The 57,671-nt window shown below is 51.0% G+C and carries 55 protein-coding genes and 1 pseudogene (1 of these 56 running past the window's edge); 17 read left to right on the forward strand and 39 right to left on the reverse strand.

Translation table 11 applies throughout. The features are described from left to right. Positions 1-136: 136 nt before the first annotated feature. Entirely contained in the window at positions 137-511 is a 375-nt protein-coding gene (locus HY272_08770; GenBank protein MBI3772775.1) for a LysM peptidoglycan-binding domain-containing protein, read from the reverse strand. 115 nt (positions 512-626) lie between these two features. Here HY272_08770 and HY272_08775 point away from each other — a divergent pair, with 115 nt between their 5' ends. Further along, positions 627-1,070 (forward strand): CBS domain-containing protein, encoded by a 444-nt coding sequence (locus HY272_08775; protein MBI3772776.1) that lies wholly within the window; start codon positions 627-629, stop codon positions 1,068-1,070. An 89-nt stretch (positions 1,071-1,159) separates the two neighbouring features. On the opposite strand, the gene HY272_08780 is transcribed toward HY272_08775, so the two are convergent. Next, positions 1,160-1,438: a hypothetical protein gene (locus HY272_08780; GenBank protein MBI3772777.1), complete on the reverse strand. Its 279-nt coding sequence runs from the start codon at positions 1,436-1,438 to the stop codon at positions 1,160-1,162. 53 nt (positions 1,439-1,491) lie between these two features. Continuing rightward, positions 1,492-3,660 (reverse strand): 1,4-alpha-glucan branching protein GlgB, encoded by a 2,169-nt coding sequence (glgB, locus tag HY272_08785; protein MBI3772778.1) that lies wholly within the window; start codon positions 3,658-3,660, stop codon positions 1,492-1,494. 318 nt (positions 3,661-3,978) lie between these two features. Between glgB and HY272_08790 the strand changes: the two genes are divergently transcribed. Then, positions 3,979-4,875 (forward strand): M28 family peptidase, encoded by an 897-nt coding sequence (locus tag HY272_08790; protein ID MBI3772779.1) that lies wholly within the window; start codon positions 3,979-3,981, stop codon positions 4,873-4,875. A gap of 89 nt (positions 4,876-4,964) precedes the next feature. On the opposite strand, the gene HY272_08795 is transcribed toward HY272_08790, so the two are convergent. Then, positions 4,965-5,252, reverse strand: a complete 288-nt coding sequence (locus HY272_08795; GenBank protein MBI3772780.1) for a GYD domain-containing protein — start codon at positions 5,250-5,252, stop codon at positions 4,965-4,967. A 321-nt stretch (positions 5,253-5,573) separates the two neighbouring features. Here HY272_08795 and HY272_08800 point away from each other — a divergent pair. Further along, positions 5,574-6,662, forward strand: a pseudogene (locus tag HY272_08800) (methionine adenosyltransferase). Between the two features lie 9 nt (positions 6,663-6,671). Here the strand turns inward: HY272_08800 and groL are convergent. The 14 genes from groL to HY272_08870 form a co-directional block, all read right to left on the reverse strand. Beyond that, positions 6,672-8,081, reverse strand: coding sequence for a chaperonin GroEL (gene groL, locus HY272_08805; protein MBI3772781.1), 1,410 nt, complete (start codon positions 8,079-8,081; stop codon positions 6,672-6,674). A gap of 514 nt (positions 8,082-8,595) precedes the next feature. Further along, on the reverse strand, positions 8,596-9,414 hold the full coding sequence (locus HY272_08810) for a hypothetical protein (GenBank protein ID MBI3772782.1): 819 nt from the start codon (positions 9,412-9,414) through the stop codon (positions 8,596-8,598). Then, a complete protein-coding gene (yaiO, locus tag HY272_08815) occupies positions 9,404-10,192 on the reverse strand; it encodes a YaiO family outer membrane beta-barrel protein (GenBank protein ID MBI3772783.1) in 789 nt (262 codons plus the stop codon). The genes HY272_08810 and yaiO overlap by 11 nt, the downstream gene beginning before the upstream one ends. Before the next feature lie 36 nt (positions 10,193-10,228). Continuing rightward, the gene (locus HY272_08820; GenBank protein MBI3772784.1) at positions 10,229-11,185 is read right to left on the reverse strand and encodes a hypothetical protein; all 957 of its coding nucleotides are present in this window, start codon (positions 11,183-11,185) and stop codon (positions 10,229-10,231) included. A gap of 53 nt (positions 11,186-11,238) precedes the next feature. Then, positions 11,239-12,309 (reverse strand): hypothetical protein, encoded by a 1,071-nt coding sequence (locus HY272_08825; GenBank protein ID MBI3772785.1) that lies wholly within the window; start codon positions 12,307-12,309, stop codon positions 11,239-11,241. A 3-nt stretch (positions 12,310-12,312) separates the two neighbouring features. Next, entirely contained in the window at positions 12,313-13,767 is a 1,455-nt protein-coding gene (locus HY272_08830) for a glycosyltransferase family 2 protein (GenBank protein ID MBI3772786.1), read from the reverse strand. A 222-nt stretch (positions 13,768-13,989) separates the two neighbouring features. Beyond that, positions 13,990-16,125 carry a hypothetical protein gene (locus HY272_08835; protein MBI3772787.1) on the reverse strand — a complete coding sequence of 712 codons (2,136 nt, stop codon included), beginning with the start codon at positions 16,123-16,125 and terminating at the stop codon, positions 13,990-13,992. Positions 16,126-16,167: 42 nt separating this feature from the next. Then, positions 16,168-17,361 (reverse strand): UDP-N-acetylglucosamine 2-epimerase (non-hydrolyzing), encoded by a 1,194-nt coding sequence (gene wecB, locus HY272_08840; GenBank protein MBI3772788.1) that lies wholly within the window; start codon positions 17,359-17,361, stop codon positions 16,168-16,170. A gap of 426 nt (positions 17,362-17,787) precedes the next feature. Further along, on the reverse strand, positions 17,788-18,012 hold the full coding sequence (locus tag HY272_08845; GenBank protein MBI3772789.1) for a hypothetical protein: 225 nt from the start codon (positions 18,010-18,012) through the stop codon (positions 17,788-17,790). 103 nt (positions 18,013-18,115) lie between these two features. Beyond that, positions 18,116-20,896 carry an AMP-binding protein gene (locus HY272_08850; protein MBI3772790.1) on the reverse strand — a complete coding sequence of 927 codons (2,781 nt, stop codon included), beginning with the start codon at positions 20,894-20,896 and terminating at the stop codon, positions 18,116-18,118. After that, positions 20,893-21,921, reverse strand: a complete 1,029-nt coding sequence (gene rtcA / locus HY272_08855) for an RNA 3'-phosphate cyclase (protein MBI3772791.1) — start codon at positions 21,919-21,921, stop codon at positions 20,893-20,895. Before rtcA ends, HY272_08850 begins: the two co-directional genes overlap by 4 nt. 16 nt (positions 21,922-21,937) lie before the next feature. After that, positions 21,938-22,330, reverse strand: coding sequence for a DUF2784 domain-containing protein (locus tag HY272_08860; protein ID MBI3772792.1), 393 nt, complete (start codon positions 22,328-22,330; stop codon positions 21,938-21,940). Positions 22,331-22,558: 228 nt separating this feature from the next. Then, positions 22,559-23,383, reverse strand: a complete 825-nt coding sequence (locus HY272_08865) for a chemotaxis protein CheR (protein ID MBI3772793.1) — start codon at positions 23,381-23,383, stop codon at positions 22,559-22,561. Positions 23,384-23,430: 47 nt separating this feature from the next. Then, positions 23,431-23,697 (reverse strand): hypothetical protein, encoded by a 267-nt coding sequence (locus HY272_08870; protein MBI3772794.1) that lies wholly within the window; start codon positions 23,695-23,697, stop codon positions 23,431-23,433. Positions 23,698-23,862: 165 nt separating this feature from the next. Between HY272_08870 and HY272_08875 the strand changes: the two genes are divergently transcribed. Next, positions 23,863-24,249: a DUF3775 domain-containing protein gene (locus HY272_08875; GenBank protein MBI3772795.1), complete on the forward strand. Its 387-nt coding sequence runs from the start codon at positions 23,863-23,865 to the stop codon at positions 24,247-24,249. A 139-nt stretch (positions 24,250-24,388) separates the two neighbouring features. Here the strand turns inward: HY272_08875 and HY272_08880 are convergent, their stop codons facing one another. Further along, the gene (locus HY272_08880) at positions 24,389-24,814 is read right to left on the reverse strand and encodes a helix-turn-helix transcriptional regulator (GenBank protein ID MBI3772796.1); all 426 of its coding nucleotides are present in this window, start codon (positions 24,812-24,814) and stop codon (positions 24,389-24,391) included. 101 nt (positions 24,815-24,915) lie between these two features. Between HY272_08880 and HY272_08885 the strand changes: the two genes are divergently transcribed. Both HY272_08885 and HY272_08890 read left to right on the forward strand, forming a co-directional pair. Next, positions 24,916-25,542: a glutathione S-transferase family protein gene (locus tag HY272_08885; GenBank protein MBI3772797.1), complete on the forward strand. Its 627-nt coding sequence runs from the start codon at positions 24,916-24,918 to the stop codon at positions 25,540-25,542. A gap of 11 nt (positions 25,543-25,553) precedes the next feature. Beyond that, positions 25,554-26,051 (forward strand): hypothetical protein, encoded by a 498-nt coding sequence (locus tag HY272_08890; protein ID MBI3772798.1) that lies wholly within the window; start codon positions 25,554-25,556, stop codon positions 26,049-26,051. Positions 26,052-26,195: 144 nt separating this feature from the next. Here HY272_08890 and mscL read toward each other — a convergent pair whose 3' ends face one another. The 4 genes from mscL to rmuC form a co-directional block, all read right to left on the reverse strand. Next, on the reverse strand, positions 26,196-26,609 hold the full coding sequence (mscL, locus tag HY272_08895; GenBank protein MBI3772799.1) for a large-conductance mechanosensitive channel protein MscL: 414 nt from the start codon (positions 26,607-26,609) through the stop codon (positions 26,196-26,198). 128 nt (positions 26,610-26,737) lie between these two features. Then, positions 26,738-28,528, reverse strand: a complete 1,791-nt coding sequence (locus tag HY272_08900) for an N-acetylglutaminylglutamine amidotransferase (protein MBI3772800.1) — start codon at positions 28,526-28,528, stop codon at positions 26,738-26,740. A gap of 14 nt (positions 28,529-28,542) precedes the next feature. Next, positions 28,543-28,791, reverse strand: a complete 249-nt coding sequence (locus tag HY272_08905; protein ID MBI3772801.1) for a GIY-YIG nuclease family protein — start codon at positions 28,789-28,791, stop codon at positions 28,543-28,545. Then, positions 28,791-30,179: a DNA recombination protein RmuC gene (gene rmuC, locus HY272_08910; protein MBI3772802.1), complete on the reverse strand. Its 1,389-nt coding sequence runs from the start codon at positions 30,177-30,179 to the stop codon at positions 28,791-28,793. The genes HY272_08905 and rmuC overlap by 1 nt, the downstream gene beginning before the upstream one ends. A 151-nt stretch (positions 30,180-30,330) precedes the next feature. Between rmuC and HY272_08915 the strand changes: the two genes are divergently transcribed. Beyond that, positions 30,331-31,479: an aminotransferase class V-fold PLP-dependent enzyme gene (locus HY272_08915; protein ID MBI3772803.1), complete on the forward strand. Its 1,149-nt coding sequence runs from the start codon at positions 30,331-30,333 to the stop codon at positions 31,477-31,479. Here the strand turns inward: HY272_08915 and HY272_08920 are convergent. The 16 genes from HY272_08920 to HY272_08995 all read right to left on the reverse strand — a co-directional run bounded on the left by HY272_08920 (position 31,476) and on the right by HY272_08995 (position 47,147). Then, positions 31,476-34,502 (reverse strand): EAL domain-containing protein, encoded by a 3,027-nt coding sequence (locus tag HY272_08920; protein MBI3772804.1) that lies wholly within the window; start codon positions 34,500-34,502, stop codon positions 31,476-31,478. The genes HY272_08915 and HY272_08920 overlap by 4 nt on opposite strands. 141 nt (positions 34,503-34,643) lie before the next feature. After that, positions 34,644-35,432: a TatD family hydrolase gene (locus HY272_08925; protein MBI3772805.1), complete on the reverse strand. Its 789-nt coding sequence runs from the start codon at positions 35,430-35,432 to the stop codon at positions 34,644-34,646. 29 nt (positions 35,433-35,461) lie between these two features. Next, a complete protein-coding gene (locus tag HY272_08930; GenBank protein MBI3772806.1) occupies positions 35,462-35,836 on the reverse strand; it encodes a PilZ domain-containing protein in 375 nt (124 codons plus the stop codon). Next, positions 35,836-36,834 (reverse strand): DNA polymerase III subunit delta', encoded by a 999-nt coding sequence (locus HY272_08935; GenBank protein MBI3772807.1) that lies wholly within the window; start codon positions 36,832-36,834, stop codon positions 35,836-35,838. The genes HY272_08930 and HY272_08935 overlap by 1 nt, the downstream gene beginning before the upstream one ends. After that, complete coding sequence (locus HY272_08940; protein MBI3772808.1) at positions 36,831-37,463, reverse strand: dTMP kinase; 633 nt, start codon at positions 37,461-37,463, stop codon at positions 36,831-36,833. The genes HY272_08935 and HY272_08940 overlap by 4 nt, the downstream gene beginning before the upstream one ends. A 217-nt stretch (positions 37,464-37,680) precedes the next feature. Then, positions 37,681-38,697: an endolytic transglycosylase MltG gene (gene mltG / locus HY272_08945; protein ID MBI3772809.1), complete on the reverse strand. Its 1,017-nt coding sequence runs from the start codon at positions 38,695-38,697 to the stop codon at positions 37,681-37,683. After that, positions 38,688-39,524, reverse strand: a complete 837-nt coding sequence (gene pabC / locus HY272_08950) for an aminodeoxychorismate lyase (protein MBI3772810.1) — start codon at positions 39,522-39,524, stop codon at positions 38,688-38,690. Before pabC ends, mltG begins: the two co-directional genes overlap by 10 nt. Then, positions 39,508-40,833 carry an aminodeoxychorismate synthase component I gene (locus HY272_08955; protein MBI3772811.1) on the reverse strand — a complete coding sequence of 442 codons (1,326 nt, stop codon included), beginning with the start codon at positions 40,831-40,833 and terminating at the stop codon, positions 39,508-39,510. The genes pabC and HY272_08955 overlap by 17 nt, the downstream gene beginning before the upstream one ends. Before the next feature lie 75 nt (positions 40,834-40,908). Then, the gene (gene fabF / locus HY272_08960) at positions 40,909-42,150 is read right to left on the reverse strand and encodes a beta-ketoacyl-ACP synthase II (GenBank protein ID MBI3772812.1); all 1,242 of its coding nucleotides are present in this window, start codon (positions 42,148-42,150) and stop codon (positions 40,909-40,911) included. A 111-nt stretch (positions 42,151-42,261) separates the two neighbouring features. Continuing rightward, a complete protein-coding gene (gene acpP / locus HY272_08965) occupies positions 42,262-42,498 on the reverse strand; it encodes an acyl carrier protein (GenBank protein ID MBI3772813.1) in 237 nt (78 codons plus the stop codon). 160 nt (positions 42,499-42,658) lie between these two features. Further along, positions 42,659-43,402 carry a 3-oxoacyl-ACP reductase FabG gene (gene fabG, locus HY272_08970; protein MBI3772814.1) on the reverse strand — a complete coding sequence of 248 codons (744 nt, stop codon included), beginning with the start codon at positions 43,400-43,402 and terminating at the stop codon, positions 42,659-42,661. Between the two features lie 15 nt (positions 43,403-43,417). Beyond that, on the reverse strand, positions 43,418-44,353 hold the full coding sequence (gene fabD, locus HY272_08975; protein ID MBI3772815.1) for an ACP S-malonyltransferase: 936 nt from the start codon (positions 44,351-44,353) through the stop codon (positions 43,418-43,420). A gap of 38 nt (positions 44,354-44,391) precedes the next feature. Then, positions 44,392-45,360: a ketoacyl-ACP synthase III gene (locus HY272_08980; GenBank protein ID MBI3772816.1), complete on the reverse strand. Its 969-nt coding sequence runs from the start codon at positions 45,358-45,360 to the stop codon at positions 44,392-44,394. 10 nt (positions 45,361-45,370) lie between these two features. Then, positions 45,371-46,393: a phosphate acyltransferase PlsX gene (plsX, locus tag HY272_08985; protein MBI3772817.1), complete on the reverse strand. Its 1,023-nt coding sequence runs from the start codon at positions 46,391-46,393 to the stop codon at positions 45,371-45,373. Between the two features lie 4 nt (positions 46,394-46,397). Next, positions 46,398-46,577 (reverse strand): 50S ribosomal protein L32, encoded by a 180-nt coding sequence (gene rpmF / locus HY272_08990; protein MBI3772818.1) that lies wholly within the window; start codon positions 46,575-46,577, stop codon positions 46,398-46,400. Between the two features lie 48 nt (positions 46,578-46,625). Continuing rightward, the gene (locus HY272_08995; protein ID MBI3772819.1) at positions 46,626-47,147 is read right to left on the reverse strand and encodes a DUF177 domain-containing protein; all 522 of its coding nucleotides are present in this window, start codon (positions 47,145-47,147) and stop codon (positions 46,626-46,628) included. 206 nt (positions 47,148-47,353) lie between these two features. Between HY272_08995 and HY272_09000 the strand changes: the two genes are divergently transcribed. From HY272_09000 to HY272_09045, 10 genes are all read left to right on the forward strand, one after another. Beyond that, on the forward strand, positions 47,354-48,772 hold the full coding sequence (locus tag HY272_09000; GenBank protein ID MBI3772820.1) for an acetyl-CoA carboxylase biotin carboxylase subunit: 1,419 nt from the start codon (positions 47,354-47,356) through the stop codon (positions 48,770-48,772). Between the two features lie 35 nt (positions 48,773-48,807). Beyond that, a complete protein-coding gene (gene oadA, locus HY272_09005; protein ID MBI3772821.1) occupies positions 48,808-50,640 on the forward strand; it encodes a sodium-extruding oxaloacetate decarboxylase subunit alpha in 1,833 nt (610 codons plus the stop codon). Positions 50,641-50,650: 10 nt separating this feature from the next. After that, positions 50,651-51,232 (forward strand): septum formation inhibitor Maf, encoded by a 582-nt coding sequence (gene maf / locus HY272_09010; GenBank protein ID MBI3772822.1) that lies wholly within the window; start codon positions 50,651-50,653, stop codon positions 51,230-51,232. A gap of 94 nt (positions 51,233-51,326) precedes the next feature. Continuing rightward, positions 51,327-52,124, forward strand: a complete 798-nt coding sequence (locus HY272_09015) for a response regulator (GenBank protein ID MBI3772823.1) — start codon at positions 51,327-51,329, stop codon at positions 52,122-52,124. Between the two features lie 48 nt (positions 52,125-52,172). Then, positions 52,173-52,598 (forward strand): DUF192 domain-containing protein, encoded by a 426-nt coding sequence (locus HY272_09020; protein ID MBI3772824.1) that lies wholly within the window; start codon positions 52,173-52,175, stop codon positions 52,596-52,598. 62 nt (positions 52,599-52,660) lie between these two features. Next, a complete protein-coding gene (locus tag HY272_09025) occupies positions 52,661-53,005 on the forward strand; it encodes a thioredoxin family protein (GenBank protein ID MBI3772825.1) in 345 nt (114 codons plus the stop codon). A 372-nt stretch (positions 53,006-53,377) separates the two neighbouring features. Then, complete coding sequence (locus tag HY272_09030; GenBank protein ID MBI3772826.1) at positions 53,378-54,859, forward strand: DUF853 family protein; 1,482 nt, start codon at positions 53,378-53,380, stop codon at positions 54,857-54,859. A 280-nt stretch (positions 54,860-55,139) separates the two neighbouring features. Next, positions 55,140-55,640, forward strand: a complete 501-nt coding sequence (locus HY272_09035) for a hypothetical protein (protein ID MBI3772827.1) — start codon at positions 55,140-55,142, stop codon at positions 55,638-55,640. Between the two features lie 14 nt (positions 55,641-55,654). Continuing rightward, a complete protein-coding gene (locus tag HY272_09040; protein MBI3772828.1) occupies positions 55,655-56,782 on the forward strand; it encodes a PD40 domain-containing protein in 1,128 nt (375 codons plus the stop codon). A gap of 25 nt (positions 56,783-56,807) precedes the next feature. Then, positions 56,808-57,671, forward strand: the beginning of a protein-coding gene (locus HY272_09045; GenBank protein ID MBI3772829.1) for a hypothetical protein. It continues 996 nt past the right edge of the window; the window shows 864 of its 1,860 coding nt (coding positions 1-864); its start codon is at positions 56,808-56,810; its stop codon lies beyond the right edge, outside the window.

A 57,671-nucleotide genomic window follows, 5' to 3' on the forward strand; every position in this document is an offset into this window, starting at 1 on the left:
CAGAACTATGCAACCTCATGGTTATGGTTTTACAATAATGAACGCCCTCACAAGGCTAATGATGGATTACCACCAAAACAAATGCTGGCAGTAGCCGCATGACCTCTACTTTTGGCAGCAGCTAAAAATGGGGAGATTACCAAGTGGGTTTTCCCAATCCAACAGGATAGGCGCTGATAAGTTTCCCATCTTGAAACATGAATAACATTCGCTGCGGAATGTTAATGACAATTCCATTTTGAATAAACTCTGGAACAATATGGCGATTATCTATCCAGAGATTCTGGCCCGGTATAATAAGGTCTGGATTAGTAATGTCATTATCCCTTGCAATGACTTGCGCAGAAACGCCGAAGCGCGCGCCGATCTTTTCCAGATAGTCGCCAGATAAAATAGTGTAACTAAATCGCCTACCTATGAGCCCCGGCATTCCCTCGCCAAGCTCTGCCTGACAAAGGTTTTGTAGCATCCCGAACAATATAATCAAGGCGTATAAAGTAAGGCGAGACATTATTTAATGATTATAGAATATGATCGAATTATAACACCTTTCATTAAATATTTATGGCGGATGACAATCTGAATGCTATGCTCTTACTATCCAGTCGAGTGACTAAGGAGGATCTATGAAAATAGGAGAGATATGTACTCGAGATACTGTTATTGCGAAAAAGGATAATACTATCGTCGAGCTGGCAAAGCTGATGCGTCAGCATCATGTCGGAGATATTGTCGTCGTCAGCGAGGGAGAAAATGCCCCGATTGGAATCGTGACGGACCGTGATATTGTCATTGAGATACTTGCGAAAGAGCTATCTCATGAGGCAGTTACAGCAGGAGACATTATGAATCGTGATGTCCTGATGGCGCATGAAAACGATGATATCTGGGATACCCTGCAGCGGATGCGCATCAGGGGTGTCCGACGGATACCAGTTATCAATCGGAGCGGCGGGTTAGTTGGGATCGCAACACTGGATGATCTGCTTGAGCTATTGGCTGACGAGCTTGAAGAACTTGCTAAAACCGTCAGACGCGAACAAGAACAGGAACGTTCAACGCGAAAGTAGGCGTGGCAACATTAACGGTTTGCCATGGACGAAATGCAAAGCCGCGCAAGAGAATTCGTGTCGGCACTTTCTTGTCTGCTACTGTACTATCATCTCCCGCGCCTGCACGCGATAAGATGGCCTCCCAAGTCCGCGAGTATACGCTGATGAATCGAGGCATCATCTTGACTCATCAACAATACCTCTTTAGGTACGAATAACCTGATACTTTCCCAGGCGCCATCCGTCGCCATCGCACACTCAACCTTTAGCTCCCATTGAGCATCACGTGGTTCGACTTCAAAGAGGTACGCATCCAACCCAAGTTCATTGAGTAACTCGGTGGTTGCTTCACGGGCCAGGGCGAGCTCGGTGATCGATAAGGTCATAATATACTCCTCAATAATGGCTGTTCGTAAACGCTAAGTTTATGTCATTGAGTTCACCGGGGCACAAGGAGGATGGCCGCCAACGGCGGGATGACTAACGGGATGGAATAAGGTCGCCCCATCCATGGGACCGGCTCAGCGACTGGCATCTTGCTGCCGTTACCCAGATTGCTTCCACCGTAAAACTGCGAATCGGAGTTGAAGATTTCTTGATAGACGCCCGGGTCCGGTACGCCGATGCGATAATTATAGCGTGGCACCGGAGTGAAGTTGGCGATTACAATGACATAATCATGATCGCTACGGCGCAAGAAGCTCATTACAGATTGGTCGGCATCATGGCAATCGATCCACTCGAAACCTTGCCATTCGAACTCATGTTGATAGAGGGCGGGCGTGGCATGATAGAGGCGATTCAGATCACGCACCAGGGCTTTAATCCCCTGATGCACCGGATAATCGAGCACGTACCAATCGAGAACTTGGGCGCTGTTCCATTCGAGCCCCTGGCCGAACTCCGTACCCATAAACAACAGTTTCTTACCCGGATGGGTGAACATGTACGTATAGAGGAGGCGCAAATTAGCGAATTTTTGCCACTCATCCCCCGGCATCTTGTGGAGCATGGATTGTTTGCCGTGAACGACTTCGTCGTGGGAGAAAGGCAATAGGAAGTTTTCGGTAAAACAATAGAGCATGCTGAACGTGAGCATATCATGATGATACTTACGGTGAACCGGCGAGTGGGACATGTATCTCAACGTATCGTTCATCCATCCCATGTTCCATTTGAGATCGAAACCCAGACCTCCTACATGAATGGGACGCGTAACCTGCGGCCAGGAGGTAGACTCTTCGGCCATCATCAACACACCAGGGTGAGTGCGGTGCACTACCGTGTTGAGCAAATGCAGAAAGTCGATGGCCTCGAGATTCTCGCGGCCACCATATTGATTGGGAAGCCACTCGGTGCGGGAGTAATCCAGGTACAACATCGACGCGACCGCATCCACCCGTAGGCCGTCAATATGAAATTCCTCCAGCCAATACACGGCGCTGGAGAGAAGGAAATTTTTCACCTCATTGCGACCGTAATTGAAAATCAGGGTCGCCCAGTCCAAGTGTTCGCCCCGGCGCGGATCCTCGTGCTCGTACAGCGCGGTGCCGTCGAAGCGTGCCAAACCATGAGCATCCTTGGGAAAGTGGGCGGGCACCCAGTCGAGAAACACACCAATGTTGTGTTGATGGCAATAATCGACAAAATAGCGAAAGTCATCGGGGCTGCCATAACGGCTAGTGGGCGCGTAATAGCCAGTGGTCTGGTAACCCCACGACGGATCATACGGATGCTCGGTGATGGGCAACAGTTCAATGTGACTGAAGCCCATCTCCTGTACATAGGGTATGAGCTGCTGCGTCATAGCGCGGTAATTAAGAAACTCCCCCTCCGGCCCACGCTGCCACGACCCCAAATGTACCTCGTAAATAGACATAGGGCGGTGTTGCCAGTCAAAGTGGGCGCGCTGCTCGAGCCAGTGACTATCATTCCACGCATATTGACTGCGGGGTGCGACGATGGAAGCCGTGGCCGGCCGGCACTCCATTTGCTGGCCGTAGGGATCGGCTTTGACGAATACCTCTCCGGTCAACGCATTTCGTATTTCGTATTTGTACAATACACCCGGGGCAAGATCGGGGATGAACAGTTCCCAAACGCCGCTTCCATCCCGTAAGCGCATGGGATGGCGGCGCCCGTCCCAGCCATTAAATTCGCCGACGACGCTGACACGCTCGGCATTGGGCGCCCACACCGCGAACAATACGCCCGCGATTCCGTCCACCTCGTGAGGGTGGGCGCCCATGAACCGGTACGCGTGCCAGTGTTTGCCTTCACGGAACAAGTGCAGATCGAAATCCAAGATTTGCGGGAGAAAGCTGTAAGGATCATAGGCGATATGTTGGCGATGGGTGGTGTCGCGCCAGATCAAGCGATAGCGTTCCGGCATGCTGCCGCTATCACCTTCCCACTCGAATACGTCGGTGCCGGAGAGCCTCTGCATGGGCTGGTTGTTTTCAACGAGGGAGACCTCGCTGGCGGACGGAAGATAGGCGCGCACGACAAGACGGCCGTCCACCCAGTGTCGCCCCAGCACCGTAAACGGGTCTTTGTGACGGGCCTGGATAATCCTTTCCAGATCCACCTGAATAACCGTGCGATCCATGCACTATCCTCCCTGATTTTTAGTTTCAACCCGCTCAACGCACAGACTCGAACTCCCCTAATCCCATTTTAGACTTAGAACATTCTCTGTGCTCAATTCGATTCGAGTTCGAAATTGGGAACCTTCCCTATTCAATATTTCGGTTAACCATAGTGCATCCTCATTTGATGCGCGGTTCAATCTAAAGTGTTTAATCAACATGGGAATCATCCTCAGGCTGACGATTCTCGTGCTCGATGGTTCCATAGCCACAAAATACATCAACGACTATAGTACATTCACGAGCCGCTGCAATGCCGCTCAATAAGGAGAGAAACCGTGCCATCACCCGAGGAGGTCAGTCCGACGAAGCTTGAGGCGCACGTCATAAAACTGGCGCGTGAGATTGGGGAGCGCAATGTGTTTAACCCTCAGGCATTGCACAGTGCGGCGGATTACATCACCGCCACGTGGCAGGCACAGGGCTATCACGTCATTCCATATACCTACCGGGTCAGTGGTGTCGACTGCGCGAATCTGGAGATCACCCGCCCCGGTCAGCGCAGGCCGGACGAGTTACTGCTGATTGCTGCCCATTACGATTCTGTCATTGGCAGTCCCGGCGCCAACGATAACGGCAGCGGTGTTGCAGCCCTACTGGAATTATCGCGATTGTTTACTCAGCTCACACCGGACATCAGCGTCCGCTTTGTCGCCTTCGTCAATGAAGAGCCGCCCTTCTTTATGTGGAAACAAATGGGCAGCCTGGTGTATGCAAAAATGGCCCGCAGGCGCGGCGACAACATTCGTCTGATGGCTTCGCTGGAAACCATTGGCTACTTTCGTGGTGAGCCACGTAGCCAGCGTTATCCACCTCTCTTCCGCGCCTTTTACCCGGATCGTGGCGATTTCATCGCCTTCGTCTCTAATCTTGTTTCGCGCCGGCTGATGCACCGCGCTGCTGCTGCTTTTCGTGCCTATTCGGATTTCCCGCTGGAGCAAACCGCCACTTTTGCCCTGGTTCCCGGCGTAGCCTGGAGCGATCACTTTTCATTTTGGCGCCAGCGCTACCGCGCCTTCATGGTGACCGACACTGCCTTTTATCGCTACCCCTATTACCACACGGCGGATGACACGCCGGAGAAGCTCGATTACTCCTCGTTGACCCAGGTGACTAGCGGGCTGTTCCAGGCCTTCGCCGCCTTAGCGGGGCGCGACTCAGTTTATGCTCTTTAGCCTGCCACCCCACACCCCACATTCTTGACATAAGCGGATTAACGCTACGTAGATAGATTTGCTCCTGTTCATCCTTTGCGAGGCATCCGCTATAACGCATCTAAAAACTCCTTCCATGGAGTGGCCACCAGTGTTTCCGTGTTGCAACGCCCCAAGGCGCGAATGATCATGGCCGCCTTTTCCACTTGGACGGGATCCGCCGACTCTACAACGTCGACCACATCGATGCGCCCCATAGTGGCGTAACTTTGTTTCCAGACGACGGTGGGGCATTCTCGCTTGATCTTCTCGGAGACGCCCTCCGCGAGCCTCTTAAACTCTTTGGGGTCGGTCAAAGCACCTGGCGTTAACTGACTGAAGATAATGTATGTTGCCATGGATGAGCTCCTATGCGCTTGACTGGCATCGGTCAACCGCATACAGGGATCGCGCGGCAGAAACCGTTGATATAAATCTAGGCCATAATCACGACCGATGCAATGTTGGGTAGCCAGTCATACCCATGTAGTTCGAAAGATAACGTTGCAGCCACTTCCATTTAGATCAACACGCCATTACCCATGTAATTCCATGATGGTCCACTGCATTAAAACCTAAGGATCGGCTGCTACGCCCTCACTACCTTGAGTATCACATGGATGAATTTCAAGACCAGATCGGGGAAAATTAAAATACGCCAATTGAATCTGGATTTCTCTATGTCCATACGCATTACCCAGCTTTCCACGCCGCCGGTCCACACGCAGGATATAGAAATCGTCGAACGCAAAGGCATCGGACATCCTGACACAATCTGTGACGCCGTAGCGGAGAGACTCAGCATCGCCCTCAGTCGCTACTACCTCGATCGCTTCGGACTCATCCTGCATCACAACGTCGACAAAGCGCTTATCAGAGGCGGCGCGGCTCATGTTGAATTCGGCGGCGGAACCGTTTTGCAACCGATAGAAATCTACCTTGCCGGGCGGGCGACCCACGACGTCAACGGCAGTAAGGTGCCTGTCGATGAAATTGCGATAGAAACCACACGGCAATGGTTCAGCGAGCATATGCATGCGGTGGATTGTGAGCGACATTTGAAATTCCATTGCCTGATCCGGCCCGGCTCCAGCGACTTGGTCAATCTCTATCTGCGCCAGCAGGAAACCGGTATCGCCTTAGCCAACGACACCTCGTGCGGCGTGGGTTTCGCGCCGTTGGATGAACTTGAACAACTCGCGCACTCAGTGGAAAGCCATCTCAATAACCCCACAATGAAACCTGCCCATCCTGGGTTCGGCGAAGACATTAAAGTCATGGCTGTCCGCGAGGAAAATGAAATCATCCTTACCGTCGCTTGCGCCTTCATCAGCCGCTACATCCATAACATCGACGACTACTTGGAGAATAAGGGAAGACTCACGGCTATTGTTCTAGACATCGCAAGGCGAGTGACCGATAAAAAAGTTACCGTGTATGTGAATACCGCGGACAATCTCAATACAGGCAGCATCTACCTGACCGTCACCGGCACTTCAGCAGAGGCAGGCGACGATGGCGAAGTGGGACGCGGTAATCGGTCGAACGGACTCATCACACCCTACCGGCCGATGACCATGGAAGCCGTGGCCGGCAAGAACCCGGTCACTCACGTAGGCAAGCTTTACAACGTGACCGCCACGCGCATCGCTGCGTCTCTCGTTCGAGATATCCAGGACGTCAGCGAAGCATACTGTTATCTCGTGAGCCAGATCGGCAAACCGATTCAAGAACCGCGGGGAGTCGATGTTCGAGTCCGTACCGAAGAAAACCGATCGTTAAGAGACCTGATGCCCGCCATCATCGACCGCCGAATTTTCAGCGATTTGCCGCGTAGGCGTGCTCAGAATGCGATGCAGAATCTGCAACCCTGTTCTCTCATCCCCCTCCAATTTCCCCTCTTCCGCGGCGACCGTTTCCATGCAGCGTAACAGTGCCAGTCCGCCGCCGGGGACAATACCCTCAGAAACCGCTGCCTTGGTGGCGCTGATAGCATCATCGAGCGCCTCCTTTTTGTTTTTCATCTCCGCCTCCGAAGGCGCACCCACACGGATGACAGCAACTCCACCGGCGAGCTTGGCCAGCCGCTCTTGCAGTTTTTCACGGTCGTAGTCGCCCGTTGACTTTTCTATTTGTACACGAATCTGCCGGATGCGCCCGTCAATCGCACTTTTATCTCCCACGCCGCCGATGATCGTGGTAGTTTCACGTGCCACCACCACGCGTTTGGCAGTCCCCAACTGAGAGAGTTGAACATCTTCGAGACGGAACCCGATCTCTTCGGAGATAAGCTGTCCGCCGGTAAGGACAGCGATATCTTCCAGCATCGCCTTGCGCCGGTCACCGAAACCGGGGGCCTTCACGGCAACACTGTGCAACACGCCGCGTATCTGATTGACGATAAGGGTCGCCAACGCCTCGCCCTCGATATCCTCAGCGATCAGCAAAATAGGCCTTCCGCTCTTCGCCACCTGCTCAAGAATCGGTAGCAAGTCCTTCAATATACCGATCTTCTTATCACAAAGCAGGACATGTGCTTCTTCAAAAACCACCTCCATCTTTTCCGGATCGGTAACAAAGTAAGGCGAGATATAACCCCTATCGAACTGCATTCCCTCGACCACGTCGAGCACGGTCTCAGTCGTCTTGGACTCTTCCACTGTTATCACACCATCGTTACCTACCTTTTCCATGGCCTCGGCGACGAGCTCCCCGATCGTCGGGTTATTATGTGCCGCCAATGTTGCGACCTGAGCCTTCTCTTTGCGCGTTTTTACAGGTTTCGACAATGCCCGCAAGGCGTCGACTGCAACCTTGAGTCCATAATCGAGTCCACGTTTGATGTCGATGGCACTAGCACCCGCGGCGACATTGCGAATGCCTTCCGCGAAAATCGCATGCGCCAGCACCGTTGACGTACTGGTACCATCGCCTACGGCATCGCCTGTCTTTTCGGCTGCCTGGCGCAGCATCTGTGCACCGAGATTTTCTTCCGGATCTTTAAGATCGACCTCTTTAGCGATGGTAACACCGTCATTGCATACAATCGGAGCGCCCCACTTCCTTTCAATGAGTACCGATTTTGATTTTGGACCCAGCGTTAGACGCACCACATCGGCAAGCGCGGTGGCGCCGCGAAGGATCTTCTCACGTGCGGCAGAACGAAACAGGATTTGTTTGTGAGGCATCGGATTCAAGCTCCCTGTCATTCGAAATATACTGAAATGCACATTAACCCGTGCTAGTAGTGACATGCTTGGTAGTTTAAGAGTATATAAACTACTATAGAATAGACGAGTGGGAAGGTCAAAACCGACAGTTTAACTGCAAACATCTCTATAGTGTCTGATTTTATATTGATCAGAGGTTAATGACATGGCTATAGATATATCACTACACTGGCATATCCTAGATAACAGGTAAATCGACACGGATAAATTATCGCCAAAATGTAATTTCGTGAGATCGAAAATGAAATGTAAAGGCATTACGATTATTGGCGCCAATCTTAATGCCGCAGGAGGAAATGGAAATCATGCACATCATTTCACCCGTATTTGATCACCAAGAAACGATTCCAGCGAAATACACCTGCGATGGAGCCGATATATCGCCCCCTTTGACTTGGTCTAATGAGGCGCGCGCCTGGTTTGCCGGCTTGTTATAAATTCGCCAACACGTTTTGACCAAGGTTGGCGACGGCTATGAAATTCTCTGACCGCTATTCCAACTCATCGCCCAACCATATATTGAAATGCACGCCATGATCAGGAAGAGAAAACCGAAGATAAAATATAGTAACGGCAATAACATCAAAGAATATTTATATATTAAATAAGCGTGAATCATCATTAAAAAAGGCGCAATCAAGCTGCAGAGTAACAGCGATATCAAAGTGAACAGAATCTTTTTGGAAAGACTAAATTCGAATATGTAGTAAATCAGTGCATGTATCCATGGAAGTACCATCATCAAGAATATGGCAGTTGTTTCGAATCCCATTAGATGATCTTGGAGCGTGTAATGGAACGCACCGGGCGACAAAACAAAAAATATTAGGGAGCTAAACTGAATCAGCGCGCATAATCGAATGAAGTAACGCAGCGGTAAATATCTGTCTGGGATAACGGAGCTTGCTCCAACAGTAAACACGATAACAAAAATCATCCCCCACCATACGGAGGCATCAGGTGCGGATGCCGATATATTTAAGTAGGGCATTTCTAAATTTAGCCATGCCGGTCCATATGTTCCAGATGAAACTGAACCAACAACACCAAGTTTGGTGATCCAAAAATCAAAGAAATATCCCCAGGAAATGGCGACCAGCTTGAGAGCCGGCCAGGATAGCAGTGTAAAAACCAGAGGAAGAAAAAAGACAGTTTTTAGCCGACTGCGCGGAAAATGATAATTATGAATCGCCCTATGAATCGGAATTTGGCGGCCAAAATATTTCAGGCGGCTGTCAGGCATCGCTGCCGCCTGGCCATGTAGCGCCTTGCCATCAAGCTTAGAATTCATAAAACAATCCGGCTTGAATTCCTGTTCTGTTGTAATTTGGATTTACATAGTGATTTGCTGAGATATTCCATCCATAATTAGACAGCAGCCACTGCCGCCAGGAGACTATAGATTCGTGACTCACAAAGTCACTTATCACCGCGTTACTACCGATCAGCTGATAGGCTTCCTTGCCGCTTTCATAACGTAATGTGAGATATTGCCGTTTGTTCTCGCCATAAGTCAGCACTGCGTAGCCTCGGCTCGACGAAACATCGCCCGGATCACTATTGTTCAAGCGCGCCCCAACCTCAATAATGAGTTGTACGGGAAAGTAATACGTAGCGCTTATAAGCCGGCTATGGTCAACATGGTCGTCCTTGGCATCGTAGTAACCCAAGCCCAGAGTGGTGATGAGTCGCTTATCATCCATCCATTTTCTACTGAGAAAGGCATCGGCACGAAACTGAGGCAGAAAAATCCCTCCCTTACTACTACCTAGATTTAGTGCCCCATACCAATTTCTGCTGAAAGTATGATTAAAGCCCAGGCCATAAAACGTTCCTTGATCATCAAAATGGGTTTGCTTGCTAATTTCCACACTGACTTGATCATCTGAGCGCAGCTGAAGATTGAGGTGTAATGTCCGGTCAGACCAATCGGAATAACCCCCGCTCAGTTCGGCATGCATATAATCAAGACTCACATACCCGCTAGGATTAGCGGAACCTGACATATTTTGCGTATCCGCAGCATAGGCCAACGAGACGGCCTGGATTGCCAGATATAGTGCCGCCACGATTCTCCTCATCGTTCGATTTCTCATAATAATGGTTTATTCACTCGTGCAATTAATCAGTTTTTCAGGTTCACCTGGCACTTCAGGGCGTGACATCAATCCCTGGAACACTGCCTCCTCTAGCACATTCCATCGTTCCCCATGCCTGAAAGCCGAAGCATGCGACAACCAGCAGGATACCGTGGCCCAGTCATCACGCTTTGCTGCGGCAACAGCGATCAAACCCCATGGATAGTCATTAGTGGCCTGCTCATGCCATGCCTTTTTGTTTTCCGTCATCCAGTCGGAATAGAGTCGTTGATCGTTATTTAATGGGGTTTTAAAATCGGCCAACAATGGAATTATCTGGGCGGTTTGATCCGGGTAAAAGCCGTGATTCTCATATTGTTGCATGGAAGCGCGAAACTTTTTCTCTATCGGTAGCCAGAACTGAAGAATAATATTTTGATGCAACACATCCGATTTCCGCATAATCGCCCCTGCACGCTCCTTGTCACCAAGACGTGAATAATAATTACTCAAACTCCTTAGCGCTGAGTAGACCTCGGTATTGTCCATAAAAAGGCCAACTCTCTGTGCTGTCGATATCCAGAATATTTTTTTTTGCCTGTCATACAAGACCGTTGTGAGATAGCGATAGGCCTTCTGCATGCTTTGTTGCCAGTGACTAGACATTCCTGAAGCTGGCGCGACGGTGGTTAATAATTCAACCCAAACAGCGAGCATGGCATCATCGGCATCGGCCGGTCCGCAATCGTGATAAGCATTATTTTCAAGACAAATACGATAGAAAAGCCCGTCGCTATGTTGTTGTTGAATCGCCCACTCGATCCAGGCTGTTGCGGATCGTTGAACATCGAGGCCCGTGGCATACGACATAAGTAACGCCTTTGAGGCAAAATACGGATCAATCCGGTCACCATTTAGGTGCAGCGTGATGGCACCATCCTGCCGTTGATATCCAGGCAATAGCAGTTCTGACGCCCGCACCATCCCGATATTCAAGCATAATAGTGCAGTTAGAATGGTCCGGGAAATTAGTTGATTCATTGGCGGCAGATTTTGGATAACGTATTGTTCCTGGCCCATAAGGTCCCATGCACAATCACTTCACTCTCTGCGTTAATCCTATTCGCTGTAATAGTCGTAGGAGATTTTTCACTGCCAATGACTGTCCAGGGGCTTATCGCTACGCGTCCTTCTGCCGAAATCGGGCCCTGAATACGGCACTGTCCACCGATCAAGATATCTTTTTCACTGACAATAGCGCCAGTAATTTTGACACTTGTGTCAAGCTCAACATTACCATAAGCCTTAATACTGCCTTCTATAGTTGCACCGCTGCCGATTGTGATATCGCCTTGTACCACGATATCCGCCAGCAGGTAACTGTTAGCAGGGATTGTCAGGTCGCGCTTCAACAGCCAGCGCCCCGCCTCATCGAGGTCCGCGTCAACTAACAGTATCGGCGCCCGCAAGGTTAGTGCTTCACTTTCGGCAAGGCTTACAGGCATTACTTCGTGCTCACCCGACAAGAACAGGATAGTCGGTGCGTGGATGCGTTCAAATGAGCAATTTGGGTGCAATATGATCTCTTCCTCTGCCGATAGTCTACCCCTAACTTCGCAGCATGATGATAGATAGATTCTTCGACCATGCGCCCAACGAAATACGGTGCTGCCTTCTCCTAATTCAAATGTGTCAAGCGTCAGCACGGCCTTAAACCGAGTTCCGCGACCTCCAACAATTGCGTGTTTAGAATAAATTTCCCGTGTAAATGCATAGTCGTTGGGCAGAGCCAGATACCTATCAGCAATAACGACTCGCTGAATCAATCGACGATCAATCTCTTCACGCGTGAATATCGCCTCCTCGCCTTGATCGACGAAAAGATAGTTCGAACAAAATTCGGTACTTGGTTCTCCCTTGGCTATCGCTACGCTTTCTTTGGCTATGAAATCGCTAAATCGATTGGCAAAGTTGGCGATCTTGCTATCATATGCCTGAACGATAGATAGAGGCTTGGTATCCAGACCAAAAAACAATTCTCGTAGCGCAGGCCCCAAAGGTAACAACAGAATCCCTGCTGTGGTCACAAATAATAATGACTCCCACATGAGCTATGGCGCCTTTCGATATCGAGCGGTCTTATCCCACTTAATCTCTCGCTTAAAGAGGGCATCGATCAATTGGCTGCAGGTGGCTATTGAAATCGAAAACGTACTTACCACAAAGCTGGAGAACATCAAGGGCAGCAACCGGGTTCGGTTTTGATTTCGATCAAGATAAGTTGCAGCGGCAACCTGAAAAAATGCGCCAAAGTTACCGAATGCACTAAAGGAAAAAATCGAAAATGATGCCATGAAAATAGTTACTATCGGTGATGTGAAATAATAGAATAAAATTATCGAAATTACCCAGCCACAGATTAACAAAGGGGCCAAGGCATAAATACCTAACAATAGAGCTCCGTCAATTCGCTCAGGCCAGCGCAAATCGCTTTTACGCAATATGCCTGCAATATGTCGCACCAAGGCCTGATTATGCCCTTTGGCCCAGCGTTTAATCTGCCGGATACGCACAGCCCAATCTTCGGGCACCTCTTCGTAACACTCGGCGCGGTTTTGGTATACCGTTTTCCAGTTATTAAGTAACAGCCTATAGGTTATGTCAGTATCCTCGGCCAAAACACTATCATCCCAACCACTGATACTTTTCAGCGCTGTTAGCCTGATACCTCCTACTGTTCCGCCATACTGCGGCAGAAGACGCATGTTCATCCGTGCTTGCTGATCGACTTGATAGCCCCCTGCTCGCTCAAGATCCAATAGCCTGGTGAGAAGATTACTGCCGACGTTATTGGGCACCACCCGCCCCATACTCGCACCGACCTCAGGATCGAAAAAGGGTGCCACAAGTTGTTTTATCAGACCACGTGACGGAATATAGTCCGCATCAAACACTATGATGATTTCGCAACTACGATCAACTAATTCAGTGGCATCTTTCAACGCTGCGGCCTTCCCTGGCTTGCCGTGGCCACGATGAAAAGGGGTGATTCGCAGCGGATTTTTCTTTACGAATTCATCGATAATCTCCCGTGTTTTATCGGTAGAACGATCATTCACCGGCATGATGGTCATTTTATCGGCGGGATAATCGACCTCAAGCAACGCCGCTATGGCGCCGGCAATAACGGCTTCTTCATTGTGAGCGGCGACAAAAACAGTAATATTCGGCCATTCTGCGGTATCAATATCCAGATAAGGATAGCGTTGGACACCGAATAGACGATTCAACGTAAATAGATAGTGACGAATTGCATATACCAGAATTAGCGTCACTATAATTATCAGTAACCATGATAATCCCATAAACAATGATTGATTATGATGATCGGCTATATCCGTGGCTGATAGCCTTGTCTGTATTACATTTAAGGCTTGTTGCCGAAATGAATCCACAATGCTTAATTGTATCCATGCGTCGTATTTGTTGAATTCCAATCGGTGATCTAGCGCATTTGTAATTTCAGACCCGACTGTGTTTATCAATATGGGTGCTTGCTGCACCATTGATGTTTGTTCTGCGGGTGATGGCGTGAGCGCAGAAGTCTCGGCCACGACTGCTTGCCCAGTCATTAGCAACACGATGAATATTGCCAGTAATTTAGCAGAGAGGCTATTCATGCACTTATCTTTTGGCCATTAAATAATTTTGGTCATGATTTACAACTCCCCCTTTTCTCTCACACCGAGAGAAAAGGGGGGATCAGTCTCAAACCATCTTCGTTAGTTTTAGTTAAGGGGCATGGCGGCAAATTGTAATTCCCTGCCGGATCTAGCAATGACTACCCAATTCTTATCGCCCTCCTCAACTTTTGCCTTGCCCTTCTGAATGTAAGGCTTGCCATAGCTATTTTTGGGCAATAACCACGTTTGTTTGGCGAGTGACTCAGGATGAGTCGCGACAAATTTTATCCGTCCATATGCGTCTTCCACGACATGCCACGACACCTGTCGACGACTGGTCAAAAAATTCGACAGATCGGTCATGGTGTACCACTCGAATTTTTTATTTGCCTCATAGGCGTCTGTGCGATCCAGCAGCGACTTCATGACATCCGGGTAATCAGCTGCGCCGGGTGGATGAAAATAGATCAAGCGGCTTGTGCGATTGTGCACAGAAAAATCGACCAGTGCGTCTAGCCAACGGTTTATCTCGGCTTGACTCACACCATATTGGGAAAATTCTTCAAACGTCGCGTATTCGCCCAGTGTACTCACCGGAAAAGCCCACATACCCGGATTCATTAGCATGCCCTGGCGATATCCGCGTGTTGGACCCATACCGGTGTGGCCGGTAAAGTAATAGCCAACAATGCCATTCCGCTCCAACCAGTTCATGGCCCACACTGGATTATTGCCTTGCGGTGCGGAATATTCGGTAATTGGCTGCTTTGTAACATTCTCAATCGCGCTCTTATTCAACACAAGGAATGGCTCAAATTGAGCTTGATTGAGTTCGTTTGCATTAATGCCGTAATAATCATGTACCCAGCCTCCATGACTGCCGACCTGGTGCCCTTTTCTGACAAAATATTTAATCCAGCGCTGAGTAACCGGATTATTTGGGACGTTAAGCCCTAAACCGTCGCCAGGCACAATGGCATCAGGACCCGCGGTAAGGTGAATGGAATATGGCCCTTGATCCCAAATGCCCTGCGTATCCAGGGTCTGGATTGGCTGCAAGGCCTCAGCTGAGTCGAGATGCCAGTTCAGCACCATACCTCCTCTGCCTTTGGGATGATTGGCAAGCCTTGGCAAACCCAGCAGATCAGCACCAAAATAGCGAAGAAATCCGTGCATCAGCATGCCATCCGTTTGACCCTTAAGGTAGCTCAACGGGGTATTGACGAAAAGCACTTTGCCATTGCCGAAATTATTCAGACCCGCCACTAAGCCGAAGTCCATCGAAGACAAAAGCACTGTACCTGTGTAATTTCCCTGTGTTACATAACTCGGATAATCAAGGAATCCATATACATATCCACTCACCCCATATACTGATGTCGATGGCGAAATCGGCTGCGGCAGGTTAACCGTATGTGGAGATTTGTCTCGATTTTTCTTAAAGATGTAATCGGTTTCATCAAGATCATAGTCATTGCTTCCACCATCTTCCTTGCTATCATAAATTGCCCCCGGCGAGTGGTGGCCATGGTTGATTTTGGGGCCTTTGATTACTCCTAGAAAACGCTGATCAGCTTGTGCATCATTTCGTTTCTGATACTTAAGTTTTTGATGGAGTCGATGATCGTAGTTGATTACCCCGCCGGGATTTGTAGAATCTGATTGTAGATATTGTGGCGATAATAAAGGTACTCCAGAAAACGGCATCGACTTACCAGGAGGCACCTGTAATTCCCAAAGCGTTTTTTCGATACCTAATACCGGTCCTAAACCGATCGTGAATTCACGCAGTGCATCATAAAGCACATAATCAACTCCGACGAGATCGCTAAATCTCGATTTTACAGGTGGATAAAAACCTGCGTCGGTTAATACTCCGGCGTCGTAAACCAACATCAGTCGACCACCTCGGCTCACGTACTCTTTAACTGACGCGATTAGCTCATTGCTTGCCCGTTGATGAATCTGATCTGGGAGGATAATCCCTTTGTATTTTAGAGAAGTTAACCCCATCTGCAAAAATTGGCTGTCGGTAATAAATTCCAGCTGCAAGCCTTCTTCATCGGCTGCATCGCGCCATGTCTGCATGCGAGGGTCACTAGACACAACATCATCCGGCAGCAGCATCGCCAACCCTTCAACGCCTCCAGCCATAGCTGTAACGGTGTTCAGCTGAATTGCAATCAGAACAAATAAAGTGTTCAAGACCAGCCGTAGCGATTTCAAAAAATCTATTCTCATAGTTCGCCTCACTTATGAAGTGTTGGTTTTAACAGTTGTTGTTTAGTCCTCGGTGACCCTCTCGGCTTGCTCAAGAGCATTGCTCGTACGAGAAAATACTACAACCTTATCCTGCAACTCGGTCATTAATACGTCGACGATCCGCACACTCGCCTTTCCATCGCCAAACGGGTTATGTGCACGAGCCATGCGTGAATATTCGCTTGGGTCATTAAGTAATTCCTCTACCGCTGCCACAATGAAATCGCGCTCGGTTCCCACCAGCTTCGCCGTCCCCGCCTCAATAGCCTCCGGCCGTTCGGTAGCATCCCGGACAACTAATACTGGTTTACCAAGCGAGGGAGCTTCTTCCTGGATGCCACCGGAATCTGTAATGATCAGATATGCACGCGACATAAGATAAATAAATGGACGATAATCCAAGGGATCCAATAAATAAACATTGGGTAGATTTTCAAGGTTGGCGTGCACAGGTCTCTTGACCTGTGGATTAAGATGCACAGGATAGACAATTTGTATTTCCGGGTGTCGCTCGGATAGCATTCGCAGCGCATTACAGAAACTTTTGAATTTATCGCCAAAGTTTTCGCGACGATGGCCAGTGACAAGAATTAGTCTTTTATCAGGATCCAGGAAGGAAAATTGCGCCAATAGTTGAATCTGCAATGATTTATCCAGCCCAATTTCCTGAGTCATCATCAATAGGGTATCAATCACCGTGTTACCGGTTATGATGATTCTGTCATGTCTAATCCCCTCTTGAACCAGGTTCTGCCAAGCTTGTTTGGTCGGAGCAAAATGCAAAGTTGCAAGTGTTGAGACTATCCGCCTGTTAGCCTCTTCGGGCCAGGGAGATTTTATATTCCAGGTGCGCAACCCCGCCTCTACATGGGCTATGGGAATTTGTCGGTAGAATGCGGCCAAACTCGCCGCCATTGCAGTTGTTGTATCGCCGTGGACTAACATAATGTCTGGCGATATCTGGTCAAGCACTTTATTCAGGCCATTCAATACGCCCGTGGTAATTGAAGTTAAATCCTGATCGATTCGCATTAAATCAAGATCGTAATCAGGGGTTATCCCAAACAAGGCTAGTGCGTGATCCAGCATTTCACGATGCTGGCCTGTCACACAAATCTTCACGTCAAAATTCGGACGTTTATTAAGGGTGCGGATTAATGATGCAAGCTTAATAGTTTCTGGACGCGTCCCGAATACCAACAATATTTGTTTCATTGCCTCCCCTTATTGTTATTATTGTATTGATTATTTGTTTTGATTATAGACTAGAAAAACATGTTGCAACTATATCTCCACTCTGCCCCACGTTGATTACGAATGCAAGTCAATTAATGTCGTCAACAATAAAACCATATTATTAATAATAACTAGTGAATTTTTTCTAAAATATTTTTGTTTTACACGTTGCCAGAATGGTCTTTGTTTTCATCTTAATATAGGTCAGAATCTGACTTGATAGGTGTTCATATATCCTTTGCAACCATCGTTGCGTGTTTCCATTTATGCGAACACTACGATTACAACCATCGGTAATGGAGGCCAGCGCTTAATTCAGTCACGAGCAAAAATTTATGCAGATATTCTCTTTTCGCTCCAGTAAACTTGTTGCAATAAAAATGGAAGAAAGGGTAAAAATGGAATTTATAATTTATATGGATTGCCGCCATTCGCGCCGCAATGGGAATAAAATGGGTGTTGAAAGGTCAAACACAACATTACTCGCGGATCAGCTTTAAAAATATCTTCGGTGCCGTTACCGTAATGTACATCAAAATCGGCGATAGCGACTCGTTCTAAGCCATGGCTAACCAATGCGTACGCTACGCCGGCGGCGCGCAACGCTGCCTCTAGCATGTACGGATTCATTGCGGTATCTGGATCGAGATGAGCCGACCCTTTTCGGGGCGCTTCATGATGAATGGCGTGTACAGGATATTTCGGCAAGCGAATGTCGCGACAACCTTTCCCATCATCCTGCTAAGTCTGGCTCCCCGCAGTGGCGCAGAATTTCCGCGCGGGCGGCATTGCGTAACGTGAGGACGGCAGACCAATCTGTTCCTTCAGGTAAGATCGGTTCGCCGATGGTAATGCTGATCGCGCCGCGACGTGGGAACCATTGGTCGCTACGTAGAATGGTACGCGTACCCCGGATGGTCATGGGCACTATCGCTATACCTGCCTGTGCCGCGATGGCAAATGCGCCCATGCGGAACGGCAGCAGTCCCGGCGCGCGGTCGAAGGTACCTTCTGCAAAGAAAATCAGCGATTGGCCGGCACGTAGTATCTTTTGCAGCCGTTGCACATCTTCCACGCTCTGTTCGAACTCAAAGCGCTCCACGAATTCGGTGCCGATGGACTCAAGGTAGACGCGGGGAATGAATTGCTTCTGCAGCTCGCGTTTGGCGACAAAACTGAACTGCCGCGACAGCGCGGCGACCACGAGTATGCCGTCCAGATAACTGGCATGATTGGCCACCAATACACACGCGCCGGTTGGCAAATTTTCCACCCCGCGCACCAGAAACGGTGTGCCTGACAGGCGCACAAACAGCCGCGCCATGACACCGCTCAGGGACCAGCTCCACACGGGGCGCGGCAGCAATGATGCCGTCAGCCAGGTGAGTGGCGCCAATACCCAGAACAACACCCAGGCGTACGCAGCATAGAGGGCATCGGTTGTCATGTGCAGCGAACGCCGCACTTGGAGCACCGTCCCCGCCCAGGTCAGGCGCACAAATTGCCGCCACACCGCGCGGGGCGATCCGCCGATCACGCCTTTTTCATAGAATTCGCGACTGGCGGCGCGGCGGATTTTGCCGCTGGAGGTCTTGAGCACCGTATGAGGCGGGGCCAGCACCACGTCATCCGGCGGCTCGCCGAGCAGGTTCATCGCCAAGGCGTTTATCTGTTCGCGCAGCTTGTTCAACGTCACCGCCTCACTTTCGCGCGTCTCGGCCAGTACCACCAGGCGCTCGGTACCGGTGGCGGGATCGGGATTGCCGAATACCGCGACGCAGCCCTTGCGGATGCCTGCGATATTGCCCACTGCCTCTTCCAGTTCATAGGGATAGATATTGCGCCCGGCGCGGATGATGATGTCCTTGGCGCGACTCGTGAGGTAGATGTCCCCGGCGACGGTGTAGGCCAAATCGCCGGAATCTAGCCATCCATCGTGAAACAAGCGGCGGGTCTGTTCCGGATTGCGAAAATAGCCGGAGGTGACAGAAGGACCTTGGAATTCCAGTCGTCCTTCTACGCGATCGCCCACTTCATGGCCTGCGGTATCGACAATGCGGATCGGATGACCGGGCAGCGGTTGACCACAGGCCACAAAATGCAGGGCATCCGATTCATCATCGGCGGCGGGAAGGGCTAGACCGTTGCACATGAACGGCTCGCGCTGAATACGATCGATGATCGGGCCACGGCCAGGAGGGGGAAAAGCCAAACCCACCGCCGATTCGGCGAGGCCATACACCGGTGCTATAGTCTCCATGTGCAGACCATAGCGGCCGAAGCGCTGCTGAAAATTGTGAATGGTGTCGGGGCTGACCGGTTCGGCGCCATTGAAGGCCATGCGCCAGCAGCTCAGATCCAAACCTTCGATGTCACGATCGTCGATCTTGCGCAGACATAACTCATAGGCGAAGTTGGGTGCCGCCGACAGAGTGCCGCGGTGGCGATGGATAGTCCATAGCCAGCGTTCGGGACGAGCCAGAAAGGTAAGCGGCGACATGACGACAAGAGGAATGGCGTGGTACAGACTACCCAACCAAGCGCCGATCAGTCCCATGTCGTGATAGAGCGGCAGCCAGCTCACGAATATGTCCGAGGCATCCGCGTGTACCGCTTGCCCCATCGCCCGGATGTTGGCGAGCAGATTGGTATGCGTCAGCACCACGCCCTTGGGATTACCGGTGCTGCCGGAGGTGTACTGCAACAGCGCGATGTCTTCGGCCTTGTTGGCAACCTGGGTGAAAGTTCTCCCCGAAGTTAAGAGTTCCTCAGCCGTTGCCACGGTGCGTAGACTTGCCACGTGGGATTTGAGCAGCTGTGCCAGCCGCCTCGCTTCAGGCATGGTGATCAGAAGAATCGCCGCGGCATTGTTGAGGATGCCTGCATGGCGGCGCAAATGGTCCTCGATTTGCGACACGCGGGCGGGCGGATAGATAGGCACAGGGATGGCGCCAGTCAGCAACACACCGTAGAAACTGTAAAAATATTCACGGCCGGTCGGCAGCATAATCGCCACGCGCTGGCCGGGCTGCACATCATGACCTTGCAGGCCCGCCGCGATCGCCGTTGCCTCTTGGCGCAAGTTCCGGTAACTAATCACCTCTTCGCCTGCGTCTTTGACGAGGACAATGTGCGTGCGCTCACCATGGGAGGCCACATGCCAATCCAACATTTCTAAAAGTGTAGCGGCACGATCGGGCGTAGCCGTCACCTTCTCGACGGCAATCTCACTGATTTCCGCTGCCGTAACTGGTCGCCGTGCTGCGCCAGCGGCCAGTACCGCGCGCAGCAGATCGCGCGGCGTCTCCACTGTAGCCAGTGTCTGCTCCGGCAGACTCACATCGAAGAAACGTTCACAGCGCAGCAATAGTTCGACCCGTACCAGGCTATCGAAGCCAAGATCTCGATCCAGCGTGCTGTCGAGGGTCACTGCCACCCGCATGGCGGGACGCAACTCGGTGGCGAGCGCCCCGACGATATCAAGCAGCGCCTTGGCCTGATCTTCCGTGTTCATCTGCACTGCAATTCCACATCCATAAGCGTCCCCTGCTGCGTCACACGACAATACAAAGGAAACAGTCGCTCCAGCAACCACAGCGTCGTGCGGGCGTGCGAACTCAATTCGCGCACGCGAAACGTCGACATGCCGGAAGCTAACGCCATATAGAGCAACAACTGATCTGCGGCGTGAACATCCAGCGTTGCGCCGGCATCCAGTTCCGAACGCAAGGCCTGTGCCGCCTGCACTCCCAACTGCTCGGCGGGAACTCCTCGCTCCGCGGTGACCCCAGCTCCCAGCCGGGTGTACTCGGTGCACGCCACGAGCGTCAGCGCACCGCCTTGGCCGATGGCCTGTTCCCGTCCCAGTATTTGCGCATTTATCTGCACAGACGCCCTATTCAAATACCTTTCCGTCGTTGCGCACATTCGATCAACGATGTGCTGAGGCAAATTGGCGACATGCGCATAAGCCGTCAATGCTTGCAGCGCACCAGGCGTCTCGAGATGCAAGGGATGCAGCATCTTCGCAGACATTACTTCGAGTTCCACGATACCGCCACCGCGAGGATAGTAGCCGCGACGTAGCACACTGGCCCTGATATTCGCGCCCATGCGCGCGAGCAACGGCAAAAATACATGGAGAAAATAATCCAGCGGCGGCGCGGCGCGCACATCCGTACCGCCAGTGATTCGAATATGTACTGCCCCTCCACAGAGAATCGCCAAAGGCAATGCGGCTTGCAACACCAGCGTAATGCTGCCGGCGGTGCCTACGTCCCAGTGATAACGTCCCGCGCGCAAGGCACCGGGATAAAAATCGAATTCAGTCGCGCCCAAGGCGATATCAGCGACATTCGCGCCGCACAGATCGGCCACGGCACGCACCGCCGTCAGGTGCTGGGCGGCAAGCCCCGGATTTGCACGCCGCGCACGTATACCACTGAGGTGTACCGGCGTCTGCATCAGCGCTGCCGCCGCAACCGCCGTGCGCACCAGTTGCCCACCTCCTTCGCCATGGGAGCAATCGATCTCTATCATCACTCTGCGTACCTTTTCACCGCCGTGAGAATCTCGGCGGCACAAGTATCCATGCAAGCAACACCAATATTCCAAAGATTGTGTATGCCATAGTAAAGAGCCACGGGGGCAAGTCATAAAAAACGATTTCATGCAGCCAATATTCGATAAATGAATCCGAATATCCAACACCACCGGCGGCTTCTCTTAAGCGATTCTCCCATTCAGTGAGGGGACATATCCTGCCAAACCATGACTCCGCGACGACAAATCCGATCGCCAGCAGGTGGATGACTCTAAACCACAGGTTCTTAATCCAGCGCCACTGTCTTAACATCCCGGTCACGATAAGAACCAAACCAAGGATCACGAATGCTATAAATAATGCATGTATGACAAGAAGAGAATCAGCTAAGAACTGGAGCATCATTACTGGTCCGCTGCCGCCGAATTGAATATACCCAAGCTCATACCAAGAATTGCCATGTTTATCCCTCATGGAGCCACTGAATAATTCATCATTGTGGGCGAAGCATAGTGGAGAATCGGAATCCAGCGCTTATTAATGTTCGTAGACTACTGAATTCTCGAGTTCGCGAGAATGGCATCACTCGCGCATGATTGACCGCATGATTAAGTATAGCAATCGTTTAGCCTATCAAGACCTTCGTTGATAAATGCCGAGCCGGCGCGACCATGCCTCAAAACCATCATAGTCTTGTGGGAGAGTTTCGTGAATGCCGATTACCAACCATCCTTTTGGTCGCAGCGCCTGTTCCAGGCGCGACAGTACTTGTCTTTGTAAGCGATCTTCGAAGTAGGTGAACACCAAATTACGGCACAAGATAAGATCAAAAACATCCTCTGGGGTTTCAAGCCGTATATCTTGGCACATAAAATGCGTCCCTTGCCTAAACGGTGGCCGCAGACAAAATTCGCCATCGTCTTCGTTAAAGGCACGCTGACGCCAATCCTCGGGAATATTTTTGATACTGCCGTAGGAGTAACAAGCCTCAGCGGCACGATCGAGCATCTGCTGATCGCTGTCCGTTGCGATAATTTCTATCTTTGCCTGTGCATGCGCCACGCGCTGCTTTTCGTCGAGTTCCCAGAGAATATTCAGGCTGTAGGGTTCTTCCCCCGCAGCGCAACCTACGCTCCATAGGCGCAGTACCGTTTCGCCTCGCCGCTGCATTTGTTGCACCAATTCCGGCAAGATGATCCGTTGCAAAGTAGAAAATACGAGCCGGTCGCGAAAAAATCGAGAGATGGTGATGCGGCACAACCCATCCAGGACCGCCCATTCTTCACGCTGACACTGCAAATACTCTTGATATGCGGTAATGTCCCGTAACTGCAGGGTCTGTAGCCGCCGGTTGATGCGCTTACACACCTGGTTGTGGACTTTGCGAAACCCAGTCCAGCGCATGTGTAACTCTGGTAACGCCCATTGCAGAAATTCCACACATGCATTCTCATCCATTATGCTCAACACCAACCAAGGACCGGTATGAGGTCATGGCAAATGGATCACGTCGAAGACAACCGGGTCTCTTCGCGAGAACCACTGTCAAAAAGAGTCATATCCCAATAATCCTTGGATATATCTTGGCGCAAGATATACACGCCACTGTCATTACCTCGCACCTTGAAATAGCGATGCCCGGGGTCAAGCCAGCGATCTACGACTTCCACCACCTCGATCTCCCGCTCTCCAAGAAAAAAGCGGCGTGGGGTCTCCTCTCCACGATAGCCGGCGTAGCATTCAACACGAATAGTCGAGGTAATTTCGGACATGAATTAATTATAGACGCTGAAAACCTCAAGTTGTTGTGTTAACGCTTGAAACAGACGGGGCAACCACCGGCTCGCATCCGTTCTTGGTTAATGTGTGTGGGTTGAACTATAGTGATTAAATGTAACCATCAAATACTCGGTCTTTGCTTATGCAATGGAGGCAATATGTTAGAACTTAATCCGGAAACGGTCTGTTTCCTTATCAACAAGGCCAAGGGGTTTCACGCCAAAGAAGAAGTCGTCATTCCCGATGAACCGCTCAGCCCAAGTGAGGATTGGGCACGCCAAGTCTTAGCAAATCATGCAGATGATCTCACCTACCAAGAATTCAGTGACGCTATTGATGACTTGGAACCCGATCAGCAGTTCGCTCTGGTTGCTTTAATGTGGCTGGGACGGGGCGATTACAGCGTGGATCAATGGGACGATGCCTTCTCCGACGCCAAAGAGCGTTGGACGCCTCGGACCGCAGAATACCTCATGGCCAGGCCCTTAATCGCAGACTACTTGACCGAAGGGCTTTCCCTCCTCGGTTATAGCTGTGAAGAGTAAACATCAAACAGTCGATATCAGCACTCAGTAGAGAATATGAACGTTTTCTTCATCTGCATGGATACAAGTTCGCCGCTACAGTACCGCTGGCACACAGCACATCAGATACACTTTTCGTTCAATGCTAATGCCTTCGACCTCATCTAACACCGTGTTTTAAACGAATATCATTGATCAATCCCTGCCGGTCTGTCTTCATCCGCCGGATAATCTCCTGCGGTGCCCCGGTATCCGAATCGTACTTAGCCCCCCAAGCCACCATTTCCAACACCAACGGCACCAGATCCATCCCCTTTTCGGTTAGCGTGTAAATCTTGCGAGAACGATGTTCCGGATCGATGGTTTTGTCGATGATCCCAGCAGCTTCCAGCCGTGTCAGACGCTCAGCCAAAATATTGGTGGCAACCCCTTCGGGTGACGCAAGCAGCTCGCCGTAATAGCGCTTGCCGAAGAACATCAGGTCACGGATGACCAGCAAGGTCCACTTGTCACCAAATATATCCAGCGAAAAGCTAATTGGACATGGTGAGCGGCGATTAGCTTGAGTTTTTTGCTTCGTATTCATGATCTGACTATAGGACTTTTTATAACTACTTGTAAATTGAAAGTACACCGCCTATGATTAGCTTGCTTTTTGCAAGTAATGCCCCCCAGGGAGATTCCGCAATGAAAATTTATCTGATTCCGGGTGCGCCTAACTGCCGCAAGGTTCAGGCGGTAGCATCCCAACTCGGCTTGAAATACCAAACTCAGGTGCTGGATATCAGAACCGGCGATACTGATACCCCTGCATATCGGTCGCTCAATCCCAATGGCTATACCCCCACCCTTGTCGATGGCGACTTCGTGCTATGGGAGTCCAATGCCATCATGCAATATCTTTGTTGTGTGCAACCGGAAACGGACTTGTTTCCTAACGATGCCAAACTCCGCGCTGACATCACCCGCTGGCAATTCTGGGAACAGGCGAACCTGCAAGGCAATGCCAATTCATTGTTCCGGGAAAATTTTCTTAAACCGAATTATTTTGGCCAGTCTCCTGATCCTGCTCATGTTGAATATGCCACTCAACAGTTCCAAATTTATACGCCGATGCTGGATCGCCACCTTCAAGGGCGCCGTTATATGGTAGGCGATAATTTAACAATTGCCGATTTTACGCTCGCTGCATCGTTTTGTTATGCCACGCTGGCGAAATTGCCATGGGAATCTTATTCGAATATCCAAAACTGGTATCAGACAATAGATCAAATGCCCGTCTGGCACAACACGGTCCCGAAAAATCAAAAATGAAGGAGTCGACGATGAAATGTAAAATCACTATGATTCTACTCCCTACCATTGCGGCAAGTATCGTGATGCAGTCAGTCATGGCCATGGTATGGATGAATCCGTTAACCACGCGTATTATTCTTACGCCTGAATTCGGCCAAAGCCAGAAACTTATCAATGTCTGGACGTTATGGGAACCCCTGCCAAGGCTAGCACAAATGCCCTCATGGCCAATGATTGTTGGGTTTTCTCTGTTCTCTCTTCTCCATGTATTGGTCTACAAGCGTTTCTCTGCACTTTTCCCAGGTAACACATGGTTTGGTAAAGGGCTATCTCTGGCCGCTGGCATATTTATTTTTCAATACACCTATTTCGAATTTTTCACGCCTTTTAATCAATATCACGAGCCGCTTTATCTCATCGCCTATGAACTTCTACTGCAAGGAATTATGGCGTTTGCCGAAGGACTGACAATTTCCTGGCTAATGGAAAAGTCACCTATGATTACCAGACAAATAAAAACTGCATGACAATTATCAACATTAAAATATCGGCTTTAAACCGATTAATAGCCTGCATCGAATCGGGAAATAATCAATTGCCATAGTCGTCAATGCAGCCCAATTACTCATAAATTAAATTTTGAGATAGGCTCTAAAGAAATAAACGCTTTTCTAGACATCAGAAGTGCAATGGGGGCACCGTGTCGCCCTGACCGGGATTGCCGAATAACATTTCGGGCATTCTTTTGTAGTCGGGGCGGCAGGTACTGCCTCTTCTTTATTTTTTAGGCGGTTCATTTGCTTGATGACCATAAAAATTGCGAACACCACGATTACGAAATCCAAGATATTGTTGATAAACGCGCCATATTTAATGGTGACTGCATCCGTCTCCATGGTTTTTTCTTTAAGGGTGATCACCAGATTGGAAAAGTCGACATTTCCCAGAAGTACGCCAATCGGTGGCATGATGACATCACTGACCAACGAACTGACAATCTTACCAAATGCACCACCGATGATGATACCGACAGCCATATCAACAACATTCCCACGCATGGCGAATGCTTTGAATTCATTAATCATGCTCATGATTGTTTTCCTTTGTGAATAATCTAAGGAACCTCTGATTAGCTCACTAAAGCAGCATCTGTGGCATTGCAATCAGAGGCTCCCTAAATATTATTAAATAAAATCGTAGCAAATACACCCCATTATTTGTATCGGATGCCATCCACATTCTGTTGTAACCATAGTTCCAGCAACGCCAGATGCCAGAGTTTGTTGCCCTGGATGCGGGTGAGATATCGTTCCGGGGCGGCAAGCAATTTTTCGATATACACACGGTTAAACAGGCCGCGTTCGCGGCAGGCGCGTGAGTCAAGTGTTGAACGCATCAATTCGAGAAAATCGCCACGCACATATTTCAGCGCTGGCATGGGAAAGTAGCCCTTGGGGCGATCGATGACGCTATCCGGTAAACGGCCACGGGCAATTTTTTTGAGGATGTGTTTACCGCCGGAGGCAAGTTTGAGTTCCGGCGGCATTTGCGCGGCCAGTTCCACCAATTCATGATCCAGGAACGGTACACGCGCCTCCAGACCCCAAGCCATGGTCATGTTGTCAACGCGTTTAACCGGATCATCGGTAATGAGCATGGTAACGTCCATACGCAATACTTGGTCGATAAAAGTATCGCCCTCAGCTTCGGCAAGGCGCGCAGTGACGGTTTGCGCGGTGTAATCCGCACCATGATAAGCAGCAGTGACCGTTTCCAGAAATTCATCATGATCACGATCGAAATAATGGCGTCGGAAACGATCCACGGCAGTGCCTTGAGTGTCTGCCGCCATAGGGTTATACCAAAAATAACCGCCAAACACCTCATCCGCGCCTTGGCCGCTCAATACCACCTTCACCGATTTTGAAACGCATTCCGCAAGCAGATAAAAGGCAACTGCATCCTGGCCGACCATCGGTTCCGCCATGTTAATAATGGCTTCCGGTAAGCGACGCAGCACCTCGTCATTGGCAATGCGATATTGATGATGTTGGGTATTAAAGTGTTGAGCCACGGCATCGGAGTGTTCAAACTCGCTGCCCTTCTCTTCCGGCTGATCTTCAAAACCAATCGAGAAAGTAATCAGGTCTTTCATGCCCTGCTCTGCCAGCAACGCCACCAGCAAGCTCGAATCCAACCCACCTGAAAGTAATACACCAACAGGAACATCCGAAATGGTGAGACGTTTCTTGACTGCTTTGGCCAAAGCATCATGAATTGCCTCCTGCCATTCGAGTTCTGTTTTTGGTTGAGCTGGACGCTGCGCGCGCAGATGCCAATATTGCCGTGTTGTCTTGTTCCCCTTCACATCAATGGTAAGCGTCGTTCCCGGCGCCAGCTTGCGAACACCGTTTAGAATGGTGCGCGGTGCGGGTACCACCGCATGTAGCGCAAACTGATGATGTAACGCCACAGGGTCAATAGAAGTATCTACGTCACCCGCCGCGAGCAAGGCCTGGCTGTTGGAGGCAAAGCGAAAATGTTTTCCGGTGTGCGAAAAATAAAATGGTTTAATGCCGAGACGGTCACGAGCACAAAATAAACATTGCTTGCGGCGATCCCAAAGTGCAAAGGCAAACATGCCATGCAGCTTTTCAACACACTGTTCACCCCATTCAGCATACGCACGCAGGATAACTTCTGTATCCCCAGTGCTAATAAAGTGATGGCCCAGCGATTGCAGCTTGGAGCGCAGCTCCGGATAGTTATAAATAGTGCCATTGAATACCAACGCCAGACCTAGCATCTCATCAACCATCGGTTGATGGGCGCGGTTGGAAAGGTCAATGATAGATAAGCGGCGGTGCCCAAGAACTACCGGTCCATCGCAGTAACTGCCCTCGCCATCCGGACCACGACGTGCAAGTTGTACCTTCATGCGCTCGATGACCGCCAGGTCGGGCGTCGCTCCGTCGAATCTCAATTCACCGGCAATACCGCACATCTGGCTTGATCCTATTATTGATTAGTGGCGATCAAACGCCGTTTTTCATCGGCCCGCAACCGCTTGATTGCACATTCACGCTGCAAGGCGGCACCATGATCGCCGATGTGCTCTTTATAAACCAACGCCACCGGCAATCGGGCGCGTGTGTATTTGGCACCCTTGCCAGTGTTGTGTTTCTGTAATCGGGCGCTGACATCAGTGGCGATGCCGGTATAAAGCGTATCGTCAGCGCAGCGCAGGATGTAGACGTGCCAGTCCATTAGTCTTCCGTTTCCATGGATTCAATATTGCTATCAAGTTCCAACAGGCTTTCGTCTGATGCTGCGGCATCGGCGATGCGCTTGGCGTTCAGCGATTTTTTGGTCTTGGCGCCGAGCTTCTTGAGCTGTTCAGCGCGATTGACGAGGTTGCCTTTGCCGCTGATCAGGCGCTTGTGTGTGGTTTCATAGGCGGTTTGCGCCTTGCCGAGTTTGTCGCCGATGTCCGCCAATGATTCTTCAAAGGCGACAAATTGATCGTACAGCGCACCGGCACGGTCGGCGATTTCCAGGGCATTTAGGTTTTGCCGTTCATAGCGCCAGATGTTGTGTACCGTTTTCAAGCTGGCGAGCAAGGTGCTGGGACTGACGATGATGATATTCTGGTCGAAGGCTTCACGAAAGAGTTCGCGGTCGGTTTCAACAGCGACAATAAATGCGGCCTCGATGGGCATAAACATGAAGATGAAATCCAGGGACTTCAGACCAGGCAGGTCTTCATAGCGTTTACCACTCAGGCCACGAATATGATTGCGCATGGAGGTAATGTGTTCTTTTAACGCCGATTGACGCTCCACTTCGTTATCGCTGCTGCAATAGCGCTCATAGGCAGTGAGCGAAACCTTGGAGTCGATGACGATGTCCTTTTTATCCGGCAGATGCACAATGACATCCGGCCGGAAGCGCTGACCCTCTTCGGTGGTAAAACTGCCTTGGGTTTCGTATTCATGACCGTTACGCAGGCCGGATTCTTCCAATACCCGTTCCAGAATCACTTCGCCCCAGTTACCTTGAGTTTTAGTGCCGCCTTTGAGGGCATTGGTAAGATTGATGGCATCTTCGCTGATGCGCTGGTTAAGCGCCTTGAGACTGCCAATCTCATGGAACAGCGACATGCGATCCTTGGATTCTTTTTCGTAGACGTCTTCGACCTTGCGCCGAAAGTCGCCTAATTGTTCCCGCAAAGGATTGAGGACTTGCTCAATATTGGTTTTGTTCTGTTCGGTGAATTTCTGCGACTTCTCTTCCAGAATTTTATTGGCGAGGTTTTGAAATTCCAGGCTGAGCTGCACCTTGGCGTCGTTGAGCAGCCGCAGTTTTTCCTCGCCGTGACGCCGTTCTTCCTGCAGCTGGGTTTCCAGGCGGGCGATGCTGGCATGGGACTGGTTGACCTGTTGCTGGGCCTGGTCCAAGGTCTCTTTGAGACTTTGATGTTCCTGGCGCAAGCGCTCCAACTCCTGACGTTGGGAAGCACTACGGGCATCGGTGGCGCCCCTTTCTTCGGCCAAACGGGCATTCTGTTGATGGCTGCGGCTACGCCACCAGAGTGAGGCAACTAGCCCCCCCGCAGCGGCGCCGAGGCAAAACAGGATCAATGAGCTGATGGACATGGGGCTTTCGTTAACTCCTTAGTTGTTGCAATTAAAACATAAATTTGGAATGATCAGGAGAGCGGGGATTGATGTCATTATTTTTGTTTTCGCATCAATGAGATATGTTGCATTTGTAAGATTAATTATACCCATAATCTAAGGACCATGCATGGCGTCCATTGAGCACGAATTCGAACATCTCGACCACCTCATCTATCTAAACCATGCGGCCGTGGCACCCTGGCCGCGGAGTGTTGCCGACGCCGTCGAACGCCTGGCCGATGAACTCGCCACCGTCGGATCCCAACACTACCCCACCTGGGTAAAAACCGAGCGCAACCTGAAACAACAGCTCGCTCGCCTGATCAATGCCGGTTCGGCCGACGATATCGCCCTGGTCAAAAATACCTCTGAGGCTTTGTCACTCGTAGCCTACGGACTGCACTGGCAAAGTGGCGACAATATTGTTACCAGTGACGAAGAATTTCCGGCGAATCGTATCGTTTGGGAATCCCTGCAACGCTTTGGGGTGGAGCTACGACAAGTGCGATTATCGTCTTCAGCAACGCCGGAAGACGCACTCTTTGCCGCCATGGATAACCGCACGCGGCTGCTCACCATCAGCTCCGTGCAATATGCCACTGGCTTGCGAATGGATCTGGAACGCTTGGGCCAGCATTGCCGCGAACGTGGCATTTATTTTTGCATCGATGTCATTCAAAGCCTGGGGGCCCTGCCACTGGATGTGATGGCGATCAATGCCGATTTTGTCGCTGCGGATAGCCAAAAATGGTTATTGGGTCCAGAAGGCCTGGGCATTTTTTACTGCCGCCCTGAATTAAGAGCTCAATTACAGCTGTATCAATACGGCTGGCACATGGTCGATCCGCTGGGCAATTATGATGTTAAATCTTGCCAGGTCACAGACAGCGCACGCCGCTTTGAACCCGGCAGCCCGAATCGCCTCGGGATTCATGCCCTGGAAGCGGCCACCGCGTTATTGTTGCAGGTGGGGATGGATCATATTCAAAAGGCCGTTTTGGACAATAGCGCCTATCTTATCGAGCGGATTCAGGCGAATCCACACCTGGAACTGCTTACCGATCCAACCCCTGGCCGCTATGCAGGCATCATCACCTTCCGGCCGCGACATGCTGAGGTCAGTGCTTTACACCAATACCTGATCAGCCAAAACATTATCTGCATCCCACGCGGCGGCGGCATACGCTTCTCGCCGCACTTCTACACACCGCGATCACACCTTGAAAAAGCGTTGAATGCAGTGGACGATTATTTAGCCAACACCCCGTCTAGCTAGTGCCGTATCTGCAGCTGGCACTCAAGCTCACTTGCAATCACAGGTTTACTATAGAAAAAGCCCTGGACCTCTGTGCATCCCAGGGCGATAATAAATTTCTCCTGCTCAGACGTTTCAACACCTTCTGCAATTACTGAAAGACCAAGGTTGTGTGCAAGACCTATGATAGATCTACAGATTACTTCATCATGCGTATCTCCGGGAATATCGCTGATAAATGAGCGGTCGATTTTCAGACGGTCGAGCGGCAGGCGTTTAAGATAGCTGAGCGATGAGCGGCCGGTACCAAAATCATCAATCGCCAAGGATACGCCAAGCGCTTTCAAGGATTCGAGGCGGGCAGGTGTTTTATCGCCCTGCTCCATCATGAAGTTTTCACTAATTTCGAGTTCCAGGTAGTGAGCGGGTAATCCTGAATTACTCAAGCTATTTTTTAAAATATCAACCAAGTTATCTTGATGCAATTGAGCATGTGCAATGTTGACTGCAAGCCGCTGCAACGAATAGCCTTGTCCAAGCCACTGCTGAAATTGGCGGCAGGCCTCATGTAAAGCCCGCTCGCCCATGGTATTTATCAGCCGTGTTTCTTCGGCGACTGACAGGAATTCTTCTGGCAACAGGGTTCCTCGCTGCGGGTGTTGCCAACGTATTAGCGCCTCAACCCCCGTTATGTGCCTGGTGGATAGATTTATCAATGGCTGATAGTGAAGGATAAATTCATGGTTGATGATCGCTTGCCGTAGTTCAGATTCAAGTGTTAACCGTTTCAAGGCCGCGGCGGTAAGGTCCTCAGTATAAAAATGAAAATTATTGCGGCCAGTGACCTTGCTTCGATAAAGGGCGGTATCAGCATGCTTTATCAGCCTGGACACATCAGCGCCATCCTTAGGGTAAAGTGCTATCCCTATACTAAGAGTGACATGTAGCTGATGGTTGCCAATCAGTGTCGGCCCCTCAAATATCTGCTTGAATTTTGTCGCCAATCTGGCTGCATCCTCGGCCCCATGAACGTCTTCCAGAATCACAACAAACTCATCCCCCCCCAGTCGGGCCACGGTATCTTCCTTGCGAACTTGTTCCTTGAGACGTGCGGCCACAGTCTGCAATAACTCGTCACCTTTGAGATGACCGAGACTATCGTTAACATTTTTAAAGTGATCCAGGTCGATTAACATAACCGCGATTTGTTGCTTTTCCCTATCCGCACGTTCTATCGCTTGCTTGAGCCGGTCTTGCATGAGCAAGCGGTTGGGTAATTCAGTAAGGGGATCATGATAGGCAAGGAAATTGAGCTTTTCCTCGGAATCCTTTATGGCCGAGATATCCGAAAACACAGAGACATAATGGGTAACAGACCCATTATCATGAATTGCGCTGACCGTCTGCCAGACCGGAAATACTTCACCATTCTTACGCCGGTTCCAAATCTCGCCACGCCAGATGCCAAGTCTCTTGATCTCTTCCCACATCTTGTTATAAAAATTTTCATCATGGCGATGTGAGCGCAATAATCGGGGATTTTTTCCGATTACCTCCTCTTCCGCATAACCAGTAATGGCGCTAAAAGCCCTATTCACAGAGGTTATCTCACCTTCAGCATTGGTGATCATCACGGCTTCATCGGTATTCTCAAATACCGCAGCCGCTTGCCTCAGCTTTTCTTGGTTTTGTTGCTGAGAGGTGATATCACTAATAACAGAGATAAAGCCAGTCAGACGATTGCTCGAATCATATTTATATGCCCAATCCACTTTGACAGAAACAATAGCGCCATTGTCGGCCCGCCGACTGGTAGTGATATATGGGGTGGGTATAGGCTTAACTTCGATAATATATTTCAGATAGTCACGCAGTCGTGTCTTTTCAGATTCATCAGGTTGCATATCCCAAATATATCTGCCAATAAGATCTCCTTCGGGATATCCGAGTATTTCATGGTGAACTCGGTTGCTGAAGGTGATGCGTCCATTCAGATCATTCTCCTGAACACCATAAGGGATAGTCTCGACAAGCGTCGATAATTTAGATTGATTTTCAGTCACTACCTTTCGTGCACTTTGCTCGATTTTTAGCATGGCTCTTTCACGGATCGCGATAAATCCGACAAGAAATAATGCAAATGGCAACCCGTATTCGAAAGTTTCGGTCTTGAGTTGATTCTGAAATTGGTAGGCGATCAATGCAATTAACAGAGCCCCCGCAGGCGCTATCATCATTTCACATGTTGGCTGGCCATTATGGTTAGTCTTCGAAACCAGCTGCTGACTGGCTGAGGGAATACTTTGGCGAGCGGCTTCATAAATAAAAAAGAAGCCGATTAACCAGAGCGCATCTATGGCGTTGCCAACCTGATAGGTATTGCCCAAGAGGCTGTAGGCATAAAAAGAATTGGTGATGGCGTGAATTGAAAAGCCAATCAATAGTAATAAATACGCTCGCCGTTGCTGAACAATCCGCCACTGATTGGTGATTCCAAATAATAAGACGCTCATATAGATCACTGGATAAGCGAGCGCCACGACAAGATAAGGGGATGGGTGTTGTTGCGCCGTGAGAAGACTTGAAAATATGATGATATGAGCAATCGCTATGCAACAAACCATGATCCCGATGAGACTCAGCTGGACCAAGGTGATGGACCAGTGTTTTAGATCCGGGATCATCTTCATGAGCCCGGGGATAAACAGTACAGCAAATCCAAGAAATCCAATGTCTGACAGCGAAGGAAATGGTGTGGCAACACCGAGAACCAGCTCTTGATAATCCCAAACCAACATGCCGCCAAACCATGCAAGGCAGGCCATGCCCAGATAGCGCCATGCTTGGCGCTGGGGTTCCGTTAGCTGACTCGCGGTGTACCAGCAACGCAACCCGGTAGCGAGGGCCGTGACTGTCCAGGCAAGATCAGTCAACGCGGCGGGGGAATACCCTTTAACTTTTATGAAAAATTCAAACGCGATAATAAAGCCGAGAAAAATAACAGGCTCTAGTGCCGGTCGTCTTGATGTGGATTTGGCCAGCATTTAATCTCTCAACAGCGACACAACCGCATCTGATTGAGGGTTTGATGTGCTTTAAATGCCATATTAGCCGCTACTGATAAGCGTTTCACCCATAAAAAATATATGGTTTAATTGGCGATGCCATAAGCACCTTAAAATCTTTTATTGTTGTACTTTGAACAGCTTAAAAAAATTAGCCGTTGTCGCAAAGGAGATGTTTTCGAGGGGAAGGCCGCGTAGTTCAGCGATGTGTTCTGCAACGTTGCGGGTATAGGCCGGTTGATTGGTCTTGCCGCGGTGCGGCACCGGTGCCAGGTAGGGTGAATCGGTTTCGACCAGCATCCACTCCAATGGGGTTTGTTTGGCCACTTCTTTTAGTGCGAGTGCAGTACGGAAGGTGACAATTCCCGAAAAGGAAATATAAAAATTCATGTTGATGGCTTGTTCAGCAGTAGTCCAGTCATCGACGAAACAGTGCATCACACCACCGACTTCGGCGGCATTTTCTTGCTGTAGAACGCGTATTACATCTTCTTTGGCATCGCGGCTGTGAACAATAATTGGTTTCTTGCATTGTCTAGCGGCGGCAATATGGCGGCGAAAACGTTCGCGTTGCCATTCGGTATCGTCTTTATGATAATAGTAATCAAGCCCCGTCTCACCGATGGCGACCACTTTGGGATGGCGCGCCAGTTCAACCAATTCCGCAACTGTGGGATCCTTACCTTCCCGTTCATTGGGATGCACACCGACCGAGGCATACACATTCGGAAATCGTTCGACGATCGCCATCATTCCCGGCCAGTCTTCAAGATTGACTGCCACGCATAACATATGACTAACGCTATTGTCGCCAGCAGTTTTGATAACTTGTTCAATGCTATCGAGCGCGAGCGCGCTCAAATCGAGCATGTCCAAATGACAATGGGAATCCACCAAATTTTGATTCATGGGAAAACTAACTTCCAGATTTTGAAGCGTTACATCGTGTGGGTCGGACGGTCAGACTTCAACGCCCCGCCAAGCGTGCTTTCAATTTTTTTGCGGGCATTTTGTCCGTCTTGATCGTCAGCGAATTGAACGCCAATGCCAGCAACGCGATTACCCTCGGCACCGGTGGGCGTGACCCAGATCACTTTGCCAACGATCGGGAGCTTTTCAGTTTCTTCCATCAAACGCAGAAGCATGAATACTTCCTCGCCCAGTTTGTATTCCTTATTGGTAGGAACAAACAGACCGCCATTTTTAACGAAGGGCATATAGGCCGCATACAAGGCGCCTTTGTCCTTGATGGTCAAAGACAAAATCCCTTGTCGCGTGTTGGTTGCAGCCGCCGCGCTTTGTTGATCCGTCATCAAGCCACCTTTGACTGGGTTGCAAAACTATCAAGCCATTGAATCAAAATGTCTTCAAGCACCAACTGGGGGTTATTATTGGCTTCCAGTTGCCGCAACCCCGCTCTTACCCGATCCAGCAGCCGATATATCTGGGCCACAGTTAATGGGTCGGCCAATTCACTCAATTGTTTAACGACATCCGGGTTGGCGACATGCGGCGGCTCGGCAACGGCCTTAAATCGCACCACATCAGTCAACCATCGATGAAGCCAGTATAAGCTGTTTTTCGGATCCATGTTAAGCCACTTGGCGGCCGTGGCAATGGGGTCTGCCTTGCGTGTTGCGAGCTGAGTCAGGTCAGCCAACCACTGTTTGCGTTGGTCATCCCCCCCCTGTTCGGCCAGTACCAATGCCCGCAACGGGGCGCCATCGGCGAGTGCCAGCCAGAGCTTGGGATTGGCACGCATGGCTGGGTGTTGCTGCATCCAGGATTCGGCCTGTTCAGGTGTGGCGCATCCAAAGTGAAGCGCCTGGCAACGGCTGCGGATGGTAGCCGGTAACTGTGCCGGGCGGCTGGTCACCAGTATCAGCACGGAATCGGCGCTGGGTTCTTCCAGGGTTTTGAGCAGGCTGTTGGCGGCGTTGACGTTCATGGCATCCGCCGGATCGATGATAATCACCTTATGGTGGGCATATTGTGATTTGAGGGTCATGAACTGCACCAGCTCGCGGATCTGATCGACGCCGATGATTTTCTTGTCTTCTACCGGTTCAATGTGTACCAAATCCGGATGGGTGCCCGCAGCAATCAATTGACAACTGCGACAGGCACCACAGGCAAGACCTGCGGTTGATGGCAGTTCACACAACAACGCTGTGGCAAAGGTTTGGGCGAAATGATTCTTGCCCAATCCACGAGGTCCGGTAAACAGCAATCCATGCGGCAAGCGATTCTGCTGACGGGATTCATGCAACACTCGCCATTGCTGATCCTGCCATGGGTAAGGCCCTATCATGCGCCAACAAATTCCGTGAGCACGGTTTCGATGTTGCGTTTGACTTGATCCAGCGATGCGCTGGCATCAATTACACGGAAGCGGTTAGGTTCCGCTTGCGCGCGGTCGAGATAACACTGACGCACGCGGGTGAAAAACCCTTGTTGCTCGCGCTCAAAACGATCCGCAGTTTGACGCCTTGAGGCGGCGCGTTGGAGACCGATTTCGGGCGTGGTATCGAGCAAAATTGTGAGATCGGGGCGCAACTTTCCTTGCACCCAGTCTTCAAGCTGCGCAATCCGTTTCGGATCAATACCGCGGCCGCCACCCTGATAGGCATAGGTGGCATCGGTAAAGCGATCACAAACCACCCATTTGCCTTTGCTCAAGGCAGGTTTAATGACCTCAGCAATGTGTTGCGCCCGCGCGGCAAACATCAGCATCAATTCGGTATCACGTGCCATGTTGTCATGCATGTGATCAAGCAACAAGGCACGAATCTCTTCGGCCAGCGGCGTGCCGCCTGGCTCGCGCGTCATCACCACTTCTTTACCACGACTGAGTAAAAAGTTACGGATAAATTCGAGGTTGGTGCTCTTACCTACCCCTTCGATACCTTCTACGGTGATAAATCCTGCATTGCGCGACATAACTTCGGCCTTTAGTTTCGATAAAACATTTAAAAAAACCCAACGCGGAGACGCAAAGACGCGGAGGAAAAACCTGTTAAAAATTCAAATAGTTTTCTTTACTTAACCTGGTAACTAAATACCTCGTCCTCAAACCCCTCCCCCTGCAAGGGGTAGGACAAGTTAATAATAGTTTTTGCATTTCTCCGCGCCTTTGCGTCTCCGCGTTGGATCTTAATCACTTTTTATTCAACACAAACCGCTGTACCGCCGCATTATGTTCCTGCAAGCTACTGGAAAAATAATGGCTGCCATCGCCTTTGGCCACAAAATACAAACTGGTACTTGTGGCGGGATGTAAGGCCGCATGAATGGCATCGCCGCTGGGGATCGCAATCGGCGTCGGCGGCAATCCGGCGCGGGTATAGGTATTATAAGGCGTATCCGTCAGTAAATCCTGGCGTCGCAAGTTCCCGTCGAACAAATCCCCCATGCCATAAATGACCGTGGGATCTGTCTGCAAGCGCATACCCTGCTTTAGACGTCGGACAAAAACACCGGCGATATCCGGACGCTCATGGCCAACCCCGGTTTCACGTTCCACGATTGAGGCCATAATCAGTGCTTCATACGGCGATTTGTAGGGCACGCCTGGATCGCGTGATCCCCATTCTTTTGCCAGCCGCTCATCCATCAGCTTCATGGCGCGCTTGAGAAAATCAACATCGGTGGTATTGCCGGGGAACAAATAAGTATCAGGGAAAAAACGGCCTTCCGGATGCTCACCGGCTTTCCCCAGATGGGCCATCACCTCCGCCGGACTCAGCCCAGACAATGTGGGCTTAATGCCTTTCTGGTTCAACACTGCTTGCAATAACTGACGGAAGGTCCATCCTTCAACCACGGTCAAGGAATGTTGTACGACTTCGCCCTTCACCATCCGCTCCATCAGCTGCACAGGGGTTAGCGTAGGTTCAAGCGCATATTCACCGGTTTGCATCCGGCCGGCGTAATCCAGCCAGCGGCCCCAAAACACAAAATAATTGGGATGGTCGATGACACCCATCCGGGTGAGATCTTCGGCGATTTTACGCAGACCGGCGCCAGGTTCGACGGTATAAATCATGTCCGGTTGCGCCACACGTAACGATTGGGACTTAAAACTTTGCAAATCTATGCCGATCCAGCCTGCGATCAAGCTGCCGACAAGGATTACTACACCAAGAATTTTGAACAGAGATTCTTTCAGAGACATGGGATCGCTTGCCGTTGACGCCGATGATCAAGCGCGTCATTCAAACTGTGAAAGATTGGCCCTGGGCGATATGATTGCTGTTCGATACGCACCACCGGCCACAGGCCAATGATGGAATTGCTGATGAACACCTCATCTGCCGAGTTGAGGCGGTCAACGGAATAATGCCCGACGTGTGTCGGGATCGATGAATTGGCGGCTAATTCCAGAATCACACCTCGCATGATGCCAGCCACACCACAGTTTGACAAATCCGGGGTATGCAACACCCCGGCCTCGACAAAGAATAGATTGGATTGGGTGCCTTCGACAACATGGCCGCCAATATCCAGCATCAGTCCCTCGGCGATTTCGGGATTCTCCCATTCGGCACGCGCGAGTACCTGTTCCAGACGATTCAGGTGTTTAATACCCGCCAGCGTCGGATTGAGTCCCAACCGGGTTTGGCAGATCCGGAGGTTAACGCCCGCCTGCCCGTGGTGTGGCGGGTAATCGGACCAAGGATAAACTGCAACAATCCGATTGGGGCTTGGCGTCGCCGGTGGCCGGTAACCGCGTCCGCCTTCACCGCGTGTGACAATGATTTTGATCACCGCTTGCGACAGACCATGGCTCACCTGCTGTGCCTCATGTAACAAGCGTAACGGCTGCGGTGCAGAAAATCCAAGTCGCTGGCAACTGGTTTGTAACCGCGCCATATGCTCCGGCCACAATTCCAGTTGACCATTACGTAAAGCGACGGTTTCAAACACGCCATCCCCATAATGGATGGCGCGATCCGTCAGCACGAGGACGTCTTGCGGCTTACCGTTAACCAGAAATTGCATCGTTGATTCCCAATGCGCGCAGCAAGCCTTTGGCCTTGGCCTGCGTCTCCTGTAACTCACTGTCGGCGACCGAGTCGGCGACGATGCCCGCTCCCGTGCGGAAGCGTATCCGATCATGTTCCATATGCATGGTGCGAATCAAGATATTCAGATCCATATTGCCATCATGGCCAAAATAGCCCACTGAGCCGGTATAAGGACCACGTGGAGAGGCCTCCAGGTCATGGATGATTTCCATGCACCTCACCTTGGGACAGCCGGTAATCGTGCCGCCGGGAAAGACGGCCCGAATCACCTGGCCCGGCGTCACCTTGGGCCGCAAGCGCCCCGTCACATTCGAGACGATGTGATGCACATGGGCATAGGATTCCAACACCATCAGTTCATCAACATGGATGCTGCCCGGCTGACAGATGCGCCCCAGATCGTTGCGTTCGAGATCAATCAACATCACATGCTCGGCGCGTTCTTTCGGATGTGCCAGCAAGGTTCGAGAATAGGCCAAATCGTCTTCTTTGTTCTTGCCGCGCGGCCGGGTACCGGCGATGGGACGGGTATCGATCCGATCCCCTGTCACTTGCACCAGCCGTTCCGGCGAAGAGCTGATGATCGCATTGTCACCCTGCAACACCAGCGCGGCAAAAGGAGCTGGATTGTGCTGCCGTAAAGAGGCATACAAATTTATTGGCGAAGTTCCAGTGGCCAAATCCACATCCCAGCTGCGAGAGAGGTTGACCTGAAATACATCGCCATCACGGATATAACGTTTGATACGTTCGACACCGTCCGTAAAATTGGTACCCGCCCCACTCTGCACGGCAGTAATTTTTGGTAGTGATGCTGTTAATGATTCATGCGCGGTAATTGAACTAATGTCCTTGCGTAATTCTGCAAGTAGCTGCTCTTGTCCAGATTCGGTAACAAGATAAAGACATGACTGCTGATGATCCCGAATCACGGCCGCCGGAATACGTGTTGCAAAGGCGGTCGGCAACGAAGAATCGTAGGGTTCAAATTTAAGTTTGTGTTCAATCTGAGTGACTAGCTCATAGCCCAGGTACAAAAACCATCCCCCATTAAAAGGCAATGCCGATGGCGGGTCAGATGCTTTTCCTGGCTGCCACTCGGCATCCAATGTTTCCAGGAAATCAGATGCTTGATCGGCAATGATTGTTTTGCCAGGAAAGGCAAACAGAATGTCATAACGTGATTGCGCAGTGCCATGCACAGCGCTTTCGAGTAAAAAAGGGTATCGCGCCGAATTGAGCGCCACCAGGCGCAAGAGATCCAAGGAGGAATTTAACCGCACAATGTTGGGTTGGCTTGCGGTCACAACAGCTGCTCCCGATGAGTGGCAGACATCCTTGTCCGCCGAAAAGCGGGATTAAACTTTGCGGAACACCAGCGTGCCGTTGGTGCCGCCAAAACCAAAGGAGTTGGACATGGCGACATCGATCTTCATCTGTCGCGCTTCATTCGGCACATAATCAAGATCGCACTCTGGGTCAGGCGTGAAGAGATTGATGGTCGGCGGTGCCACTTGGTCACGAATCGCCAATGCACAGAACACGGCCTCAATACCGCCCGCCGCACCCAGCAAATGACCGGTCATCGACTTGGTCGAACTCATTGCCAGTTTGTACGCATAATCGCCAAACAAGCCCTTCGCGGCCAGTGTTTCAGCCTTGTCACCGGCGGGTGTCGAGGTGCCATGAGCATTGATGTAATTCACTTGCTCAGGATTGATACCGGCATCATTCAGCGCCAGTTTCATACAACGCTTAGCACCGGCGCCGCCCTCGCTGGGCATCGTCATGTGATAGGCATCCCCGTTCATGCCAGAGCCAATCAGCTCGACATAGATGTTCGCGCCGCGGCGTTTGGCGGATTCATATTCTTCCAGTACCACAACGCCTGCGCCATCGCTGAGTACAAAACCATCGCGGTCCTTGTCCCATGGACGGCTGGCCGTGGCCGGATCATCGTTGCGGGTCGACAGCGCACGGGCAGCGGCAAAACCGGCCAGGCCGGTGGGCGATGTCGCCATTTCCGCACCACCCGCGATCATGGCATCGGCGTCACCACGGGCAATAATCCGCGCGGCCTCACTGATGTTGTGTGTGCCGGTGGCACAGGCGGTGACGATCGCCAGATTCGGTCCCTGGAAACCATACATGATCGACAGGTTGCCCGAGATCATGTTGATGATATTGCTGGGAACGAAGAACGGCGAAATCTTGCGTGGGCCGGATTCTCTGAAGGTCTCATGTCCCTTTTCGATACCGGGCAAACCGCCGATACCGGAGCCGATCATCACGCCAATCCGCTCAGCGTTGGCCTCGGTGACCTGGATTCCGGAATCTTCAATCGCTTCCTTGGCGGCCGCGATACCGTAATGGATAAAAGGATCCATCTTACGCGCGTCCTTGGACGACATGTAATTCGCGGCATCAAAACCCCACACCGAGCCGCCAAAGCATACCGGGAATTCAGAGACATCAAAATGGGTGAGCGGTCCGATACCGCTCTTGCCGGCCAGGATATTCGCCCAGGATTCCTTAACTGACAATCCAACCGGGCCAACCATGCCCAGACCAGTCACCACAACGCGACGTTTATGACTCACGCAGTTAATTCCTGTAATGCGCCATTCAATGGCTTAATAATATTACACACGGGAAAACAAAAGGCCGCAACCAGTGAAGGTACTGCGGCCTTTAGCAGAAATTCTGCGAGCTTAACCCTTGTGGGAGTTAATATAATCAATGGCTTGTTGGACGGTCGTGATTTTTTCAGCTTCTTCGTCCGGAATTTCGCACTCAAATTCTTCTTCCAGTGCCATCACCAGCTCAACGGTATCGAGTGAGTCAGCGCCAAGATCATCCACGAAAGAAGCCTCTTTGGTGACTTCTTCTTCCTTGACTCCTAATTGCTCGACGACGATCTTCTTGACGCGTTCTTCGATAGTGCTCATGATCAGTTGTTCCTCCAGAGATTTTGCGATGCGGCCTTGGCCGCGGACGGTATTTTATCCTTTAAACCGTAAGATGCAAGCCAGAAAGCGGCAATCTTACAGTATTTCAACCAAATCAGTCACCTAGGTGTTACAGAAGGGCGGGCTTGAAATCCGCCCCCTACGCCATATACATGCCACCGTTGACGTTTAGCGTCTGCCCCGTGATATACCCCGCCTCTGGCGAGGCCAGGAAGGCCACAGTCGCGGCGATTTCATCCGCGCTCCCCAATCGAGCCAGCGGAATCTGTTGCAACAGGGCTGCCTTTTGCTCCTCGGGCAGGCCGTGCGTCATATCAGTATCAATGAAACCGGGGGCTACGGCGTTAACGGTGATGTTGCGCGAGGCCACTTCCCGGGCCAAGGCCTTGGTAAAGCCTATCATTCCCGCCTTGGCGGCAGCGTAGTTGGTCTGGCCCGCGTTACCGCTGACCCCGACCACCGAGGCGATATTGATAATCCGGCCTCTACGCGCCTTCATCATGCCTTTAATGCAGGCCTTGCTCATGCGATAGATGGACGTAAGGTTGGTATTGATGATGTCGTTCCATTCATCATCCTTCATCCGCATCAACAGGTTGTCACGGGTAATCCCGGCATTGTTCACCAGAATACTCGGTGCACCGAATTCACCAATGGCGCGCTCCACCACTGCATCGACCGAGGCCGGATCGGTGACATTCAGCATCAAACCAACACCTTTGATACCATTTTCTTTCAAATAGTTAGAGATATCTGCTGCACCCTTTTCTGAAGTAGCGGTCCCGATCACTACCGCCCCTTTTTTGCCAAGTGACAGGGCAATGGCCTTACCGATACCGCGGCTGGCGCCGGTGATTAAAGCAATTTCGTTCGCAAGCGTCATAAGTGCTCCCCTCAATTATTTAACGGCTTCCACTGCGGACAACAGCGTCTCGGCGTCATACACCGGCAGCGTTGTCACTTCTTTCTCGATGCGCTTGTTCAAACCGGCCAGCACCTTGCCGGGACCGGCCTCGACGATCTGGCTGATACCTTCACGTGCCAGTGTCTGCACCGTTTCCACCCAGCGCACCGGTCTGAACAATTGATCGGTTAACGCCTTGCGGATGGCATTGGCATCGCTGTACGAGCCAACATCGACATTGTGCAGCACGGTAATTTTAGGTGCCTTGATTTCAGTTTTGACCAGAACTTCAGCTATCTTGTCCGCCGCCGGCCGCATCAACGCGCAATGCGAAGGTACGCTCACCGGCAGGATAATGGCCCGTTTGGCGCCTTTATCTTTGGCAATCGTTGCCGCACGCTCGACGGCATTTTTGGCACCGGCGACCACGACCTGGCCCGGCGCATTGAAATTCACCGCCTCAACCACTTCGCCCTGGGCCGCTTCTTCACAGGCAGCGATGACATCCGCGTCCGATAAACCAAGAATTGCGGCCATGGCGCCTTGACCGGCGGGCACGGCGGCCTGCATCAATTGACCACGGGTTTCGACCAACTTTACCGCCACCTTAAAATCGATTGCCTCGGCACAAACCAATGCCGTGTACTCACCCAGACTGTGGCCCGCCATAAACGCAGGCGCACGACCGCCGGCTGCCCGCCACGCTCGCCACACCGCAACCCCGGCGGTCAGCATCGCCGGTTGGGTTTTATCCGTTTGATTGAGTGCTTCCTCGGGGCCTTGTTGTACTAATTGCCACAGGTCGTAACCCAGTACCGAGCCAGCTTCAGCAAATGTTTCTTTTACTTGCGGCCAGGTTTCAGCCAAATTGGCCAGCATTCCGACTGACTGTGAGCCCTGCCCAGGAAAGACAATTGCGATTGACATGATAATTACCTTTAATAAATATATTAAACTACCTGTTTTAATTAATATTTTATTAACGCAGAACCCCAGGTAAACCCACCGCCAAAGGCTTCCAGTAACAACACGTCGCCTGCCTTGATCCGACCATCACGCACTGCAACATCCAGCGCCAAGGGGATTGAGGCGGCAGAGGTATTACCATGTGACTGCACCGTCACCACCACCCGTTCCATTGGCATGTCCAGTTTTTTGGCGGTGGCCTCGATAATCCGGATATTGGCTTGATGCGGTACCAGCCAGTCGATCTGACTTTTCTCCATATTGTTGGCCGCCAGCGTCTCATCGACGATTCGCCCCAAGGTGCGCACGGCAATCTTGAAGACCTCGCTGCCTTGCATCTCAGTATAGGCGGTACCTGCCAGCACTGCATCGTAGCCGCGCGAAATCCCGGCGGGCACATGCAGCAATTCATCGTAACGGCCATCGGCATGAAGATGCGTGGAAAGAATGCCGGGGGCCTCACTGGCAGAAAGCACAACTGCGCCCGCGCCATCACCGAACAAGACACAGGTCGTACGATCTTTCCAATTAATAATCCGGGAAAACGTTTCGGCACCGATGACCAGTGCCTTTTGGGTGGCGCCCGTACGAATAAATTTATCCGCCACCGATAGCGCATAGACAAAACCGGAACACACCGCCTGCACATCGAAAGCGGGGGGCCCATGGATGCCCAAACGTTTTTGCAACAAACAAGCGGTGCTGGGGAAGACTTTGTCGGGCGTGGTGGTGGCGATAATGATCAAATCCAGATCGCCGGGTTTGATTCCGGCCGCGCTGATGGCTTGTCGTGCCGCCGCTTCGGCTAGATCGCAGGTAGTTTCACCTGCGGCCGCGATATGACGTTTTTCGATGCCCGTGCGTTCGCGTATCCACTGATCCGAGGTCTCGACCATGGTCTCGAGCTCGGCATTGGTCAACACCTTCGCTGGCAGATAAGACCCTGTGCCAATGATCCTGGAATAAGTCACGCCTCAGCCCTCAGCCTGCTTGCCGCTTGATGAGGATTTCTTCCAACTGCTGGTTAATACGTGCCGGAACCGCCTTGTCCACTTCAATCATCGCTTCCTTGATGGCATTGGCGAAGGCGAACTGGTCCGCGCCGCCATGGCTCTTGATCACAATCCCTTGCAGCCCTACTAAACTCGCACCATTGTAACGGCGCGGATCGATTTTGTCTTTGAAGGAGCGCAGCACCGGCATAGCCATCAAACCCGCCAGACGCGTGATCCAATTACGGTTGAAACTTTGCTTCATGAAGTGGGCGATCATTTTCGCTACCCCTTCACTGGATTTGAGCGCGACATTGCCGATAAATCCGTCGCAGACCACGACATCCACAGTCCCCTTGTAGATATCGTCCCCTTCGACGTAACCGACATAATTCAGGCCACTCTCGCTCAGCAAGCGTGCGGTCTCCTTAACGACTTCGTTACCCTTCATTTCTTCCTCACCAATATTGAGCAGACCAATGGTGGGATTAGGATTGTTGTCCACGGCCTGGGTCAGAATCGAACCCATCACCGCAAACTGGAACAGGATATCGGCGCCGACATCCACATTCGCGCCCAAATCCAGCATATGGACATGCCCCTTCATCGTGGGCAAGGTGGAAATAATCGCGGGGCGATCAACGCCGGGCAGGGTCTTCAGCACGAAACGGGCAATCGCCATCAAGGCGCCGGTGTTACCGGCGCTGACGCAGGCATCGGCTGCGCCATCACGCACCAGATTAATGGCCACGCGCATCGACGAATCTTTCTTGGAGCGCAAGGCAACCGAGGGTAATTCATCCATTGCCACGCGTTGCGAGGCATGATGGATGCGTAACCGCTCGCTGGCAGCATTACCAAGACGGCGCAAATAACCTGCCAACTCATCCTGGTCACCGACCAGGATGAGATTCAGATCAGAGCGCTCTTTTAAAACGCTGATGGCGGCTGGCACGACCACGCTTGGGCCGTGATCGCCGCCCATGGCGTCAAGCGCGATCGTGTGACTCAAGGGTTTATTCGCCCTTACCCGCGATCACTTTGCGACCACGGTAATAACCATCCGGAGAAACGTGATGACGAAGGTGGGTTTCACCTGAAGCAGAGTCGACGGACAACGTCGAAGCGGTCAGGGCATCATGGGCCCGGCGCATGCCACGCTTGGACGGACTCTTACGGGTTTTTTGGACAGCCATTGCAATGGACTCCTGTTATTAAATCAAACCAAAAATACTCGGCATTTCTCAATGCCGCTTTAATTGCTCCAGTACCGAAAAGGGACTGGGCCGTTTTTCCTCGACCGCTTCTGCGGGCGTCTGGTCACGCTGAAACCAGGGATTACATGTCTGTTCTGGATGCGTTGCCACGATCGGCAAGGCCAAAATCAACTCATCTTCGAGCAAATCAGCGAGTATTACCCGGTCTTCTACTACTAAATAAGGCTCCAGCCCTTCCGGCAAACGGTTCGCTTCCTCTTCGCTAGTGACGAAGGCTATCGCGACGGGGCTTTCAACCGTCACCGCCACGGGATCACCGCAGCGCTGACACGTCATCGACACCACCGCTTTGACGTTACCGTGCACAAAACTCGTACCCTGTTCATCGACCCCGAAGTTCAACTCAAACTCGAGTTTTTCTTCCGGTGCCACAGCGAGCAACCCTGCCAAACGCGCCATCGCTACCATCGCCATCTGTCCCCGCAATTGCTGAGACTGGCGAGCCAGTTTAAAAGGCGCAAAGAATTCCTGTGGCTGCGGTTCCAGCATAGGCGCGAAATTTTAAACTGCTGCCGCCCCTCTGTCAAAGAAATTTCTTTATTTTCACACCGTTATCCCGCATCTTGCTTGACTTGGAGGATTTATTTGAGTAGAACCGAAATAAGGGATTTTACAGGCTGGCGGATGGCTTGGGGTTGCCGCCCCAAACCCATCCCAGCCCTCGATGAGCGGATTTATTTAACTTAGATTTCAATATGATATCAAAGATACTGATTGCCAACCGGGGTGAAATCGCGGTCCGCATCGTGCGCGCCTGCGCCGAAATGGGAATCACCTCCGTCGCTATCTATACCGATGCCGACCGTCATTCCCTCCATGTCAAAAAGGCCGACGAAGCCTATAATCTGGGGCCAGACTCCGTCGCCGGATACCTGAATGCCCATCGGATCGTGAATCTGGCTGTCGCGGCAGGGTGCGACGCCCTCCACCCCGGTTATGGTTTCCTCTCCGAAAACGCCCAGCTGGCTGAAATTTGTGAGCGCCGCGGGATACGCTTCATCGGCCCCTCGCCAACTGCCATCCGCCGCATGGGGGACAAGATCGAGGCCCGCAATACCATGATCAAGGCCGGGATCCCCGTAACTCCCGGCAGCGATGGCAACGTCAACTCGCTGGAAGAGGCCGTGGTGATCGCTCACCGGGTTGGCTATCCGGTCATGCTCAAGGCGACTTCCGGCGGTGGCGGCCGTGGGATTCGCCGCTGTGACAACGAATCAGACCTGCGCCGCAATTATGACCGCGTGATTTCCGAAGCGACCAAGGCCTTTGGTAGCGCCGAGTTATTCGTTGAGAAATGCGTCGTTAATCCACGCCATATTGAGGTTCAAATCCTCGGCGACAGTCACGGCAATGTGATTCATTTGTTTGAGCGCGACTGCTCGATTCAACGCCGACATCAAAAGTTGATTGAGATCGCTCCATCACCACAGATAACCGATGAGCAACGCGCCTATATCGGTGAACTGGCTGTGCGTGCGGCAAAGGCAGTGGATTATCAAAATGCTGGTACGGTTGAATTCCTGCTCGACAAAGACGACACATTCTATTTCATGGAAATGAACACGCGGCTGCAGGTTGAGCATTGCGTAACTGAGCAAATCACCGGTATTGATATCGTCCGTGAACAAATTCGGATCGCCTCCGGAATGCCGATGAGTTACAAACAGGAAGACGTCAAACGCCGTGGCTACGCGATGGAATTTCGTATCAATGCCGAAGATCCCAAAAACGGTTTTCTGCCCAGCTTTGGCCGCATCACCCGCTATTTTGCGCCGGGTGGTCCTGGCGTGCGTACCGATGCTGCGATTTATACCGGTTATGAGATTCCGCCGTATTACGATTCGCTCTGCGCCAAACTCACGGTCTGGGCACTCACCTGGGAGGAACTGCTGGCACGTGGCGATCGTGCGTTAAAAGATATCGGTCTTTACGGGATTAAAACTACGATCCCCTATTACCAGGAAATTCTTAAATCGCCGCAATTCCGTCAAGGGCGCTTTGATACCAGTTTTGTCGAGAATCATCCCGAACTGGTCAATTATTCGGTACGGCGCCCGCCACGCGAATTGGCAGCGGCAATTGCAGTGGCGATTTCTGCTCATCTGGGTCGCTAATTTCAACTTAATTTAAAACATTGTTGGCAAGGACTATGGCTAAAGTACACATCACCGATACCATCCTGCGAGATGCGCACCAATCACTGATTGCCACTCGCATGCGCACCGAGGACATGCTGCCGATCTGCAACAAGCTTGATCAAGTGGGCTACTGGTCGCTTGAAGTCTGGGGCGGTGCAACCTTCGATTCCTGCATTCGCTTTCTGAAGGAAGATCCGTGGGAGCGTCTGCGCCAGTTGCGCAAAGCTCTGCCCAACACCCGCTTACAGATGTTGTTGCGCGGACAGAATCTGCTCGGTTACCGCCACTATTCAGATGATGTCGTGCGCGCCTTTGTCGAGCGCAGCGCTGCCAATGGTATTGATGTCTTCCGCATCTTTGATGCATTGAATGATATTCGTAATCTGAAAGTTTCGATTGAAGCGGTTAAAGCCGCCAAGAAACACGCCCAAGGTACGATCAGTTACACCACTAGTCCGGTCCACGGCATTCCACAATTTGTGGATATGGCCAAAGCGTTGGAAGAAATGGGCTGTGACAGCCTCGCGATCAAGGATATGGCCGGACTGTTAACGCCGTCCGTTACCGCCGATCTGGTCAAGGCATTAAAAAAGGCGGTCAGCATTCCATTACACATTCATTCCCATGCCACTGCCGGCTTGGCCAGTATGTGTCAGCTCAAAGCGATCGAGAATGGTTGTTTGCACATTGATACCGCTATTTCCACCTTCGCCGGCGGCACCTCTCACCCACCGACTGAAAGCATGGTCGCTGCACTGAGAGATACTAAATATGACACCGGACTTAATCTCGAATTATTGCAGGAAATCGGCTATTACTTCTTCGAAGTGCGCAAAAAATATGCGCGCTTCGAAAGCGAATACACGGGGGTAGACACTCGCGTTCAGGTTAATCAAATCCCCGGTGGCATGATTTCCAATCTTGCCAACCAACTGCGTGAACAAGGCGCGTTGGAAAAAATGAATCAAGTGCTTGCTGAAGTGCCACGCGTACGTGAAGATCTCGGCTACCCACCGTTGGTGACGCCAACATCACAAATCGTGGGTACTCAGGCAGTGTTAAATGTAATCACTGGCAGCCGCTATAAAAACATTACCAACGAAGTAAAATATTATCTCCAAGGCCGTTATGGTAAAGCACCAGGCGAGGTAAATTCAATCGTCCGACAGCAAGCCATCGGTAACGAGGATGTCATTGATGTCCGGCCAGCCGATTTGTTAGCGCCTGAGATGGATAATTTGCGTGACAAGATCGGTACCCTCGCCAAAAACGAGGAAGATGTGCTGACCTTTGCCATGTTCCCGGATATCGGCAAGACTTTCCTGGAACAACGCGCAGCAGGTACTTTGGTGCCTGAATCCCTTGAAGACGTGAAGAAGGCACCTGAGTGTCCGACGCATAATGCACCAATAGAGTTCAATGTCACCATGCATGGTGAAACCTATCACATCAAGGTCACGGGCACCGGTCACACAACTGACAATCGCCGCCCTTTCTTCGTCTCGGTGGATGGTTCGCCGGAAGAAATTGTGGTCGAAACCCTGGAAGAAATTGAAGCTGAAAATTCCGGCAACAATAAATCCGCCACAACCCCTTCCAGCAAAGGCAGTAAACGGCCACGTGCAAAAAAACCGGGGGATGTCACCACCTCCATGCCCGGCACCATCGTCGACGTGCTGGTCAAAGTCGGCGCCAAGGTCAAAGCCGGTGATCCGCTGCTCATCACTGAGGCAATGAAAATGGAAACCGAAGTGCAGGCGCCAATCGCAGGCAAGGTTACCGCTGTGCACGTCAAGAAGGGTGACAGCGTCAATCCAGATGAGACCTTGATCGAGCTTGAGTGATCGCGTTTCCATGAGCGGCAAGCTCATTCTGGCTTCTTCTTCGCCCTATCGCCGCGAATTACTGGCGCGCTTGCGCTTGCCGTTTGCATGGGAATCACCCGCGGTGGACGAACAACGACTGGCCAATGAATCGCCACGCAGCATGGTATTACGGCTTGCTGAAGCCAAGGCGCGCGCTATCGCGGCGCGCCATCCCAATGCCATTATCATTGCCTCCGATCAAACGGCAGTGATTGGCAATGACATCCTCGGTAAACCTGGCACTCATGACAAGGCCGTTACTCAGTTACAGAAAATCTCTGGACGCACGGTTGAGTTTTTAACATCACTGGCGGTGTTAAATAGTGTCAACAATCACCTGCAACTGGAGGTAGCGCCGTTTGCGGTTCATATGCGCACCCTGTCATCAACACAAATTGAAAACTATCTGCATCTTGAACAGCCGTATGACTGTGCGGGCAGTTTTAAATCCGAAGGTCTGGGTATTGCGTTGTTCGAGAAAATGGAAGGCGATGATCCGAACGCGCTGGTGGGACTGCCTTTGATTCGGCTCGTTCATATGCTGGCAAACGAAAACATTCATGTAATATAAATCATATCCAGGCTTATTCCAGAAACAACTTCAGTTCTCGCCATTTATATCCGATAACCATAAACCTGAATCTGACACAGTTAATGGTTGACTCATGGAAAAAATGTCTATTGCAGATCTTGCGGTCAATGTGGTCGAGCCCTCTTCGACCCAATGGACAGTGATTAAACAACACCTTGTCGCCTTAGGCGTATCTCGCCTGGAGCGTTTCGCGGATGGCAAATCGGCATTGGCGGACATGGGTAAGTTCCAGCCGGATCTTGTGATTAGCACCATGCACCTGCCGGACATGACCGGCACTGCACTGGTACAAGCTATGCGCGGAACACCGGAACTGGAATCGATTCCGTTTATGCTCGTCTCCAGCGAACATTCTGATTATTACCTGGAACCGATTCGCCAAGCGGGCGTAGTCGCAATCCTGCCGAAGCCGTTTCAGCAGAGTGAATTAAAGAGCGCACTCTACTCCACTTTGGAATTTCTCGAACCCGACAATGAATCTTTAAAAGAAATTGATCTCGATAGTTTGCATGTATTGGTCGTGGATGACAGCAGCACCGCCCGCAAACACATCATGCGAGTTCTCAATAATTTGGGTATTAATGACATCGTTCAAGCCACTAATGGTCGCGAGGCGGTTGAGACCATGTCCCGGCAATTCTTTGACCTGATCGTCACTGATTACAACATGCCGGAAATGGATGGCCAGGAATTGACACGCTATATTCGCGAGCAAAGCCAGCAACGCTCAATTCCTGTGCTAATGGTGACCAGCGAAGCTTATAGTAGTCACTTGGCGGGGATCAAACAATCGGGGGTTTCTGCCATGTGCGACAAGCCGTTTGAGCCCAATGAAGTCAAAAGTTTATTGCGCAAGATCTTGACGACATAAACTACCTTCATCCAATCTTGTAATCCCTTTTGGCTAATGAGAAGCCGCATGCGGATTTTTACGCTACTTGCGATATTGAGTTATTGCAATCTCAGCCATGGTGCCGAGATGATACTCACTTTGAGCGGGAAGACATTCATTGTCGAGCTGGCGGAAACCCCTGATGAACATGCCACAGGACTCATGAACCGGACTCAACTCGCACCCAATCACGGGATGCTCTTCGTCTATGCCGGCCCGTATCAGGTTTCGTTTTGGATGAAAAATACTTTGCTGGCGCTTGATATCCTTTTTTTTGATGCCGACGGTCGACTGTTAGAAACCTATCTCGATATTCAACCCTGCCGGCAAACATCCTGTCCCCGCTATCAAAGCCACTTCCCTATCCAATATGCCCTCGAATTACCTGCCGGCTCAGTCGGTAATTTTGGAATTCATAAGGGTGACCAATTCAAGATTATTAATCACCATTAAATTACTTGCATATTTTATTGTTTTAGCTAGGATAGGGATATACGTAGCATCAGGAGAAGACCATGGCGGCTGTCCGTCCCTTGGAACAATTTGAGTTTCATCAAACACTGGAGCATACCCGTGGTATGGCATTGGTGTTTTTTTCCAGCAGCGAATGTTCCTCGTGTCGTTACTGGGAACAACTGCTCGATCAATATTCGCGTAAATATCTTGATGTCAGAATCTTCAAAGTGGATGCTGGCCGGGATCAAGCCCTGACTCAGGAGTTCAGCGTGTTTCATCTTCCTGCACTATTCCTCTATATGGAGGGTGAGTTTCGTGCTGAATTGCAGTGCGAGGCAACCCTGGTTGCATTGCGGACTGCGATAGAACAGGCGATGTCAGCCCCTCCTCAAGAAATGCCCTGACTGTACGGGCCCGCCCGAGGCGTTGAGCAGGGGGCCCCCCCGATGAATATCGGGGATGCGACCGCCGGTGGACGGCAATCCGCCATACTATAGGCGGCTCCGCCCCACCGAGGGTCGGATCCCCACTAGCGTGGGGCCCCTCCTCCGCCTCTCGGGGCGGCCGTCCGAGGCGTTGAGCAGGGCCGATGAATATCGGGGATGCGACCGCCGGTGGACGGCAATCCGCCATACTATAGGCGGCTCCGCCCCACCGAGGGTCGGATCCCCACTAGCGTGGGGCCCCTCCTCCGCCTCTCGGGGCGGTACCCCCACGAATGATTTTCTGCTAATTCCTGTGCTACCATCCAGCAAAACAAAACTGGATAACTCCTTATGGATCAAAACAATATCTTCATCGGTGGCAACGGTCAGACCGTCGTTAACTTGCGGGCGCGGATGGCCAATCGCCATGGTCTGATTACTGGGGCCACAGGTACCGGTAAAACAGTGACCTTGCAGGCGCTGGTGGAAGGTTTTTCCACTATTGGCGTCCCGGTGTTCGTGACAGATATTAAAGGTGATCTCTCGGGACTGGCCAAGCCAGGCACCAGCAATGAAAAAATCCAGTCTCGGCTACAAAAACTCGGGATCAGCGATTATCAAAGCCGTGCCTATCCGGTCGTGTTTTGGGATTTATTTGGCAAGTGCGGTCATCCGGTCAGAACGACGATTTCAGAGATGGGGCCGTTGTTGCTTGGCAATTTGCTGGAATTGAGTGATACCCAGGCCGCAGTACTTTATGCGGTGTTTAAGATCGCCGATGACCAGGGACTGTTGCTGCTGGATCTTAAAGACTTGCGCAGCATGTTGACCTGGGTGTCTGAGAACGCCAAAGAATTACAGAAAAACTATGGTAACCTTTCCAGCACCAGTGTCGCGGCCATTCAGCGTAGTTTGCTAGTATTGGAACAGGAAGGCGCAGAAAATTTTTTTGGAGAACCTGCGCTCCAGTTACAAGACCTGATGCAAGTGGATTTTTCCGGCAATGGCGTTATCAGCATGATCGATGCCACTGCTCTAATGCCTAAACCACGCCTCTATGCCACCTTCCTGCTCTGGCTCTTGGCTGAGCTGTTCGAACAATTACCTGAAGTGGGTGATGTGGATCGGCCGAAGTTGGTGCTGTTCTTCGATGAAGCACATTTGTTATTCAATGATGCACCTGCGGCATTAGTGGAAAAGATCGAACAAGTTGTGCGTTTGATTCGATCCAAAGGCGTAGGTGTTTATTTTATCAGCCAGAATCCTTCCGATATCCCGGTCAACATCGCGGGTCAGCTGGGTAATCGCGTGCAACACGCCTTGCGTGCCTTTACGCCTAAGGATCAGAAAGCAGTAAAAGTGGCTGCACAAACACTACGCGCCAAGCCGGGCTTGGATACTGAAACCGTGATCAGCCAACTGGGTGTCGGTGAAGCCTTGGTATCAGTACTTGATGACAGTGGTCAACCAACCCCCGTTGAGCAGATTTTTATCAGACCACCACAATCACGTATTGGGCCGCTTACCGCTGAAGAGCGAAATGCTCATCTTTCTCGCTCCCCGCTTGCTGGCCGTTACAACGCCACCGTTGATCGCGAATCGGCCTATGAAATTCTCAAGCAACGCAGCGAAGAAGCTGCTGCCGACGAGCCGATGTTACCCGCAGCAAAATCAAAAGCACCTCCTTCTACCAGCCGTGAACCGGAATCCATCCTCGGCGCTTTAGCCAAAAGTGCTGCCCGATCAATGGGCTCGCAGATTGGACGTCAGATCGTACGGGGTGTCCTGGGTTCATTGCTAGGCGGCAGCGTTACCGGACGCAGGAAGCGTTGAGGTACAACATAAGTCTCCTGCAATACCAAAGCATTTCACTAATAATTTTGGCTTGTTCTCCACTTGTCTCACACTATTCAGTGTCGGATTTCTTTACACTTTTCAATTAAATTACATTTTGAATATATATTAAGTGATTGAATTACATTGCAATCATAACTATGGCCCGTTTTATGCTTTGCATGTTTTGATCGTTAAACAATCAAAAAGAACTTTTGGGGCGTTACACATTTAATTCAAACCTTTATTGAGAAGTTTATAGAAATTCAAGGAGGACCCGATGAATATGCAATTCATAAAATCGACGAAATTATCAACGTGTGCACTCATTACCACAACATTAATCCTGAGCGCTTGCAGTGGCGGAGGTGGCAGCGGCGAAACTTCGCTCAACGGCAATTTAAACACCACGGATGTTACTACGACATCCACCCCTTCCTCCACGAGCACTAACACAAGCACAGAGACATCACCAGCAGTCACCAGCAGCGTGACCACACCCGAGACCGCCGGTTATCTCACGGTACCCTCTGGGTTTCACGCAGGCCAAACGGCAACGATAGAGGGGCATGGCTACAAGCCACAATCCTCATATTTTCTTACGATTCGCGACCCCGCTGGCGGTATTAGTACGCAGAGCGTAAATATCGGGGCAAACGGGAGCTTCCAATTTCAACTTACTCTTCCGCAGGCAGGACTTTATACCGCTACTGCGGTTGACAATGGTACTGGCACGGAAGTTGGGAAAGTGATTGTCAGCGCTGTGGCTGAAGATTTTTAGGGAGGACCGATAAAATGCCTGTCAATAATCATATCCTGACGTCGTTCGGCTTAATGGTTATGTTGCCATTGATTCAGGGTTGCAGCTCAACACCCCAGGTTTCTGGAAATTTAATCATTCCCAAAGAAAGCATCGCCCGCCAGGACGAGATCATTTTTGTTTCAACAGAAAGTGGCAATGCACAGATTTATGCCATGAATGCCGATGGTAACGGTAAAAAACCATTAACACATGGCACCGACGAGAATACTCAACCCGCCTGGTCACCGGATGGACGTCATATTGCGTTTACCTCGATGCGCGATGGCAATATGGAAATCTATGTCATGGATGCCGATGGCTCAAACCAGACACGGCTGACCCATGATGCCAATCCTGACAATGTCCCCTCATGGTCGCCTGATGGAAAAAAAATACTATTTCGTTCCTATCGTGACCGTTATGCGAATTTATTTGTCATGAATATTAATGGAAGTGATGTTAAAAGACTGACCGATAGCCAGGTCGACAAAGGACATCCATTATGGTCCCCCGATGGCAGGCATATTGCTTATCAGGTTTATGCTGATCTTGGCAAGATTCAGATCCATGTGATGAATGCTGATGGTACTGAAGACAAAGATGTGACCAGTGGTATATCAAAAGACAAGAAAACCCAGCCCGCGTGGTCACCGGATGGCAGCAGGTTGGCCTTTGTTTCAATGAAAACTTATGGTGAACAACATATCTATGTTGTCAATGCCGATGGTTCAAACCCGGTCGACCTGACTAATAATCCATTCGCTAATGTAATGCCCACATGGTCGCCAGACGGTAAACGCATTGCTTTTGTTTCCAACCGTGAAGGAGGCCGGATCGATCAAGCGGCGGGTGAGATTTATGTGATGCAGGCAGATGGCACTGGTGCCATTAATCTTACGAATAATCCATACGACGATGGTGATCCTATGTGGTCGGCAAATGGGTCAGAACTCTATTTTCTGAGCCTGCGCGATGGCATCTCTCATCTTTTTTCGGTCAACGCCAGTGGAGGATCGACCCATCGCCTGACCACCCATGCAGGTCACGATCTGATGTATAGGGTGGCCCCCAATCATGTGATGACAAGGACGCTGGGTGCACAAGACCTGGCCTTAAATTGAATTCTTATAGTTCTAGGAGAGGGACATGAAAAAGTCATATCGAAGCATTACACAGTCTCGGCCCTATGTGATAGCGCCATTAACGGCGGCCCTTGTGTTTGCCGTGGGTAATGTACAAGCGGGGTCGACAACCTATACGCTTAACGCCGAATTTGATTCTGGCACATTGTTAAGTGTCAATCACACCATAGCTGACCAGTTGCAATTGAATGCATCGGGCACAGCTTTCCCATTGTTGTGGATCGCCAACGCAGGTGAGGATACGTTATCAAAGTTCGATACTGCGCAAATTGGTGCTTCGCCTGGTCGGGAAGTCGCTCGCTACCATACCTGGTTCAATACAGGACCTAACAGTACAGGCGATCATGGTGCTTGGGATGGCCCTGCCCCTTCGCGCACGGCTGTCGATATCGATGGCAATGCCTATGTCCTCAACCGCCACTTTGACGGTCGGCCCGCATTGCTCATTAAAATCCTTGCCAATGGTTATATCGATCGCAATAGTAATGGCATTGCCGATACTTCCAGAGATGCCAATAATGATGGTGTCATTCAGCCAAGTGAAATGAAAGACCTGATTGATGCCAACAGCAACGGCATTATCGACCCGGGCGAGATTCAAGACGAGCGCATTGCCTGGGCCGTACGAGTACCGGACGGTGTAGCGGCGCCACTGCGGTTCGGAGCCTTGGGACGATCCTTGTGTTTAGGTACCGATGCCAATCTGTGGGTGGGACTGTATTCCGATTCTACTTATTACAAGGTCAGTGGTTCTGATGGACATACTATCGCGGGGCCAATTTCCACTGCGCCAACCGCCGGCCAACCCAACGCTGGCAGCTGGACGCCCTACGGTTGCCTGATCGACAAAGATGGCGTGTTATGGAGC

The sequence above is a fragment of the Gammaproteobacteria bacterium genome (genome assembly GCA_016200485.1).
GTDB lineage: Bacteria > Pseudomonadota > Gammaproteobacteria > Tenderiales > Tenderiaceae > JACQEP01.

Excerpts from the sequence above, each read along its gene's own strand:
- HY272_08770 (MBI3772775.1), bottom strand. The coding sequence starts at position 511 with ATGTCTCGCCTTACTTTATACGCCTTGATTATATTGTTCGGGATGCTA.
- HY272_08775 (MBI3772776.1), top strand. The coding sequence starts at position 627 with ATGAAAATAGGAGAGATATGTACTCGAGATACTGTTATTGCGAAAAAG.
- HY272_08780 (MBI3772777.1), bottom strand. The coding sequence starts at position 1,438 with ATGACCTTATCGATCACCGAGCTCGCCCTGGCCCGTGAAGCAACCACC.
- glgB (MBI3772778.1), bottom strand. The coding sequence starts at position 3,660 with ATGGATCGCACGGTTATTCAGGTGGATCTGGAAAGGATTATCCAGGCC.
- HY272_08795 (MBI3772780.1), bottom strand. The coding sequence starts at position 5,252 with ATGGCAACATACATTATCTTCAGTCAGTTAACGCCAGGTGCTTTGACC.
- groL (MBI3772781.1), bottom strand. The coding sequence starts at position 8,081 with ATGCCTCACAAACAAATCCTGTTTCGTTCTGCCGCACGTGAGAAGATC.
- HY272_08810 (MBI3772782.1), bottom strand. The coding sequence starts at position 9,414 with ATGAATTCTAAGCTTGATGGCAAGGCGCTACATGGCCAGGCGGCAGCG.
- HY272_08820 (MBI3772784.1), bottom strand. The coding sequence starts at position 11,185 with ATGGTGCGGGCGTCAGAACTGCTATTGCCTGGATATCAACGGCAGGAT.
- HY272_08825 (MBI3772785.1), bottom strand. The coding sequence starts at position 12,309 with ATGTGGGAGTCATTATTATTTGTGACCACAGCAGGGATTCTGTTGTTA.
- HY272_08830 (MBI3772786.1), bottom strand. The coding sequence starts at position 13,767 with ATGGTGCAGCAAGCACCCATATTGATAAACACAGTCGGGTCTGAAATT.
- HY272_08835 (MBI3772787.1), bottom strand. The coding sequence starts at position 16,125 with ATGAGAATAGATTTTTTGAAATCGCTACGGCTGGTCTTGAACACTTTA.
- wecB (MBI3772788.1), bottom strand. The coding sequence starts at position 17,361 with ATGAAACAAATATTGTTGGTATTCGGGACGCGTCCAGAAACTATTAAG.
- HY272_08845 (MBI3772789.1), bottom strand. The coding sequence starts at position 18,012 with ATGAATCCGTACATGCTAGAGGCAGCGTTGCGCGCCGCCGGCGTAGCG.
- HY272_08850 (MBI3772790.1), bottom strand. The coding sequence starts at position 20,896 with ATGAACACGGAAGATCAGGCCAAGGCGCTGCTTGATATCGTCGGGGCG.
- rtcA (MBI3772791.1), bottom strand. The coding sequence starts at position 21,921 with ATGATAGAGATCGATTGCTCCCATGGCGAAGGAGGTGGGCAACTGGTG.
- HY272_08860 (MBI3772792.1), bottom strand. The coding sequence starts at position 22,330 with ATGATGCTCCAGTTCTTAGCTGATTCTCTTCTTGTCATACATGCATTA.
- HY272_08865 (MBI3772793.1), bottom strand. The coding sequence starts at position 23,383 with ATGGATGAGAATGCATGTGTGGAATTTCTGCAATGGGCGTTACCAGAG.
- HY272_08870 (MBI3772794.1), bottom strand. The coding sequence starts at position 23,697 with ATGTCCGAAATTACCTCGACTATTCGTGTTGAATGCTACGCCGGCTAT.
- HY272_08875 (MBI3772795.1), top strand. The coding sequence starts at position 23,863 with ATGTTAGAACTTAATCCGGAAACGGTCTGTTTCCTTATCAACAAGGCC.
- HY272_08880 (MBI3772796.1), bottom strand. The coding sequence starts at position 24,814 with ATGAATACGAAGCAAAAAACTCAAGCTAATCGCCGCTCACCATGTCCA.
- HY272_08885 (MBI3772797.1), top strand. The coding sequence starts at position 24,916 with ATGAAAATTTATCTGATTCCGGGTGCGCCTAACTGCCGCAAGGTTCAG.
- HY272_08890 (MBI3772798.1), top strand. The coding sequence starts at position 25,554 with ATGAAATGTAAAATCACTATGATTCTACTCCCTACCATTGCGGCAAGT.
- mscL (MBI3772799.1), bottom strand. The coding sequence starts at position 26,609 with ATGATTAATGAATTCAAAGCATTCGCCATGCGTGGGAATGTTGTTGAT.
- HY272_08900 (MBI3772800.1), bottom strand. The coding sequence starts at position 28,528 with ATGTGCGGTATTGCCGGTGAATTGAGATTCGACGGAGCGACGCCCGAC.
- HY272_08905 (MBI3772801.1), bottom strand. The coding sequence starts at position 28,791 with ATGGACTGGCACGTCTACATCCTGCGCTGCGCTGACGATACGCTTTAT.
- rmuC (MBI3772802.1), bottom strand. The coding sequence starts at position 30,179 with ATGTCCATCAGCTCATTGATCCTGTTTTGCCTCGGCGCCGCTGCGGGG.
- HY272_08915 (MBI3772803.1), top strand. The coding sequence starts at position 30,331 with ATGGCGTCCATTGAGCACGAATTCGAACATCTCGACCACCTCATCTAT.
- HY272_08920 (MBI3772804.1), bottom strand. The coding sequence starts at position 34,502 with ATGCTGGCCAAATCCACATCAAGACGACCGGCACTAGAGCCTGTTATT.
- HY272_08925 (MBI3772805.1), bottom strand. The coding sequence starts at position 35,432 with ATGAATCAAAATTTGGTGGATTCCCATTGTCATTTGGACATGCTCGAT.
- HY272_08930 (MBI3772806.1), bottom strand. The coding sequence starts at position 35,836 with ATGACGGATCAACAAAGCGCGGCGGCTGCAACCAACACGCGACAAGGG.
- HY272_08935 (MBI3772807.1), bottom strand. The coding sequence starts at position 36,834 with ATGATAGGGCCTTACCCATGGCAGGATCAGCAATGGCGAGTGTTGCAT.
- HY272_08940 (MBI3772808.1), bottom strand. The coding sequence starts at position 37,463 with ATGTCGCGCAATGCAGGATTTATCACCGTAGAAGGTATCGAAGGGGTA.
- mltG (MBI3772809.1), bottom strand. The coding sequence starts at position 38,697 with ATGTCTCTGAAAGAATCTCTGTTCAAAATTCTTGGTGTAGTAATCCTT.
- pabC (MBI3772810.1), bottom strand. The coding sequence starts at position 39,524 with ATGCAATTTCTGGTTAACGGTAAGCCGCAAGACGTCCTCGTGCTGACG.
- acpP (MBI3772813.1), bottom strand. The coding sequence starts at position 42,498 with ATGAGCACTATCGAAGAACGCGTCAAGAAGATCGTCGTCGAGCAATTA.
- fabG (MBI3772814.1), bottom strand. The coding sequence starts at position 43,402 with ATGACGCTTGCGAACGAAATTGCTTTAATCACCGGCGCCAGCCGCGGT.
- rpmF (MBI3772818.1), bottom strand. The coding sequence starts at position 46,577 with ATGGCTGTCCAAAAAACCCGTAAGAGTCCGTCCAAGCGTGGCATGCGC.
- HY272_08995 (MBI3772819.1), bottom strand. The coding sequence starts at position 47,147 with ATGCTGGAACCGCAGCCACAGGAATTCTTTGCGCCTTTTAAACTGGCT.
- HY272_09000 (MBI3772820.1), top strand. The coding sequence starts at position 47,354 with ATGATATCAAAGATACTGATTGCCAACCGGGGTGAAATCGCGGTCCGC.
- oadA (MBI3772821.1), top strand. The coding sequence starts at position 48,808 with ATGGCTAAAGTACACATCACCGATACCATCCTGCGAGATGCGCACCAA.
- maf (MBI3772822.1), top strand. The coding sequence starts at position 50,651 with ATGAGCGGCAAGCTCATTCTGGCTTCTTCTTCGCCCTATCGCCGCGAA.
- HY272_09015 (MBI3772823.1), top strand. The coding sequence starts at position 51,327 with ATGGAAAAAATGTCTATTGCAGATCTTGCGGTCAATGTGGTCGAGCCC.
- HY272_09020 (MBI3772824.1), top strand. The coding sequence starts at position 52,173 with ATGCGGATTTTTACGCTACTTGCGATATTGAGTTATTGCAATCTCAGC.
- HY272_09025 (MBI3772825.1), top strand. The coding sequence starts at position 52,661 with ATGGCGGCTGTCCGTCCCTTGGAACAATTTGAGTTTCATCAAACACTG.
- HY272_09030 (MBI3772826.1), top strand. The coding sequence starts at position 53,378 with ATGGATCAAAACAATATCTTCATCGGTGGCAACGGTCAGACCGTCGTT.
- HY272_09035 (MBI3772827.1), top strand. The coding sequence starts at position 55,140 with ATGAATATGCAATTCATAAAATCGACGAAATTATCAACGTGTGCACTC.
- HY272_09040 (MBI3772828.1), top strand. The coding sequence starts at position 55,655 with ATGCCTGTCAATAATCATATCCTGACGTCGTTCGGCTTAATGGTTATG.